Annotated in this window: 45 protein-coding genes, 3 tRNA genes and 1 pseudogene (2 of these 49 cut by a window edge); 14 read left to right on the top strand and 35 right to left on the bottom strand. The window is 46.2% G+C overall.

Features of this window, described 5'->3' with window-relative positions:
- The 3 genes in view from L5M11_RS11155 to L5M11_RS11145 are tightly spaced (each overlapping or abutting the next) and all read left to right on the top strand, a layout consistent with a single transcriptional unit that may run on beyond the window.
- Positions 1–141, top strand: partial view of a PepSY domain-containing protein gene (locus tag L5M11_RS11155; RefSeq protein ID WP_105250261.1) — the 3' portion only. Its footprint begins 207 nt before the window's first position; 141 of the gene's 348 nt are visible here — the last part of the coding sequence; its start codon lies beyond the left edge, outside the window; it ends in the stop codon at positions 139–141.
- Entirely contained in the window at positions 122–796 is a 675-nt protein-coding gene (locus tag L5M11_RS11150) for a response regulator transcription factor (protein WP_131523983.1), read from the top strand. Before L5M11_RS11155 ends, L5M11_RS11150 begins: the two co-directional genes overlap by 20 nt.
- Complete coding sequence (locus L5M11_RS11145) at positions 793–2,121, top strand: ATP-binding protein (RefSeq protein ID WP_113939137.1); 1,329 nt, start codon at positions 793–795, stop codon at positions 2,119–2,121. Before L5M11_RS11150 ends, L5M11_RS11145 begins: the two co-directional genes overlap by 4 nt.
- A 102-nt stretch (positions 2,122–2,223) precedes the next feature.
- Here the strand turns inward: L5M11_RS11145 and L5M11_RS11140 are convergent, their stop codons facing one another.
- From L5M11_RS11140 to orn, 27 genes are all read right to left on the bottom strand, one after another.
- Positions 2,224–3,027: a DUF1338 domain-containing protein gene (locus L5M11_RS11140; protein WP_263184499.1), complete on the bottom strand. Its 804-nt coding sequence runs from the start codon at positions 3,025–3,027 to the stop codon at positions 2,224–2,226.
- A 209-nt stretch (positions 3,028–3,236) separates the two neighbouring features.
- Positions 3,237–4,697: a succinylglutamate-semialdehyde dehydrogenase gene (gene astD, locus L5M11_RS11135; RefSeq protein ID WP_263184500.1), complete on the bottom strand. Its 1,461-nt coding sequence runs from the start codon at positions 4,695–4,697 to the stop codon at positions 3,237–3,239.
- A 9-nt stretch (positions 4,698–4,706) separates the two neighbouring features.
- Positions 4,707–5,726: an arginine N-succinyltransferase gene (gene astA, locus L5M11_RS11130; RefSeq protein ID WP_105250266.1), complete on the bottom strand. Its 1,020-nt coding sequence runs from the start codon at positions 5,724–5,726 to the stop codon at positions 4,707–4,709.
- A 127-nt stretch (positions 5,727–5,853) separates the two neighbouring features.
- On the bottom strand, positions 5,854–7,071 hold the full coding sequence (locus tag L5M11_RS11125) for an aspartate aminotransferase family protein (protein WP_105250267.1): 1,218 nt from the start codon (positions 7,069–7,071) through the stop codon (positions 5,854–5,856).
- Positions 7,072–7,379: 308 nt separating this feature from the next.
- On the bottom strand, positions 7,380–8,291 hold the full coding sequence (locus L5M11_RS11120) for an alpha/beta hydrolase (protein WP_263184501.1): 912 nt from the start codon (positions 8,289–8,291) through the stop codon (positions 7,380–7,382).
- A 54-nt stretch (positions 8,292–8,345) separates the two neighbouring features.
- On the bottom strand, positions 8,346–9,491 hold the full coding sequence (locus L5M11_RS11115; protein ID WP_263192090.1) for an HDOD domain-containing protein: 1,146 nt from the start codon (positions 9,489–9,491) through the stop codon (positions 8,346–8,348).
- Positions 9,492–9,696: 205 nt separating this feature from the next.
- Positions 9,697–12,177: a prolyl oligopeptidase family serine peptidase gene (locus L5M11_RS11110; protein ID WP_263192088.1), complete on the bottom strand. Its 2,481-nt coding sequence runs from the start codon at positions 12,175–12,177 to the stop codon at positions 9,697–9,699.
- 179 nt (positions 12,178–12,356) lie between these two features.
- The gene (locus L5M11_RS11105; RefSeq protein ID WP_263192086.1) at positions 12,357–12,941 is read right to left on the bottom strand and encodes an anthranilate synthase component II; all 585 of its coding nucleotides are present in this window, start codon (positions 12,939–12,941) and stop codon (positions 12,357–12,359) included.
- 179 nt (positions 12,942–13,120) lie between these two features.
- Entirely contained in the window at positions 13,121–13,558 is a 438-nt protein-coding gene (locus L5M11_RS11100; protein WP_263192085.1) for a ClpXP protease specificity-enhancing factor, read from the bottom strand.
- Entirely contained in the window at positions 13,558–14,187 is a 630-nt protein-coding gene (sspA, locus tag L5M11_RS11095; protein WP_006080065.1) for a stringent starvation protein SspA, read from the bottom strand. The genes L5M11_RS11100 and sspA overlap by 1 nt, the downstream gene beginning before the upstream one ends.
- 96 nt (positions 14,188–14,283) lie before the next feature.
- Positions 14,284–14,982 carry a cytochrome c1 gene (locus L5M11_RS11090; RefSeq protein ID WP_105250273.1) on the bottom strand — a complete coding sequence of 233 codons (699 nt, stop codon included), beginning with the start codon at positions 14,980–14,982 and terminating at the stop codon, positions 14,284–14,286.
- Entirely contained in the window at positions 14,982–16,196 is a 1,215-nt protein-coding gene (locus L5M11_RS11085) for a cytochrome b (protein WP_105250274.1), read from the bottom strand. The genes L5M11_RS11090 and L5M11_RS11085 overlap by 1 nt, the downstream gene beginning before the upstream one ends.
- Complete coding sequence (petA, locus tag L5M11_RS11080; protein WP_006080059.1) at positions 16,196–16,786, bottom strand: ubiquinol-cytochrome c reductase iron-sulfur subunit; 591 nt, start codon at positions 16,784–16,786, stop codon at positions 16,196–16,198. Before petA ends, L5M11_RS11085 begins: the two co-directional genes overlap by 1 nt.
- Before the next feature lie 370 nt (positions 16,787–17,156).
- Positions 17,157–18,050, bottom strand: coding sequence for a protease modulator HflC (gene hflC, locus L5M11_RS11075; RefSeq protein ID WP_113939145.1), 894 nt, complete (start codon positions 18,048–18,050; stop codon positions 17,157–17,159).
- A 3-nt stretch (positions 18,051–18,053) separates the two neighbouring features.
- Positions 18,054–19,193, bottom strand: coding sequence for an FtsH protease activity modulator HflK (gene hflK / locus L5M11_RS11070; protein ID WP_028761770.1), 1,140 nt, complete (start codon positions 19,191–19,193; stop codon positions 18,054–18,056).
- Positions 19,194–19,229: 36 nt separating this feature from the next.
- Positions 19,230–20,537: a ribosome rescue GTPase HflX gene (gene hflX, locus L5M11_RS11065; RefSeq protein ID WP_263192084.1), complete on the bottom strand. Its 1,308-nt coding sequence runs from the start codon at positions 20,535–20,537 to the stop codon at positions 19,230–19,232.
- Positions 20,538–20,560: 23 nt separating this feature from the next.
- Positions 20,561–20,833, bottom strand: a complete 273-nt coding sequence (hfq, locus tag L5M11_RS11060) for an RNA chaperone Hfq (RefSeq protein WP_263163627.1) — start codon at positions 20,831–20,833, stop codon at positions 20,561–20,563.
- A gap of 92 nt (positions 20,834–20,925) precedes the next feature.
- Positions 20,926–21,852: a tRNA (adenosine(37)-N6)-dimethylallyltransferase MiaA gene (gene miaA / locus L5M11_RS11055; RefSeq protein WP_263192083.1), complete on the bottom strand. Its 927-nt coding sequence runs from the start codon at positions 21,850–21,852 to the stop codon at positions 20,926–20,928.
- Entirely contained in the window at positions 21,845–23,758 is a 1,914-nt protein-coding gene (gene mutL / locus L5M11_RS11050) for a DNA mismatch repair endonuclease MutL (protein WP_411569223.1), read from the bottom strand. The genes miaA and mutL overlap by 8 nt, the downstream gene beginning before the upstream one ends.
- A gap of 13 nt (positions 23,759–23,771) precedes the next feature.
- The gene (locus L5M11_RS11045; RefSeq protein WP_263163631.1) at positions 23,772–25,259 is read right to left on the bottom strand and encodes an N-acetylmuramoyl-L-alanine amidase; all 1,488 of its coding nucleotides are present in this window, start codon (positions 25,257–25,259) and stop codon (positions 23,772–23,774) included.
- An 8-nt stretch (positions 25,260–25,267) separates the two neighbouring features.
- Positions 25,268–25,726: a tRNA (adenosine(37)-N6)-threonylcarbamoyltransferase complex ATPase subunit type 1 TsaE gene (tsaE, locus tag L5M11_RS11040; RefSeq protein WP_028761764.1), complete on the bottom strand. Its 459-nt coding sequence runs from the start codon at positions 25,724–25,726 to the stop codon at positions 25,268–25,270.
- Positions 25,727–25,828: 102 nt separating this feature from the next.
- Positions 25,829–27,313 carry an NAD(P)H-hydrate dehydratase gene (locus L5M11_RS11035; protein WP_263139781.1) on the bottom strand — a complete coding sequence of 495 codons (1,485 nt, stop codon included), beginning with the start codon at positions 27,311–27,313 and terminating at the stop codon, positions 25,829–25,831.
- 268 nt (positions 27,314–27,581) lie between these two features.
- A complete protein-coding gene (locus tag L5M11_RS11030; RefSeq protein WP_028761762.1) occupies positions 27,582–28,037 on the bottom strand; it encodes a hypothetical protein in 456 nt (151 codons plus the stop codon).
- A gap of 798 nt (positions 28,038–28,835) precedes the next feature.
- Positions 28,836–28,911, bottom strand: a tRNA-Gly gene (locus tag L5M11_RS11025).
- A gap of 42 nt (positions 28,912–28,953) precedes the next feature.
- A tRNA-Gly gene (locus L5M11_RS11020) sits at positions 28,954–29,029 on the bottom strand.
- A gap of 42 nt (positions 29,030–29,071) precedes the next feature.
- Positions 29,072–29,147 (bottom strand) — tRNA-Gly (locus L5M11_RS11015).
- 189 nt (positions 29,148–29,336) lie between these two features.
- Complete coding sequence (orn, locus tag L5M11_RS11010) at positions 29,337–29,882, bottom strand: oligoribonuclease (protein WP_131523968.1); 546 nt, start codon at positions 29,880–29,882, stop codon at positions 29,337–29,339.
- Positions 29,883–29,994: 112 nt separating this feature from the next.
- Here orn and rsgA point away from each other — a divergent pair, with 112 nt between their 5' ends.
- From rsgA to L5M11_RS10985, 5 genes are all read left to right on the top strand, one after another.
- On the top strand, positions 29,995–31,059 hold the full coding sequence (gene rsgA, locus L5M11_RS11005) for a small ribosomal subunit biogenesis GTPase RsgA (protein WP_105250279.1): 1,065 nt from the start codon (positions 29,995–29,997) through the stop codon (positions 31,057–31,059).
- Between the two features lie 62 nt (positions 31,060–31,121).
- Positions 31,122–32,000, top strand: coding sequence for an archaetidylserine decarboxylase (gene asd / locus L5M11_RS11000; protein WP_263163634.1), 879 nt, complete (start codon positions 31,122–31,124; stop codon positions 31,998–32,000).
- Positions 32,001–32,006: 6 nt separating this feature from the next.
- Positions 32,007–32,888 carry a DMT family transporter gene (locus L5M11_RS10995; protein WP_263163636.1) on the top strand — a complete coding sequence of 294 codons (882 nt, stop codon included), beginning with the start codon at positions 32,007–32,009 and terminating at the stop codon, positions 32,886–32,888.
- Positions 32,889–32,956: 68 nt separating this feature from the next.
- Positions 32,957–36,160, top strand: a complete 3,204-nt coding sequence (locus L5M11_RS10990) for a mechanosensitive ion channel domain-containing protein (protein WP_263163747.1) — start codon at positions 32,957–32,959, stop codon at positions 36,158–36,160.
- A 14-nt stretch (positions 36,161–36,174) separates the two neighbouring features.
- Positions 36,175–36,897 (top strand): glycerophosphodiester phosphodiesterase, encoded by a 723-nt coding sequence (locus L5M11_RS10985; protein ID WP_263163638.1) that lies wholly within the window; start codon positions 36,175–36,177, stop codon positions 36,895–36,897.
- A gap of 20 nt (positions 36,898–36,917) precedes the next feature.
- Here L5M11_RS10985 and L5M11_RS10980 read toward each other — a convergent pair whose 3' ends face one another.
- The gene (locus L5M11_RS10980; RefSeq protein WP_113939153.1) at positions 36,918–37,253 is read right to left on the bottom strand and encodes a DUF3392 domain-containing protein; all 336 of its coding nucleotides are present in this window, start codon (positions 37,251–37,253) and stop codon (positions 36,918–36,920) included.
- 92 nt (positions 37,254–37,345) lie between these two features.
- Here L5M11_RS10980 and L5M11_RS10975 point away from each other — a divergent pair, with 92 nt between their 5' ends.
- On the top strand, positions 37,346–38,281 hold the full coding sequence (locus tag L5M11_RS10975; RefSeq protein WP_263163640.1) for a D-2-hydroxyacid dehydrogenase: 936 nt from the start codon (positions 37,346–37,348) through the stop codon (positions 38,279–38,281).
- Between the two features lie 86 nt (positions 38,282–38,367).
- Here the strand turns inward: L5M11_RS10975 and L5M11_RS10970 are convergent.
- Positions 38,368–39,942: pseudogene (locus tag L5M11_RS10970) on the bottom strand (PAS domain-containing methyl-accepting chemotaxis protein).
- Between the two features lie 261 nt (positions 39,943–40,203).
- Between L5M11_RS10970 and L5M11_RS10965 the strand changes: the two are divergent.
- The gene (locus tag L5M11_RS10965; RefSeq protein WP_076498521.1) at positions 40,204–40,395 is read left to right on the top strand and encodes a bacterioferritin-associated ferredoxin; all 192 of its coding nucleotides are present in this window, start codon (positions 40,204–40,206) and stop codon (positions 40,393–40,395) included.
- A 275-nt stretch (positions 40,396–40,670) separates the two neighbouring features.
- Here L5M11_RS10965 and L5M11_RS10960 read toward each other — a convergent pair whose 3' ends face one another.
- The gene (locus L5M11_RS10960; protein ID WP_263139787.1) at positions 40,671–41,327 is read right to left on the bottom strand and encodes a thiopurine S-methyltransferase; all 657 of its coding nucleotides are present in this window, start codon (positions 41,325–41,327) and stop codon (positions 40,671–40,673) included.
- A gap of 102 nt (positions 41,328–41,429) precedes the next feature.
- Positions 41,430–41,771, bottom strand: a complete 342-nt coding sequence (locus tag L5M11_RS10955) for a hypothetical protein (RefSeq protein ID WP_105250285.1) — start codon at positions 41,769–41,771, stop codon at positions 41,430–41,432.
- 249 nt (positions 41,772–42,020) lie between these two features.
- On the opposite strand from L5M11_RS10955, the gene L5M11_RS10950 reads away from it, so the two are divergent.
- On the top strand, positions 42,021–43,829 hold the full coding sequence (locus tag L5M11_RS10950) for a protein kinase domain-containing protein (RefSeq protein WP_263184515.1): 1,809 nt from the start codon (positions 42,021–42,023) through the stop codon (positions 43,827–43,829).
- Between the two features lie 19 nt (positions 43,830–43,848).
- On the opposite strand, the gene L5M11_RS10945 is transcribed toward L5M11_RS10950, so the two are convergent.
- From L5M11_RS10945 to L5M11_RS10935, 3 genes are all read right to left on the bottom strand, one after another.
- A complete protein-coding gene (locus L5M11_RS10945; protein WP_263184516.1) occupies positions 43,849–46,257 on the bottom strand; it encodes a zinc-dependent metalloprotease in 2,409 nt (802 codons plus the stop codon).
- Positions 46,258–46,395: 138 nt separating this feature from the next.
- Positions 46,396–50,112 (bottom strand): response regulator, encoded by a 3,717-nt coding sequence (locus L5M11_RS10940; protein WP_263182558.1) that lies wholly within the window; start codon positions 50,110–50,112, stop codon positions 46,396–46,398.
- 215 nt (positions 50,113–50,327) lie between these two features.
- Positions 50,328–51,722 (bottom strand): PhoH family protein, encoded by a 1,395-nt coding sequence (locus tag L5M11_RS10935; RefSeq protein ID WP_105250289.1) that lies wholly within the window; start codon positions 51,720–51,722, stop codon positions 50,328–50,330.
- Between the two features lie 406 nt (positions 51,723–52,128).
- On the opposite strand from L5M11_RS10935, the gene rapA reads away from it, so the two are divergent.
- Together rapA and L5M11_RS10925 are read left to right on the top strand one after the other, a co-directional pair.
- Positions 52,129–55,035: an RNA polymerase-associated protein RapA gene (rapA, locus tag L5M11_RS10930; RefSeq protein ID WP_263192081.1), complete on the top strand. Its 2,907-nt coding sequence runs from the start codon at positions 52,129–52,131 to the stop codon at positions 55,033–55,035.
- A 206-nt stretch (positions 55,036–55,241) separates the two neighbouring features.
- The gene (locus L5M11_RS10925; RefSeq protein ID WP_173496260.1) at positions 55,242–56,144 is read left to right on the top strand and encodes a DUF3530 family protein; all 903 of its coding nucleotides are present in this window, start codon (positions 55,242–55,244) and stop codon (positions 56,142–56,144) included.
- A 35-nt stretch (positions 56,145–56,179) separates the two neighbouring features.
- Here L5M11_RS10925 and L5M11_RS10920 read toward each other — a convergent pair whose 3' ends face one another.
- Positions 56,180–56,986 carry a crotonase/enoyl-CoA hydratase family protein gene (locus L5M11_RS10920; protein ID WP_131523955.1) on the bottom strand — a complete coding sequence of 269 codons (807 nt, stop codon included), beginning with the start codon at positions 56,984–56,986 and terminating at the stop codon, positions 56,180–56,182.
- Positions 56,987–57,548: 562 nt separating this feature from the next.
- Between L5M11_RS10920 and L5M11_RS10915 the strand changes: the two genes are divergently transcribed.
- On the top strand, positions 57,549–57,671 hold the 5' portion of the coding sequence (locus L5M11_RS10915) for a response regulator (RefSeq protein WP_263192080.1). The gene runs 873 nt beyond the window's last position; only the first 123 of its 996 coding nucleotides appear in the window; its start codon is at positions 57,549–57,551; its stop codon lies off the right edge, out of view.

Genomic DNA, 57,671 nt, shown 5'->3' with positions numbered 1-57,671 from the left:
CATAAATGGCGCTATGATTTGCAAATCAAAGTTCAGCGTGGCCAAATCGTTAATCTCAGTATTGATGCAACAAATGGTCAAGCCGATCAATCAATAGCACTACCGAGCGAATGTCGAAAACATGAAACTGTTACTCGTTGAAGATAACCCAATGCTAGTCACCGAGCTGGAGAAACAACTCAAACTCGCTGGCTATGTAACCGATATTACAGACAAAGCGCTTGAAGCCGATTATCTGATCAAAGAAACCCAATACGATTGCGTAATCTTAGACATAGGTTTGCCCGATGGCAACGGCCTCGAACTGCTCGAAGGCTGGCGAAATCAAGGGATCAGCACTCCAGTCATCATGCTGACTGCCCGCAGCCAATGGCATGAAAAAGTAGAAGGTTTTAATGCTGGCGCCGACGATTACTTAGGTAAACCTTTCCACGCCCAGGAATTATTGGCCCGAATCCAAGCTTTAATCCACCGTGCACATGGTCGTCTAAACACCTCAAGTAAACAATTGAGTTATGGTGGCGTGGTTTTAGATGAAGCAGAGCAAACAGTAAAAGTGGCCGAGCAGCTGTATGAACTCACAGCAATGGAATTCAGGCTGTTAAAAATCTTCCTCATGTCACCTAAGAAGCTGTTATCTAAGACGCAGCTAACCGATAAGCTCTATCAGTTTGACGATGAAAAAGAGAGTAATGTGGTCGAGGTTTATGTCACCCATCTACGCAAGAAACTGGGTAAAACCACGATCGAAACCCGTCGCGGCCAAGGTTACATCTTCCACGGCATTATTGAATGATCTCGATCCGCACTAAGCTCAGTTTATGGTTAACTGGCTTACTCGTGTTAGGTACTGTGATTGGACTGATACTGTTTGAGTCCATGCTACGTCAGGCCTTCCACGACTCTATTATCAATCGCTTAGAAGAAGATCTCGAACATATCATGCTGGCAACCCATATCCACGATGGGGAGATCAGCATAGATCAAAGCCAGCTTTCCAGTTTCTACAAGCCCGCCTATTCAGGCCGTTATTTTCAGCTTAACCTGCCAAATGAAGTGATTCGCTCACGCTCCCTGTGGGATATGCAGTTAGATATCGAGCCACTGGCACCGAATCAAACCCGCGTCTGGCAAGCTAAAGGGCCAAAAAATAACGATATGCAGTTGTTATCACTGGGATTAAATTCCAGCAGTGCCAATGTCAGCGCCACCTTAACCGTTGCGCAAGATTTGAGTATCGGTAGACGCGTGTTTAGCGAAGTTTATGGCACTAAGCTTGGTGTCAATCTGGCGATGTTAGTTGCTATGATCGCGGGGATATTCTTGATCCTACGTCAATCCTTTAAGCCAGTTAAGCACATACAGCACGCGCTTTCTCGGCTAAGACAAGGGGAAATTAACGCACTGGAGCTCAATAATATTCCTCCCGAAGTACAACCATTAGCAAAAACCTATAATGAACTACTTGAGTACACAGCCAAGCAAATTGAACGTAGCCGCAATAACTTAGGTAATTTGAGCCATGGGCTCAAAACGCCACTTGCCGTGATGCAGCAACAGGTTGAAGCTCTTGGCCTCAAAGATCCTGAAACTGCCATTGCCCTGCAGCAGCAACTTGATTCGATTCACAAGATGGTCGAGCGTAAACTGGCTGCGGCGAGGATCACAGGCGATATGCTTCCTGCTGCGCAATTGGTGATCCCTAGGGACTTACATAGCCTAGCCAACACGCTAAATAAGGTTCACCGCAACAAATCCATTGAATGCAATTTCGAACTCGATCCCAATATTCTTAGACTGCCTATTCACAGGGAAGATGGCATGGAGCTCTTAGGCAACCTGCTAGACAACGCCTTTAAATGGGCCCAGAGCCGAGTCAGCATTCAGCTATCGCGTCAACAAGAGCGTCTCTGCCTTTGTATTGATGATGATGGTCCAGGGGTTGCTGATGATGAGCTAGATAAGCTCACACAAAGAGGAACAAGGCTTGATGAGTCTGTGATGGGTCACGGTTTAGGATTATCAATAGTGAAAGAAATTGCCGAGCAATACGAGATTGAACTGCAGTTTAATCACAGCACTCGCTTAGGTGGATTGAGGATCGAGCTGACCTTTAGCTAGCCCCAGGTTATGCCAATCGTATTAAATGCCTTGTTTGAAATATCCATAAAAAACGCCATCGAATTGATGGCGTTTTTTTATGCAGAAAGCAATTTGAGGACGTTAGGCTTTATTCACATTGGTGCTTTCAAAAATCTTGTCGGCAGACGCTGCCACAAAGCCTGTGTAGAGCTCGCCATTAGCCATAGGATAACGTAGCGCAAACTCATAGAAACAGCTTGGGATTTCCACTGTCGCGTCAGTAAATTCAACACCAATTTTATCGGCCATAGTCGACGATTGTTCTAATAATACTTCTGGCGAACCTTTGATCTCACCACCTGAACTATTGAGCACAAAGCCCGCTTGCTTCAGAGCATCATTCACTGACTCTAAAGTCTCAAAACCGTCGAGGTGATTGATAGACACAGTGAAATGGTTAGCGCGATAACCAAAAGCCGCTACCCAAGCTGCATATTCACTCTCAGTTAATAAGTCCTGATAGGTTTTAGCATCTAAAGACCAATGACGGCCTGAGTAAATAAAGTTGTCAGCGGTAGTCGCTGCAGCGTCCACTTGGGCGATTAAGCCTTGAATAGTTTTTTGCAACACAGGGCTAAATTCTTCAACCAACAGCTCAGAGATAAACACTTTAGGCTGAGTCGATTCGGGATGTTCAAAATGCTTAGCGATCAGTTTTTTCTGTTCAAACTTATAATCACCGCAAGGTACATAACCTAACGAAGTGAAATGCTTAGCCAGTACATCCAAATTCACCTTAGCGATATTGAAAGTACGCAGGGCAATATGGTCGTTGATGATCGGCTTACCATGACCCAACAACGCGTGCACTTTTGCCGCAGAAGGGGTCATTTGAATATAGTCTTGCCACAGAGCGGCAAATAACGCGTTGATGTCGGTATGCATAAAAACTCCTTTTATTGTGCTGCGGTTATTGCTGTTATTTTGCCGCGAACACTAAATGTAACGACCTAAATGCCACTGTTGTAGCGTCACACATACCCACAGTAGAAACTCAAGTAACGTTACTGCTTGTTATTAAAAAGGAAGAACATTAGTCCTTCCTCCTCTTTCCCACATATTCTTTACCGCATAAAAGTCAAATCTCTACCCGCTTACAAGCTCAAACCTGGGCTTAATGTCGCGGGTAAACTCACGGCATCAGCCTCGACCGAAGCGACCGGATAAGCACAGTAATCGGCGGCATAGAAAGCACTCGCTCTGTGGTTACCCGAAGCCCCTACGCCACCAAAAGGTGCCGCGCCAGATGCGCCAGTGATTTGTTTGTTCCAGTTAACAATGCCTGCACGAATACGCGCGAGGAAATAGTCATAATCTTCACGGCTATCGGCAAGTAATCCCGCAGACAAGCCGTAACGCGTTTGGTTAGCCAATTTGATCGCTTGATCGAAATCACTGTAACGCACTAGCTGCAGTAGAGGTCCAAAGTATTCTTCATCCGGCAATGCATCGATCGCTGTCACATCGATAAGGCCAGGAGACACTAAGCCTGTACCCGCTTCTAGATGGGTCAACTCGACCAAAGACACACCGCCTAAGTTCAGCAAATTCGCCTGCGCCGCAACCATACCCTTAGCGGCTGTTTCAGAAATCATTGAGCCCATAAAAGGTTGTGGCTGCGCATTCCAAGGACCGACTTTAATCTGTTTAACCGCATCGACTAACATGGCAATCAGCGCATCGCCCTGCTCGCCTTGCTCGACATATAAACGGCGCGCACAAGTACAACGTTGGCCAGATGAAATATAAGCCGACTGCAAAATATCGTGCACTGCGGCCTTAATATCCTGCACACCTTTAATGATCAGTGGGTTATTGCCCCCCATCTCAAGTGCTAAAATCTTGCCTGGATGACCGGCATATTGTTGATGTAAAAAATGACCTGTGCGTGAGCTGCCGGTAAAGAACAGACCATCGAGCTGCGGGTGAGAAGCCAGTGCTTTACCCGTATCCACCTCACCTTGGACTAAGTTGAGCACGCCAGCAGGCAGACCCGCTTTATCCCATAGGCTGACCATCAACTCGGCGACTTTAGGCGTGAGCTCTGAAGGTTTGAAAATCACGGTATTCCCCGCCAACAGCGCAGGCACTATGTGGCCGTTCGGCAAATGACCAGGGAAGTTGTAAGGACCGAACACCGCCACAACACCGTGGGGCTTATGGCGGATAACCGCACGTCCTGATGGCGTATCATTGGCTTCTGTGCCCGTACGTTTATTGTAAGCCGCAGCCGATAAAGCAATTTTGCCTATCATGGCGCCGACTTCAGTCGCGGTTTCCCACTGAGGTTTACCGGTTTCTTGGGCAATCGTTTCTGCCAGTTCCGCTTTATTGGCTTCGAGTTGGCTGCGATACGCTTCAACTATGGCTAAACGCGCATCAAAACCTAACATAAACCAATCAAACTGTGCGGCGCGCGCGGCATCAACGGCGGCATTAACTTGTTCTGCAGTGGCCGTTTTACCGGTCCAAATAGATTGTGCATTGGCAGGGTTAATTGAGGTCACGTCATGACCTTTGCCAGCATGCCACTGGCCTTGAATATAATGTGTCATTGATTATTCCTACATTGCCAAAATACGGATTTGATCGCCTTTTGCGAGTAGCAAACCCGCGGCCAGCTCAGGGCTAATGATAATATGTTCGGATTTGTCGTCCACGGCCAATGCGGCAGACGTCGCTCGGTAATTGGCTAATTGGGTATTTGAGATAATAAATTGAGTGTCGGCTTCGACCATGTCACCAATATCGACGGTTAATAAACGGCTTTCACGCACGCCGCGAATGTCCGATAAACGACACTCAACCGTTGGACCACCATCAAAAATATCCACATAACCGCGGCATCTAAAACCTTCGGCCTGCAGCAGACTTAATGCAGGACGGGTATTGGTATGCACTTCGCCAATCACTTTCTGCGCTTCTTCCGGCAACAGACAAACGTAGACAGGATTTCGTGGCATCATTTCGGCCATAAATGCCTTTTTACCTAAGCCAGAAAGATAATCCGCCTGAATAAAATCTATGCCCAAAAAGTGTTTTTGCAACCAACCATAAAAAGGTGAATGCCCCTCGGCGTCGCTTACACCGCGCATTTCGGCAATCACAGTTTCGCCAAAACGCTTCGCATGTTGAGCTAAAAACAGAAATCGACTGCGGGATAACATGCGGCCATTGTTGCCCTTGCGATATGCTTCACGCAAAAACAGCGTACACATCTCAGCAGCGCCAGTGTAGTCATGGCAAAGGGTGAGTGTTTCGACCTCGTTACGCACGTCAATTTGCTCAGAATGATAGACTTCGGTACCGAGTCGATAATGGTAGAACGCATCTTCCATTCCCACCGCCGCTTCGATGGCGCACGTTCCCACCACTTCACGGGTATCGGTATCTTCCAGCACCATTAGATAACCTTCATCGAAGGGAGTCTCTACGGCTTTGACGAATGAGGCTTCTGCTCGAGCAATTTTATGTCTGAGCAGATCCGCATTCACAGGTAATGACGTAAAACCATGACCAGACTCTTCGGCAATTTGATATAAGGCCTCAAAATCACCAGCCTGAATAGGACGTATGATTAACATCTTAGTGTCTCCTCACTTTGGCTTACCGTGCATCAAGGCACCTCTCTTCAAAAAGACAGGCAGTGATGCAGGTAAGTATTCCCTGACAAAAAAGGAGTGCGAATAAATTCAGCACTCCTTTGGTCATTTAGGCGGCAGCTATGCTCGCCACAGCACGTTCAAAACGAGCTAGACCTTCAGCAATATCTGCCTCAGGGATCACCAGAGAAGGAGCAAAACGCACCACGTTAGCACCCGCCATCAGGCTCATTAAGCCTTCAGCGACAGAGGCCACCAAAAAGTCGCGTGAACGACCTTGGTATTGTTCATTAAGAACGGCCCCTAAGAGTAAACCTTTACCGCGTACTTCTGAAAAAACATGATATTTTTCATTGATTTTGTTCAAACCATCACGCAATAACTGCTCGCGATGTTTTACGCCATCTAACACTTCAGGTGTGTTCACTACATCTAATACAGCATTACCGATAGCGCAGGCTAACGGGTTACCACCGTAGGTAGAACCGTGAGTGCCCACTTTTAAATGCTCGGCAATTTCAGCGGTTGTCAGCATAGCTGCAATAGGGAAACCACCACCGAGCGCTTTAGCTGTGGTTAAGATGTCAGGCACGATTTCAGTACCCATGTAAGCGTACAGTTCACCAGTACGGCCCACACCCGTTTGGACTTCATCAAAAATGACTAGTGCATTGTGCTTATTAGCCAATTCACGCACGGCTTTTAGGAATGCAGGATCGGCATCAATAATACCGCCCTCGCCTTGCAGCGGCTCAAGCATGATGGCGCAAGTCTTGTCCGTCACTGCGGCTTCTAAGGCGGCAACATCGTTAAATGGCAGGTGAGTAATGCTCTGCGGCTTAGGACCAAAACCATCGGAATAGGCAGCTTGTCCACCTACACTGACGGTGAAGAATGTACGGCCGTGGAAAGCTTTATCGAACGCTATGATTTCATCTTTCTCAACGCCATGTTTTTCTAAGGCATAACGACGGGCAAGTTTTAATGCGGCTTCGTTGGCTTCGGCGCCAGAGTTGGCAAAATACACTTTGTCGGCAAACGTGCTATTAACTAATTTAGTCGCTAATGCTAAGGCTGGCTCATTCGTCATTACGTTTGACAGATGCCATAATTTTTCACCTTGTGTCTTTAGGGCATTCACAAGGGCAGGATGACAGTGACCTAAGCAATTTACCGCAATACCGCCAGCAAAATCGATAAACTCGTTGCCCTCTTGGTCCCAAACTCGGCTTCCTTCGCCACGAACAGGGATCACGGCAGCAGGCGCATAATTAGGCACCATCACTGCGTCAAACTGGGCACGGTCCAACTTCATATCAACGCTCATTCTTCTTCGTCCTTTGTGTTTGTTTAACGGCGCCTTGCACCGTCAGAGTCCCATAGGTATCTTTATCTAGAGTTAGTGATACTGGGATTGCTTGTGTCTATTAATAACCATTATTAGCGAAAATGTGATCAAAATACCAGTTTTTCACAAACATCAATCCACGCACTTCCATCCAAAGTGCATAAAGATTGCAGTTTAAGAACTATACAAGCGGTTAAGCCCATGGCTTGCAGCATAATTAGTCAGAAAAAAAGTTATTTGCCCCTCATTTTGCTAGCTATTCACTGAATGTGAATAACTACACCATTTTAACGAATCAAGAGTGAAAGTACAAAATGGCCAATTTTCGACCTCACTTCAAGGGCTTCGGGTAATAAATTGAACAGAGGAAACACATGGGGCATGTTAGGGTAAAAGCAGCCCGTTATCTCACCACCACAGGCTTTTATTTGGGCGACTAAACGTTCAGAATCTTGCAATAATAGCTCCCGCGTACCCGCAATCACTAAGATAGGCGGCAGGTCTGCCAAGTTCCCCTGTAAGGGGGAAACTTTTGCCGACATAGGATCGGCCCCCGCAAGATAAGCGCCACGTAAGCGCAGCAATGCCTCTATGGTGAAGAAGGGATCGTCGGCTGCGAGTATCAACTCAGTATCCCCCGTAAGTGCTAAGTCTAACGCGGGCGATAGCAAGATACAGGCGGTCGGTAAAGGCAGGGCTAAACGCTTTAATTCCAGCAACAAGCTCAAGGCTAAATTGCCGCCCGCCGAGTCACCCATGAGGATCAAATTCTCCGTGCCTTTCAGCTCAATTAACCGTCTATAGGCTTCAAGTACATCATCAAATGGCGCGGGGAAAGGATACTCAGGTGCGAGACGATAATCAGGAATATAAGCATCTAATTGACAACGCTGGCAGATATCTGCGACCAGTCTTGCATGGGCATGGGGCGTTTTAAAACAGAAGCCTCCGCCACGGATATAAAACAGACTTCCAAGGCGAGAAGGTTCGTTGAGAAGCACATAATGTAACAAGTTTGAGTGTTGTAAGGGGATGGTAGCGCTGACTAACTTATCCGGCCAAGGGAGCCAACGTCTATCAAGCTCAAGCAACTTTTCACGCACTTGCGCTAAGGGCATTTTGGCCTGTCCACGACTGATGGATGGCCTAGCGACATAGGATAAAATGGTATTTAGTACAGATGCTTGCCAACTTGGCATATCCCTTCCTCTACTTAAACGCCGCAATCATGGCGCTACGTAGCAGACCGAGGATTACAGCAGATCTAACTTCCTATAGTTTTGTGCTTTTAAGCGCAGTACTTCTTGCTCATTTAACTCATAATAATCAAACATTAAGCGCTTTTCTTGGGGATCGATTTGACGCATTTCTTCGAGCAATACCACCTTAGCATAACAGTTTGCCCGCGCGACTAATGCCGACTGAGGCGACAATTCTCGATAGCTTAAGGTTTGGTCTAACTCCTTTAACAACCGAGTTAAGGGACTCGCTTCAAACTTAAGTAACTCTAATAATTGCCAATTAAGTTTAAGGCCATGGCTTAACACTTGTTCAAACACGGCCTTAGCAGGAAACTCAGTGGCAATCACCGCATCATACACTTCCTTATCACGGCTGCTACTGGCTTCTCTTATCCAAGATCCCCATGTTTGGTCGAATAAACGGGCACTTAAACTCAATACAACGGATGTGCCTAACTGATTAAGTAAGGCACTACTATAAACCAAGGCTGAGTCAGTATTATGAAGCTGAGCTAAAGCATTTGCCGCTATGCCACTGACTATGCTGTAGCGCCATAATTTACGGGTAGTCCATAACAACTTAGCATTGCCACTAGGAAGCCAATTTCGCAAACAAAAGTAAGGGATAATAGTGCGAAGGTTTTCGATACCGATGTAATTCATCACTAATTTGATATCAGTGACCCGCACATCTGAGCTCTGAGACCGGCGAGCGCGAAAAGATGGGCTGTTGACCATGTTGGTTAAGTCGCGGCACAACCAATTTAAGCTACTGATCAATGGCCTTAATCGCGTTGCATCGAGATTTTTTGCCAGCAATAATTCCAACAAGAGGATTTGCGACTCATTGATATCTGACTTAGCCAAAACAGATTCAGGGGACGCGAGTTGATGCTCGATGGCGTTAATGACAGTTTCATGCAACTGGCTCGATACGGCTTCAAACACTTCTTTAGCTTTAATTTGTTTCATCAAACGCACCAAAATGGCTTCGCGTTCAACATCTAACTTATTTGCATCGGCCTCTAATTCAAGGTCGAGTTCATCCAAAAGAGTCGGGCTCGCTTTTTGCTTTCCGAGGATCAATTGTTGATAGAGTCTATGTTCTATCTCTATAATTTTGCCGGGTCTTACACCGCCCGCAACCGAAATCGCCACTATAAATCTTTCCTATATCGCTAATGCCCGAGTGACGTCAACACAATCAAACTCTCAAAATCATTACAATTTCAGCACATACACTTAATCTTAGCAATAATGCAAAGTCGCAGAACGCAAACAAAGAGTTATATCGGATATTTCCTAGTCAGTTACCCAATAAAAAGGCCTCGACTAGGAGACCTTTAAAAGAAATCGAACTGAATTATTTAAGTTCTTGTTCAAATAACTTATAGATGCGGCGGTATTCATCTAACCAGCTAGAAGGTTGACGGAAACCATGGGGCTCAACAGGATAAATCGCCATTTCAAAGGTTGGTTTTTCCAGTTCAATGAGGCGCTGTACCATACGCACACTGTCTTGGAAGAAAACGTTGTCGTCCATTACGCCACTCATGATAAGCAGTGGTTTAGTTAATCCTTGGGCATGCTCAATCGGAGAGCTGCGCTCATAGGCGATAGGATCGACATCAGGCGTATTTAAGATATTAGAGGTATAAGGCGCATTATAATGTGCCCAGTCCGCCACAGGACGCAATGCAGCTCCAGCTTGGAACAAGTCCGGCGCGGTAAACAAAGACATAAACGTTAAGAATCCACCGTAAGAGCCACCATAAGTACCGACACGCTTAGTATCGACATGGGTATGAGTCGCCATCCACGTTACGCCATCCTTTAAGTCTTCCACTTCTGGATGACCCATATTGCGATAAATAGCGGTGCGCCAATCTCGGCCGTAACCTTTAGAGCCACGGTAATCCATGTCCATCACAACATAACCTTGTTGAGTCAGCAGGTTGTGGAACATAAACTCGCGAAAATAACCGCTAAAACCATAATCGGCATTCTGCAGATAACCTGCGCCGTGATTGAAAATAACCGCAGGATATTTCTCAGCGCGGGACTTATCATAGCCTTGCGGCAGATAAACTCGAGCGTACACATTGCCAGCACCATGATTTGAAGGTACTGCTACCACTTCTGGCGCTTGCCATGGGTAATTTTTGAAGGCATCACTGGTATAAGACGTCAGCTGCTTTAACTCGCCGCCAATGGGTTGAACATAAAGTTCATTAGGCTGTGTGCGGCGTGAGGCATTGAGTAATAGCTGAGTGCCATCGGGGCTTAAGCTGTAATCTAAGTTGCCATCCCACTGAGTTAATTGCTCATTTTTACCTGTGGCAAGATTCACGCGGTGAACATTATAAATGCCGGGGTGACTCTGATTCGCTTTGTAATAGATGTAATTGGCATCCGGTGACAGCGTAATATCACTCACCACAAACTTGCCTTGGGTTAACGCACGCGGCTTTTCGCCTTGAGCTTTAATATAAAGCTGCGAATAACCGGACTCTTCTGACAAGTAATACAAGGTATCCGTATCCGGTAACCAACCGAATTGGTTGTAGTCGTAATTCACCCATGCATCATCATGTAAACGATGTTCGGTAATAAATTTACCCTTAGCAAGATCGACACTAGCGATCCAGCGATCTTTGTTATCAGTTGCTTCTAGCATCAGGGCTAATTTATTTTCCGACTCATGCCATTGAATCGCACTCTGAGTCCAGCCCCAATCCTGCATCAACTGAATTTTACGTGGCGATTTAGTACTTTGATAAGTTTCGCCTTTCGCTTTAGCATTTTCAGCTTTCACTTTGGCTAGCACATCTTCATCAAAACCAGTAAGGCCCTCGATTGTGATATCGACTTTTTTATGTTGTTTTAAATCAAGCACAACAAAACGTTGCCCTGGTGGCGTATCTTCAGCCACGCGCGCACGCACTGGCACAGGGTCGATATAACCTTCGCTACCTAAGTAATTAGGCATGATGTCGTGTTCGCTGCTACCTGTGTAATTTTTATCTGTAAGCGCAACTAAAATATAGCGGCCATCGGGTGATAAACTCAGCTCTGACACCACTTCGCTATCGCCTAAATACCAAGTGCTGGCGGCGAGCGTTGGATCGTTTTTTTGTAATTCATCTTGGTACTGCGCTTTAGCTTTAGCATTTTCTTGCTGCAGCGCTACATACTGAATCAATCTGTGCTGTTGTTTCGCAATATAAGACGTCGGCTCTTTTACCGCTTCTGGTGCTTTCGCCATTTTAATTTCAGCAAGTTGCTCGACTAAGCCTGAATCTTGATGAATTTGGAAAACATTGTCGCCCTGCCAATAGGCAATATCGCCATTATTGAGATAACGCACACCATCGATGGCGGTGCGCTGGCGAGTCAATTGGCTGATCTTACCCGTGCTTAATTGCTTAACAAAAATGTTGCCTTGATATAGGTAAGCCTTGTGGGACTTAGTGCGATCAAACACGCCAAACTGCTGATCTGCCGCATATAACTTATCGAGAGCTAGCTCGACGGCGCGGCTGTCATTGATGCCTTGCTGATAATAGCTACGCAGAGGTGAAGCACTCGCTTGGCGGGCAAATAGCACGCTTTGGCTATCGTCGCTCCAGTAAGCCTCTTTGGCAAAGATCCCCATCCAATCAGGATTTGCCATAATTTGATTAAGCGTAAGCGCCTGTGAAACTTGTGGCGGTTGGGCTAAGGGAACTTGGAATGCTGGCGGAGCTATTACGGGAGTTGCAGTTTCAGTCGATGTCGCTGCGCACCCTGCCAATACGGCAACCGCTAACGCACTAAAACCCAAATTTCGCATTACGCTTCTCATTTATCCTTCCTTTTATTGTTATCGCAATGGCTAAATGACCCAGTCTACTTATCTGCTGGTTTCGCCTATTCGCGTAGTTTTGCGGCAGTTATAGCATAGTTAATCGCTAAACTTGCTTAAAAGAAGGATAAATCTTGTAACAGAAATTGATAGTGTGGAGAGTTTTTAAGGCGAGGAAATTATACGGGCACAGCCGGTTGCGCTAAAAAATTGGCTAACAGTTCGAGACCTTGCTCGGTGAGAATTGATTCGGGATGAAATTGCACCCCATAAAGCGGTAAGTCTTGATGGCTCATGGCCATGATTTCTCGGCCGTGAATTGCATCGTCAAACCAAGCATCGAGTACAAAACCTTCAGGCACAGCATCAACCAGTAACGAGTGATAACGTGTCACGGTTAAAGGCTGATTTAATCCCTTAAATAACCGCTGGCCAGTGTGCGTAATGGCACTGACCTTGCCATGCATTACCCGTTCGGCACGCACTACATTGGAACCAAAAACCTGTGCCATCGCCTGATGCCCTAAACAGACACCTAAGATTGGCATGCGCGCAGCAAAATGTTCAATCGCCGCGAGGGAGATCCCCGCCTCATTAGGTGTGCAAGGTCCGGGCGAAATCACCAGATGAGTCGGCGCAAGCGCCTCTATGTCGGCTAGGCTAATTTCGTCATTACGCTTAACCACTATCTCTTGCCCTAGCTGCTGAAAATACTGCACTAAGTTAAAGGTGAAAGAGTCGTAATTATCGATTATTAGCAACATACAAGATCCATTGGTCTAAATGGGTAAAGGTAACGCATATCTAACGGATGAATGCGGGCGCAAATGCTATCACACCTTGTACTTAAGGTTTAACCAATTGTGGGGATTAAAATACAGCGACAAAAAAGCCAGTCATTAGACTGGCTTAGTTTTTAAACGACTTGGGCATTTCACCACAGTTATTTAACCACAGTTAAATGACTGCGACGCTTAGGAGGCTCATCTGTCGGTTCAAACGCTTTATCTGTTGTTTCAACAACAGATAAAGATGAATCGACTTCATCGTCCATCAGGTAAGCATCTTCGATATCGAAGACAGTGCCAGCACCGTTTTCACGGGCATAAATAGCGACAATCGCCGCCATTGGCAACATCACCTGCTGAGGAACACCACCAAAACGCGCATTGAACTCCACACACTCATTGCTAATTTGCAAATTGCCCACTGCGCCAGCAGCAATATTCAACACTATCTGGCCATCCTTCACGTATTGCTGCGGTACTTGAGTGCCTTCAACAAAAGCATCAACCACAACGTGAGGAGTCAATTGGTTGTCCATCAACCAATCATAGTAAGCCCTTAGTAAATAAGGACGATTTGGAGTCAAAGGTTTCATTACATACCCATACGCATTTCGCGTTCGGCTTCAGTTAAAGAAGCTTTAAACGATTCACGCTCAAAAATACGTGTCATATACGCTTTGATATCTTTAGCTACACGGCTATCTAGCTCAATACCTAATACAGGTAAGCGCCACAACAATGGGCCAAGGTAGCAATCCGCTAGACCAAATTCTTCGCTCATGAAGTAAGGCACTTCACCGAAGATAGGCGCAATTGCGATCAGGCTTTCAGTCAACTCTTTACGAGCCGCTTCAACACGATCACCTTTACGGATACGGTCAACGAGCGAATACCAGTCAGTATCGATGCGATGCATCATCAAACGGCTTTGGCCGCGAGACACAGGATAAACTGGCATCAAAGGCGGATGAGGAAAACGCTCATCCAAATATTCCATGATAATGCGTGATTCGTATAAAACGAGTTCACGGTCTACCAAAGTGGGCACTGAGTTATATGGATTTACTTCGAGCAAATCCTCAGGCATTTCGTTAGGGTCGACCTGTAAAACATCAACAGTAACCCCTTTCTCAGCTAACACGATACGTACTTGATGGCTATACAGATCATCAGCACCTGAAAACAGTGTCATGATAGAGCGTTTGTTGGCAGCAACAGCCATTGATACCCTCCAGAATCGAAATAAAACAAAAGTAAACGAGGGGCAAAGCCCCCCGTTTACACTATGCGGATATTACATTTTACCCGTTATTGGTGCCTAGTGTACATCTTTCCAATACTCTTTCTTCAAGAGGTAGGCCACAATAAAGAATATAAATAGGAATCCGAGTACCCACCAGCCCATAGCTTGACGCTCTAGCTTAACAGGTTCAGCCGAATAAACTAAGAAGCCTGTGATATCACGTACTGCTTGGTCGTATTCTTCCGCATTCAATTTACCGCCAGTCACCACAATAGTGCCATCTTCTTGTTTAACTGGTGTGCCTTGTAACTCTTCGAGTACATGTGGCATACCAACAGATGGGAATACTGTGTTATTCACACCAAATGGGCGACTTGGATCTTTATAGAAGCCTTTCAGATAGGAATAAACCCAATCTTCACCACGCACACGAGCAACTAAAGTTAAGTCTGGCGGTGTAGCACCAAACCATTTAGCAGCATCTTTAGGTGGAATAGCGTTTTGCATCAACTCACCAATTTTAGCATCGGTGAACATATACTTATTACGCATATCATCCGCAGAGATACCGATATCGGTCGCTACACGTTCATAACGTTGATACTGAGTGCTGTGGCAACCAGAACAGTAATGTTGGAACAGGTCCACACCACGCTCTAAAGAAGCTTTATCATGCAGATCAACATTGGCATCTTCTAAATGAATTTTATGTCCGCTCGCGGCCATAGCCAACGTCGGCAACAAGGTAACTAATGCAATCAATAATTTTTTCATTAGTGTGTCAACCTCGCTGGAACAGGTTTAGTTTTTTCATTCTTGCTGTATACCCACAGCGCCACAAAGAAACCAAAGTAAGTGAAAGTAAACACCTGTGCAACTATCGTCAGCGTCGGTGTGGCAGGCACTACCCCTAAATAACCCAATACTATGAAAGATATAGCAAATTGGGCAATATTCAGCTTATGTAGCGTACTACGGTAGCGAACTGACTTCACTTTACAGCGATCTAACCAAGGCAATACGAACAGCACTGCAATCGACAGACCCATCATTATCACGCCACCCAATTTATCAGGCACAGCACGTAAAATGGCGTAAAAAGGAGTAAAGTACCAAACGGGTGCAATGTGTTCAGGAGTCTTCATCGAGTTAGCCGCTTCAAAGTTTGGCTTTTCAAGGAAGTAACCACCGCCTTCAGGAATAAAGAACAACACATAGCAGAACACTATCAGGAAGCCCGCGACGCCCATGATGTCTTTTACAGTGTAATATGGGTGGAATGGAATACCGTCAACTGGCCAGCCATTTTCGTCTTTGTTCTTCTTGATTTCGATACCGTCAGGGTTGTTAGAACCCACTTCATGCAGCGCAATTAAGTGTAAAAACACGAGTACGACTAATACTAGCGGCAGAGCAATAACGTGCAGCGCAAAGAAACGGTTCAGCGTTGCGCCAGAGATCACGTAGTCACCACGGATCCACAGGGTTAAGTCGTCACCAATAACTGGAATTGCACCGAACAGAGAGATAATTACCTGCGCGCCCCAATATGACATTTGACCCCATGGCAGCAAATAACCCATAAAGGCTTCGGCCATCAACACGAGGAAAATTAACATACCGAACAGCCACAGTAGTTCTCTAGGCTTCTGATATGAACCGTAAATTAAACCACGGAACATGTGCAGATAAATCACCACGAAAAAGGCTGAAGCCCCAGTTGAGTGCATATAACGCAGCAACCAACCGTATTCAACATCACGCATTATGTATTCAACAGAGGCAAATGCACCTTCTGCTGTTGGTACATAGTTCATCGTCAACCAGATACCTGTCAGTAATTGGTTAACCAATACCAACATCGCTAGCGAACCGAAAAAATACCAAAAGTTAAAGTTAGTTGGCGTAGCGTACTGGCCCACATGACGGTTATAAGTCGCCGTCATTGGGATACGCGCATCAATCCAATTAATTAAATTCTTAACCATTACGCCACTCCTTTATCTACACCGATAATCACGGTGCCATCATCAACGTATTGATGTGGAGGGATAACTAGGTTCAATGGAGCAGGTACGCCTTGGAAAACGCGACCAGCCATATCGAACTTAGAGCCATGACATGGACAGAAGAAACCAGAAGTGACACCTTCAACTTGCTCACCAAATGAATCTGGCAAATAAGTAGGTGAACATCCGAGGTGGGTACAAATACCGACAGCAATAAAATACTCTGGCTTGATTGAGCGCAAAGGATTTGTTGCATAATCAGGCTGCTGCATCTCAGCAGAAGCAGGATCTCTTAACTTATCATCATGTGTTGGCAGTTCATTGATCACAGCATCTGTGCGACGGACAACCCATACAGGTTTTCCACGCCACTCAACACGGATCAGCTGACCTGGCTCTACTTTACTGATATTTACTTCGACCGGTGCACCTGCAGCTTTCGCTTTGGCACTCGGATTCCATGACTTGATGAAAGGAACCGCTACAGCGACGGCACCAGCACCACCTACTACGGCGGTTGCGGCTGTCAGGAATCTGCGACGTCCGGTATCGACTGGCGCATTGCTCATCCACTTATCTCCCAGAGGGTGTTGGAATTTTTATATTTCAAAGACTTTCAGCCCTTAGTCATCACTAGGGTCAAAAATCGAAGTTTGAAGCGGGGCTCATTATAGCTAAAAATTAGAAGCAGATCATAGTGAAAACACGCAAGTAAGTTAGGGAGATTGCGTGTTTTTTAAAAAAAGCCTAAAAAAGACCCAACTATTAACCCATTTTAATTCATTTGGATCATATTTTAAGCTTCTTGTCTGTGACATCGGCATAAAGCATGCATCGCTAATATAAATTAGCCCTGACTTTTCAATCTAAGTTAACAATCGCCAGATAAAAAAATAGGCCCTGAATAACAGGACCTATTAAATCAATACTTTTAATGTATTACTTCTTAGGTGCAGTGCTCTTCATATACTTGAAGAACTCGCTATCAGGCTCTAACACCATAATATCGGACTTGCCTGAGAAACTGGCTCGATAAGCCTCTAAGCTACGAACAAAACCGAAGAACTCAGCATCTTTGTTGTAAGCATCAGAATATATCTTCGCTGCTAACGCATCTCCTTCACCTCGAATGGTTAAGGCTTTACGTTCAGCTTCGGCAATCTTCACCGTCACATTGGCATCTATCGTTGCACGAATGATTTCAGACTGTTCTTTACCTTGCGCTCTATGCTCTTTTGCCACAGCTTGACGCTCTGCACGCATACGCTGGTAAATACTGTTACTGACGTTAGCCGGTAGATTGATTTGCTTTACACGCACATCAACAACTTCAATACCTAAGTCTTTTGCACTTTCTGAGGCATTGGATAACGCATCATTCTGCAGTTCATCACGCTTACCAGAAACAATCTCTCTGATAGTGCGACGACCAAACTCTGTGCGTAAATCGTTGTTGATCTTACGTTGTAATAGCGATTCTGCATTCGACTTAATACCACCGTTTGTAGACAGGTAATATTTTTCGAAATCCATAATGCGCCACTTCACATAGGAATCGACCATAAGGTCTTTCTTCTCTGAAGTAACAAAACGATCAGCTGCACCATCGAGTGTTTGAATACGGGCATCGAGTAATTTTACTTTATCGATCACAGGCACTTTCATGTGCAGGCCTGGGCCGTAGACGCGGGTGACTTGCTTACCGTCAACGTCGTCTTTTAAAATTTCACCGAAACGCGCCACAATTGCGCGCTCGCCTTCATTCACCACCATTAAAGATGACAAACCAATACCTAAGAGCACGGCGATAAGAATAACGCTTAATCTACCCATGGATTACTCCCTCCCTTGGCGAGTACGATCATCGCGGGATGGACGTCCACTCAAAGGCTCATTCGCGCGAGTCGTTGATACAGATGAAGAATTAACATTTTGCTGTGGCTTAGCTTCCAGCTCATTTGTCGCAGGCTTCTGCTGAATTAACTTATCTAGCGGTAGGTACATTAAGTTGCCGTTGTTCTTAGCATCAATCAGCACTTTATTCGTATCTGTCATCACTTGCTGCATTGTATCAAGATACAAACGCTTCCGAGTCACTTCAGGCGCAGCTTGATACTCTGGTAATAACAACTCAAAACGAGCCACTTTACCGCGAGCTTCTAAGACTTCACGCTCTTTGTAAGCATTCGCTTGTTGCGCCATACGTTCAACTTCACCACGAGCTTTTGGTTCAATTTCACGGGCATAAGCTTCAGCTTCACGAATAAAACGTTGTTCATCTTCTTGGGCAGAAATCGCATCATCGAAGGCGTCTTTCACTTCTTCTGGCGGACGTGCCGGTAAGAAGTTAACGTCAACAACAGCAAGACCCAATTTGTACGGTTCAAGAATGCGCTCTAACTCTTTCCACGTATCGCGACGAATAGCATCACGGCCAGTAGTCAGAATATCATCCATCTTGTTATGTCCAATGACATAACGCAGTGCACTGTCAGTCGCTTCACGCAAACTGGCGTTCGCATCGACGGCACTAAATAGATATGAGTAAGCATCTAAAATACGATACTGAACATCAAGCTCAACTTTCACGACGTTTTCATCGGATGTCAGCATGCTACCAGACGCAGGAATAGAGCGAACCGATTGAATGTCGACGGGATAAATTTGGTCGATAAATGTGGCTTTCCAATGAAGTCCAGGACCAATTTCGCCAGCGTGTTTACCAAATCGCAGTGCCACACCACGCTCAGCTTCTTTAATTGTATAAAAACCCGAAAGTCCCCAAACAACTACAGCAACAGCAAGAATGATGATTAGGCTAAACGAACTAAAAGACTGGCCTGAGCCATTTCCTTTGCCGCCAAAGCGCTTTGAAAGATTACGAAAAACCTCGTCAAGGTCCGGTGGTCCTTTGTCGTTACCACCTTTATTTCCCCAAGGATCATTACCCTTGTTACCGGGCTCGTTCCAAGCCATTTAGCACTCCATAAGTGGATGAAATAAATTAGATTATTAACAAACAACTTCATCTATCGAATCTTCGAAGATGAAGGTTTCTAACTCACCCTGACTCTGTTTTGTTAATCGGCGCCAATCGGCGTCCGATAAACGAACAGACAAAATACAGTTCCCCAGATCGTCGTACTCTTTCTGCTGTATCGCATCCAGTCGATAAAACTGGCCAAGATAATGTCCAGCAGTTGCCGGAATTCTAAGTGTTAGCTCTTTAATCACCTCACCAATAAGCTCAGTGATGGCTTTCAATAGCAAATCAAATCCTAAACGCTTCTGTGCTGAAACCCAAACTCGAACGGGTTTGCCTATGTCGTTATATTCAATTCTTGGCGTCACATCTTCGAGTAAATCGATTTTGTTACAGACCACGAGTTGCATGACTTCATCGGCTTGGATGTCTTTCAGTACAGATTGAACCTGATCAAAATTATCCGCCATGTTTTCATCTGCACAATCAACTATGTGTAGTAATAACTCAGCTTGCCTTGTCTCTTGTAAGGTTGCCTTAAATGCAGCAACGAGATCATGGGGCAAATGACGAATGAACCCTACAGTATCCGCTAATATCACGGCACCATCAGGTAAATCTAACTTTCTTAGCGTAGGATCGAGTGTGGCAAATAGCTGATCTGCAGCATAAACATCAGATGATGTTAGGGCATTAAACAGCGTTGATTTACCCGCGTTAGTGTAGCCGACTAGTGAAACTGTCGACAAATCACTACGCTTACGTGCACGTCGACTCTGTTCACGTTGCTTATCAACTCGCTCTAAGCGTTTGTTGATATTTTTAATCCGTCCTCTGAGCAAACGTCTATCGGTTTCGAGCTGGGTTTCCCCTGGACCACGTAAACCAATACCGCCCTTTTGCCTTTCAAGATGCGTCCAACCACGGATCAGGCGAGTCGACATATGGCGCAATTGCGCTAGCTCCACCTGTAACTTACCTTCGTGAGTTCGCGCTCTTTGGGCAAAAATATCGAGAATAAGTGTCGTACGGTCGAGCACACGACACTGACACACTTGCTCAAGATTACGCTCTTGGGCTGGACTCAATGCATGATTAAAAATCACCACATTGGCTTCAGTCGCCGCCACTAATGCAGCTAACTCTTCGGCTTTACCAGAACCCACAAAAAATTTGCGATCCGGTGAACGTCGACTTCCAGTAATCACCCCGACTGATCTTGCCCCAGCTGATTCTACTAATAGCTGCAGCTCGACTAAATCTTCTCGGCGTTCCTCATCGGAAAAGTCGATATGGACAAGAACCGCAGTTTCTCCCGCCTCATAACGATCAAACAAGAAGCAAACTCCTCAGATAATACTTATTCGCCACTAGGCGCATCATCTTGAACACCATATCCGCCTTGGGCATTTTGGTGACCAGTAACGTTGAATGGGCGTGCTGGCACAACAGTAGAAATAGCGTGTTTATAAACCATTTGGCTCACTGTATTTTTCAACAGAATGACAAATTGATCAAACGACTCTACCTGTCCTTGGAGTTTAATGCCGTTAACCAAGTAAATTGATACAGGAACGCGCTCGCGACGCAATGCGTTCAAAAATGGGTCTTGTAAAGATTGCCCCTTAGCCATTTTATTATTTCCTTTTTAATTTATATAAAATAAATCGATATCAGTGATAGTTTTTTGTTTAGTTTTAGTATTATACAGCAAGGGCTAATAAGCTAGCGGCATTGACGCATAAGTATAACTAAATTCCCCTCAGCACCACTTTCAAGCCAATTCAACTCTGGCCAACTCCGCAACCATGTTAATTGACGCTTAGCCAATTGCCTAGTAGCAGCAACCGCTTTTTCGACCATAGTATCATAGTCAAACTCACCATCTAGGTATTGCCAGCACTGTCGATAACCGACACAACGCATTGAAGGCAAGTCTAAATGCAAGTCTCCACGGGCTTTTAGCTCTGTGACTTCCTCAATAAAGCCCTGTTTGAGCATAAGCGCAAAACGTTGCGCTATTAAGTCATGTAACACTTTGCGTTCGCGCGGTGCAATAGCAAACTGCACTACGTCATAGGGCAAGGGAGCTGACTTGGTCTGAGTCAACTCAGTCATGCTCTTGCCGCTTATTCTATAGACTTCTAGCGCTCTTGAAAGTCTTTGTGGATCATTAGGATGAATTCTTTCTGCCGACACGCGATCTATCTCCCTTAATTGGTCATGCAGTGCTTCCCATCCCTTTTCATCCGCCTCCGCTTGGATCTCGGCCCTAATGGCGTCGTCCGCACTCGGCAAAGGTGACAAACCTTCGAGTAACGCTTTGAAATACATCATGGTTCCGCCAACTAATACTGGCGTTTTCCCCATGCTGACAATCTCTTCTATCTGGGCTATTGCATCGGCTCTAAAGTCGGCTACCGAATAACTTTCACTGGGATCACGAATATCAATTAATCTGTGCGGCCCGCGAGCCAGTTCGTCTGCTGAAGGCTTAGCACTGCCAATGTCCATACCACGATAAATTAATGCCGAATCGACCGAAATGATTTCACAGTTATGCTTTTCGGCCAATTCTAATGCTAAAGCTGTCTTACCTGAGGCCGTTGGCCCCATCAAAAATAACACTTTAGGCTGTAATTCTTTATTCACTTGCTTGCTCTTCTAGCCACGATTGCCAAGGTAAGAATATCGCTTTGTTGGCAATAAGCTGTTTTTTCTCTTCAGCTAACTGCGAAAATGCTGCCCAGACTTCTGGTGCCGAAACGAATCCCGTTAAACTGTGTTTTGCCAACCAAAACGCCAATGCGCTCGGCGCAGGTGTTTCAAAACGTAGTGATTGTAGCCATTCAGGGATCACTTTGGCTAACTGGCTCTCTCTGATATATGGGGGCACTTTTTTAATAATCAACTGCTGGTAACGAATTGTTAGTTCTAAACCTAATTGGCGGATCAGCGTGTCGTGTTCAGTGAGCACAGCCTGCCAATCCGCATCAGCCGCGACAGACACTGGCATCAATAAAGGCTGACCAATTAACCCAGTCGCTAGCTTAGCTTCAATCTCTTGACATCGCGTCGCCAATGCTACTGATTTTATTGATAATAGACTGAGTTTATCTTCCGACGTCATCACCCAATATTGCCCATCTAATATCAATGGCATAGGTAACACAGACTGATAATCTTGATCTTTTACACTGTAAGAAGGGGTTTGCAGTAAAGCACCATAACTTGCTATTGCCGCCTTTGACGGTAATTCAGTACGTTGCCGAGATTCACCTGCAGAATAACTGCCACGGCTGCTGTCTCTTGGTGTTGTCATGCTGCCAAAAGCATTCGTTTGAGTGCCAAAACTGGCGCCTTCTCGTCCTGCACCTACATACTTTACTTGAACGGCAGGGGCAACTGAATCTTGAGCAGACTCAAGTGTATCAGCTTGCGTATTAACTTGAGCTGAATCAGCGCCAAATACAAAAGGGGCTGAGATTTCAGTGGCGCTTATCGGGGCATCCACAAACACATCTTCAACCTCACCCAAAGAGCTTGAGTGAACGAAGTTGAGCTCTCCTGCTTCTTCCAGCGCCGATTGCAATGCTTGCAGAATATAATCATGCACATAGCGACTCTGATGGAATCGCACCTCATGCTTAGCGGGATGCACGTTAACATCCACTTGATGGGGATCGATATCCAACATCAGCACGTAGCTGGGTTGTTCAAGTTCTGCTTTTTGGGCAAAGGCTTGACGCACTGCATGATTGACCAAGCGATCACGGATAAGGCGTCCATTGACATAAAAGTAATGGGTATCGCTGATAACCGGTGACCAAGGTGACTGCAAATAGCCACTGAGGCGCAAATCATCGTGTTGGCATTCAATCTTAAGCGCTTGCTCGGCAAATGGACGGCCACACACTTGCGTTAAACGCTGTAAATACTGGGCTTCATTCATGGCAGGACGATAATTACGTACTATCTTACCGTTATGCGTCAGCGTGAAATGGATATCCCCACGCACTAATGCAATGCGCTTTAACCATTCATCGATATGGGTAAATTCGGTTTTGTCACTCTTTAAAAAGCGTCTACGAGCCGGTGTATTAAAGAATAAATCCACCACTTCAATCGTCGAACCTACTGGATGCGCGGCGGGCATCACTTTAACTGCCATGTCGGCACCTTCAGCATTGGCTTGCCATGCTTCGGTTTGCTCAGCCGTGCGTGACGTTAAAGTTAAACGTGAGACTGAGCTGATACTGGCTAGCGCTTCACCACGGAAACCAAAACTAAGGATAGCTTCGAGATCGTCTAAAGTGTGCAGCTTTGAGGTCGCATGGCGCGATAAGGCCAGAGCGAGTTCATCTTTAGGTATACCAGAGCCGTTATCGCGAATTTTAATCAGCTTGCTGCCGCCTTTGTCGATTTCAATATCGACTCGGCTCGCTCCTGCGTCGAGGCTATTCTCGACCAATTCTTTGACTACGGAAGCGGGTCTCTCAACCACTTCCCCCGCCGCAATTTGGTTGGCTAATTGCGGAGGCAGGATCTGAATGCCCATCATGCTTTCCTATTTAACTCTGGGGTATGACTAGCGTTTGCCCTAACTGCACCACATCGGACTTCATTCCATTCGCTTGTTTGATGCTGGACATAGGCACACTATAACGTTGCGCGATTGCAGATAAAGATTCCCCGCGACGGACCTTATGTTTAACCTTTGTCGATACTGCATCACCAACATAGGCTGTAGGCGTTCTTTCAGTTGAGGTTCTTTCAGTTGAGGTTCTTTCAGTTGAGGTTCTTTCTGCTGATGCTTTTGCTGTGGTTTTGGCTGGCTTAGCACTGCTAGAGCTTCCTCCCCTTCTTTGGGCAAGCAAAGTATCCGCTGGCGGATTGTTGTGATAGTAACGGCTCACACCCTTATAAATAGCATTGGCAATGCTCTCTTGATGACGACTACTCGACAGTAAACGCTCTTCTTTAGGGTTTGAAATAAAGCCCGTTTCAACCAAGATGGAAGGAATATCCGGTGACTTCAGCACAGCTAAACTGGCGGACTCAGGGCGACTTTTATGCAATTGAGTCACGCCACCTAAATCTTTTAAAATATCCCCCGCAACAGAATGGCCAATTGCCATCGAACTGTTCATTGACATATCGAGCAGCGTCATAGCCAAATACTGTTCATTATCCGTGTTTTGGATAATTTCCCCCGCACCGCCCAGCAACTCAGAATGCTTCTCTTTTTGTTCTAACCAACGACCAATTTCACTATTAGCACGACGCATTGATAGCACCCATACGGAGGCGCCACGTGGATTGGGCGAGGTAAAGGCATCCGCATGGATAGAAATCAGCAGATCGGCCTTACTGTTGCGCGCCAGTTCAGAGCGTTTATTTAAATTCACAAAATAATCACCAGTACGGATCATCACAGCACGCATGCCTGGCGTGTCATTGATTTTGCTGGAAACACGTCTGGCGATTTCTAGGGCGACCTTTTTTTCATAAACACCAGAAGGACCAATGGAGCCAGGATCGTCGCCACCATGACCCGCATCAATAGCAATGACAATATCGCGGGATGATTGCGCCGCTTGGGTGACAGTTTTAACGGGTGTAGATGACACGATAGCCGTTGCAGTAGTTAACGTTTTATCTTCTAAATCAACCACTAGACGATTGCCATAGGGCGCAGTAACAGGCAAAGAAAACAAGCTTGCATTCAACGGTTTTACGAGATCGATCACTAAACGCAAATCACCTTTAGTCGGTGACTTACTGACCCGCACGCCCTTAACCAACTTACTGTTGTTTTCAAGATTTTTAAGCACAACTTTAGCAGTGGTCTTTTTTAAATCCACCACTAAACGATTAGGGCCATCTAAAGAGAAATAGGTGTAATCAGGCACTCCACTCAAGTCAAACACGATTCGAGTTGACTCAGGCGCGGCCCAAATACGTACGCTTTCTAACTGATTAGCAGCATGGGCCGCCACAGAGAAAAAAGAACATAAAGAAAGAATAATAATTTGAAAATACGGGTTATTTTTTATCATTTTAGTTTTTATTTTATCGCTTTTAATAACTTTTCACCTGGCTCAGACAAGGCCTCTATGCGTATTTCTCGCCCACTATTTTGATAACTTAAATGCATATGGACATCGGCAGCGGGCAGTAAACCCTCTCCCTTATCTGGCCATTCAACAATGCACAGACTCTTATCCGTAAAGTAATCGCGGATCCCCATAAACTCGAGTTCTTCTGGATCGTTTAAACGATACAAATCAAAATGATAAACTTCGACACCTTCTAATTCATAAGGTTCAACTAAAGTGTAAGTCGGGCTTTTAACGGCACCTTTATGGCCCAATCCCTGAATTAAGCCACGACTCAGCGTCGTTTTACCGGCTCCTAAATCACCCGTAAGATACAGAGTCAAAGGCGCTTGGACATGGCGGGCTAATTTTTGCCCAACCGCAATAGTGTCGTCTTCGTTGTCTAAGAAAAAAGTTAACTCTGTCATATCCGCTTATATCACTGCTGTTATTGATGGAGAAGCGACTCAATCCTAAAAAGGCACAGGGCACATAACAAAGTCCAGCCCCGCTTGAGTCTCACATTCCGTCTAGAGTAAATCACTATTCACTAATTGGCGAATAAAAGGCATTAAATCGCTCGCTAACATGCCACGTTCTCCCTGTATTGCTGCAAGATCAGCGGCGCAACCATGTACGACTACGCCAAGCACCGTTGCCTGCATATTATCCATTCCCTGAGCCATGAGCGCGCCTATAATACCAGATAACACATCGCCACACCCACCACTGGCAAGCCCAGGGTTGCCGACTGGTGCCACAACCATTTGCTGACCATCAAAAATGACCGTTCCTGCGCCCTTTAGTAATACAACACCGCCGTACTTTTGCTGTATAGCGCGAACAGCGGCAAATCTGTCCTGTTCAATATCGACCACGGTACAACCAAGTAAACGCGCCGCCTCACCCGGATGTGGTGTTAATACCCAATTCGTTTGGCGCCTTGGTTCGTTACTGAGCAGATTCAATGCATCGGCATCTAAAACACAAGGCTTATCGCTCAAGCCCACGGCTTTAAACAAATTATACCCCCAGTCATGCTTACCTAAACCAGGGCCAAGCACGATAACCTGCGCCCAACCAAGGCGCAGATACACTTCCATATCGACTAAATCACAACCCCAAAACATCAGTTCAGGACGGGAGACATTCACCGTCAGTTGATGCTCAGGTCGACTGATCACAGTGACTAATCCCGCGCCTGCACGTAGGCAAGCTTCACTTGCCAGTCTCACAGCCCCAGCCATGCCCATATCACCGCCGATGACAGTGACTTTCCCCGATTGGCCTTTATGGCTATCCCGTGCTCGGGCGGCAAAATAGTCCTTAAGAGTCTCTCTTCCTACTCTTTGTGCGCTCGCTTCAGCAAAGAAAGGCGTTAATCCTAAATCTGCAAATTCAAGCTCGCCACTGTAATGCCGCGCCTTACCCGTTAACACACCTTGCTTTACACCACCAAAACATAAGGTGATATCCGCCATCACAGCAACACCTGTTACAGCGCCTGTATCGGCAATGACTCCAGAGGGTAAATCAAGACTCAATACCCAAGCCGAATTGTCATTGATGGCACGGATATATTTAGCCATATCGTCGCGTACAGCATCACGTACCCCAGTACCTAACAGACCATCGACTATGATTTTCGCTGCGAGAATAGGTTCAACCTCTAACGGCAGTAATTTTCCACCTTCAGCAAGATAATGGGTCAATGCTTGCTGACACTCAGGCGTGCCTGCCGCTGACGTCATCATCACAGAAACGTCCATACCACTGGCACGGGCTAGACGGGCGCACACTAAAGCATCGGCACCATTGTTACCGCTGCCAGCAAGGATTAACACAGGTAAGACTTTGGAGCTATGTTTCGCTAAACACTCAAAAGCCGCCGCGCCAGCACGCTCGACCAATTCATAGAGACTAGATACTCCCTGAGACACTGCACTCAGTTCCGCTTCGCGAACTTGTGTTTGGGTGTATAGAGCTTTGGGAAATTGCGATAGATCTTGTGCCATGAAGGATCTCCTTAGACACCAATGACTCCATTTCACAATGAGTAATCTCACCATAGAAGTCTTGGCAGAATTGAGCAAGGCCAATAAAAATCAGCCAATAGATCAAGAAAGTAGCAAAAAAAGCAGCGAGAAATTATGACGTAAATCAGTTCAGGCGCAGAAACCCGCCCAAATGGAGCAAAGTAGAGTAAAAGTTGCCGATACAAAGTCGACATAAAAACCAAAGCCAGCACTGGGCTGGCTTTGAGAATCGATAAGAAATGACGATTTAGATATCGTCCATCCGAATCGTACTATGGACTAAACGTTGCTGCTGAGTTTTCTCTACTCGGATCAAATTGGCTAACGCATTGCGCGCATCTTCCGCCGTGGTTGAGTTAACTGTTTTTTCTAACAAACCAATCAGACGATTCTCTAGGTCTAAATGTAAGTTGAGCACATCATCTTCATTCATGTTTGCGGGCAACATAGTATCTTGGCAACGCTTAGTAAAGTCTTCAAAAGTGAAGTCTTTATACCAAGTATCAAGAATACGATGTGGTGCTTCATCCATATAATCACGCAGTTTTTCTGCCATGGTTTTTTGGTGTGATTCAAAATACTCCAACATCATTTTCACACGAGCCGAGTCAGCTTGATTGTTGAGTCGGCCATAGAGTTGCGCCATATCTAAGCGGCAATTTGCCACATACTCGAGTAGATCACGTAATTGTTGAATACGCATATAATGCACTCCATTGTCAGGCCAACTACTTGGCGCTATTAATTTTGTCTAATTCCATTATGTGAGTAAAAGCGTTACGAATATTTGAACAAGGTCATAATTTAACTTTCACGCAGCTATCTAATTTAGGAAAACTTGAAGAAACACGCTATAGATCACGCATCTTAATCCTATCACACTGTTTTGTATAAAAGAGAAAAGCCAAAAGAGATCTCAACGCACTTTTCCCAAAGGGTATTCGTAAGTCTTTGGTTGTGCATGGTGAATCTGAGATAGAGTGCTTGAAGTAGATGGCAGTAAATCAAGACAAATATAGATGAGCCAATTGAGGGAATGACACGAAAAAGTCGCTGTTGGGGGGGGTTAACGGAAGTACAGCGAAATAATTTTGATAGGGAGAGGTTCGAGCAATGATCTATGCCTTAGTCAACGGCTAAGCATTGTAAGTGATAGCAATATGAGCAACACGATTGAAATGATGTTGGATAAAATAGTTTTGGAGGGATTTATCGAAATTGGAGCGACATGATTTTGATCAAGAGCGGTTCGAACCGATGACCTATACCTTGGCAAAAAAGAAGGTATAGCCATATCAAGTCCGCAACTGAGCTAATGTCAATTGAGTAATGTGATAATGGAAGATTCAGGGAATTGGAGCGACATAATTTTGATCAAGAGCAGTTCGAACCGATGACCTATACCTTGACTAATTTAACTATCGCAAAGGTATCGCCATATCAAAAATCACAACTGAGCTAATGTCAATTGAGTAATCTGATAGTGGAATATTTAGGAAATTGGAGCGACATATCGGGTTCGAACCGATGACCTATACCTTGGCAAGGTATCGCTCTACCAACTGAGCTAATGTCGCATAATCTGTATTAATGATTTGGTAAATCACTAAGTTTTAATTTGGAGCGACATATCGGGTTCGAACCGATGACCTATACCTTGGCAAGGTATCGCTCTACCAACTGAGCTAATGTCGCATAATCTGTATTAATGATTTGGYAAATCACTAAATTTTAATTTGGAGCGACATATCGGGTTCGAACCGATGACCTATACCTTGGCAAGGTATCGCTCTACCAACTGAGCTAATGTCGCTTTTTGCATCGCTGCTACATTTGCCTTCAACATTAAAAAAGGTATCGCCTTTAACCTTTATCAACTGAGCTAATGTCGCATTCAATCTAAATGACCGCACATCTCTGTTCGCATCAAAAAGTTGAGGCCGCATTATATGAAAAATTCATGCGGCTGCAACCCCTTCTTTCATATTTATCTACTGATCGGTCAAATTTTAAATACTTTGCTGCGATAATACTGCAATTCAGCAATCGACTCTTGGATATCCTGCAAGGCTTGGTGAGTATTTTGCTTCTTAAAACCGTCCATCGTTTCTGGACTCCAACGCTTCACTAGCTCCTTAATCGTACTGACATCCACATTGCGGTAGTGGAAATAATCTTCCAGCTCGCGCATATAACGATTTAAAAAGCGTCTATCTTGACCAATGCTGTTACCACACATTGGAGAAGCACCCTTAGGAACATACTGTTCTAAGAAGGCAATCGTCTTAGCCACGGCTTGCGCTTCGGTTTCTTGGCTAGCACGAACGCGATCAATCAACCCAGACTCACCATGATGCTTTTGATTCCAATCGTCCATGGCGGCCAGCACATCATCTGACTGATGAATCGCGATAACCGGACCTTGACCGATAATATTGAGTTCTTGATCTGTCACTAAAGTGGCAATTTCAATGATCCTGTCGACGTCGGGCTCTAACCCTGTCATTTCCAAATCGATCCAAATGAGATTATTTACATCTGCCGTCATAAATCAGCCTTATCGTGTCAGTTAGCCTAAATTCAGGCTTTTTTATTCAAGAGCGTGTATCATACTGCTTTTTTCCAACACAAAAAATCACCTAATTGACGAAGACGAATCAGTGAGTAAAAAGAAACCCCTAAGCCAAGGTCAATTACGCCGTATGCGCGCTAATCACGAGAAGCGACTCAATCGTGATAGTGGCGATAAAAATACGCCAGAGTTACAGGATAGTTCATTGGGGCAAGAACAGCCCGGTACTGTGATTTCACGTTTTGGCCAACATGCCGACATAGAAACTGAAAGCGGCCAAATTGTGCGCTGTAATATTCGCCGTGCCGTCACAAGTTTAGTGACTGGCGATAAAGTGATCGTACGCTTAGCCATTGAGAGCCAAGCCAATAGCGGCATCGCAGGTATTGTTGAAGCCGTTCATCCACGTCGCTCATCACTTACACGCCCAGATTTATACGATGGCGTGAAAATCATCGCCTCGAATATCGACCAGATTTTGATTGTCTCCTCGGTATTACCCAGCTTTACCACCCAGATCATCGACCGTTATTTAGTGGCTGCCGAAGATACCGATATTCCGCCTATCATCATTTTGAATAAAATTGACTTGCTCAATCCCGATGAAGCGCAGGCAATCGATGAAGCGCTACAGCGCTACAAAGACATTGGCTATCCGGTTTATAAGGTCAGCAGCAAGCTCGGTGATGGTATCGATACCATCAAAGGTATACTCAAAGATAAAGTCAGCGTGTTTGCTGGCCAATCTGGTGTGGGTAAATCATCAATAATCAATGCATTACTACCCGATGCAGAGCTTATTATCGGTGATGTTTCCGATAACTCAGGTTTAGGTCAACACACCACCACCACAGCCAAACTGTTGCACTTGCCTAGTGGCGGCGATTTGATTGACTCCCCAGGCGTGCGCGAGTTTGCCCTATGGCATCTTCCTGCACAACGTGTCGGCTGGTGCTTTATCGAGTTTCGCGAGTATCTTGGCGCATGTAAATTCCGCGATTGTAAACACGGTGACGATCCCGGCTGTGCACTTCAAGAAGCCCTGAGCCAAGGTAAGATCAGCGCAGATCGCTTTAATAATTACCATAAAATTATCGCCAGCTTAGATGAACAACGTCATGCCCGCCATTTCCGCGCGGCCACTGACGAATAACGACTTATTGATAAATAACAACAGTCTCAGCAAAGATTGAGCAGTAAGAAAAGGAATTGAAATTGGATAAAGTCAAAATAGCGCTGCAGTACATGCTGCCGAAACACTTATTATCTCGTTTAGTGGGTAAACTCGCTGCAGCCGAAGCTGGCGCCTTGACCACTGCCGCCATCAAATGGTTTATCAAACAATATAAAATCGACATGAGCGAAGCGGCGCAGAGCGAACCAGAAGCTTATAAAAGCTTTAATGCTTTTTTTACCCGCACCCTTAAACCCGGTATTCGTCCGTTAGATATGGACGCCGATATCATGGTGCATCCCGTCGATGGTGCGGTAAGTCAGTTAGGCCCCATCAAAAACGGTCGCATCTTCCAAGCTAAGGGTCACCACTATTCATCGTTAACTTTGCTTGGCGATCAAGCCGAAGATGCTAAACGCTTCGAAGGCGGTGATTTTGCGACTATCTATCTGGCGCCTAAAGACTATCACCGTATCCACATGCCGATTAAAGGCACATTATCAAAAATGACCTATGTACCTGGCGAACTGTTTTCGGTGAATCCGTTAACGGCGAGACACGTACCCGGTCTGTTTGCCCGTAACGAACGCGTTGTGGCGATTTTTGAAACCGAATTAGGTCCACTGGCTATGGTATTGGTTGGCGCAACGATTGTTGCCAGTATTGAAACCGTATGGGCTGGCACAGTCACGCCGCCGACAGGTAAGCAAGTCTTCACTTGGGAATATCCAACCCAAGGCCCAGATGCCATCACCTTAGACAAAGGCGAAGAAATGGGTCGCTTCAAGTTAGGCAGTACTGTGGTGATGTTGTTTGCCAAAGACGCTATCGCGACCTTTGCTGAAGGTGTTGAAGCCGAAGCAGTAACACGTATGGGACAAGCCTTCGCTAACCTGAAAGACGTTAAGCAAGCGGATTAAGTTTTCTTGAGTTCTGCTAAACCTTCGGGATTAATTGAATTGCATCTGGCTGTGCTGCTATTTGGCGGCACAGCTTTGTTTTCTAAATTAATCCCGCTCAGCGCCCTCGACATCACCTTCCTACGCTGTATCGTCGCCGCCACTGTGTTAGGTTTGCTGGTCAAATTCAGCCGTAAACGGCTAACGCTGGCCAGCAAACAAGATTATCTGGTCGCCATCGGGCTTGGGGTTATCGTCAGCCTGCATTGGGTGACTTATTTTGCGGCCATGCAATTATCGTCGGTCGCCATTGGCATGATTGCATTTTTCACCTATCCGGTGATGACAGTGATTGCCGAGCCGTTGCTGACAGGTAATAAGATAAAATTACACGATATGATCAGCGGTGTATTAGTGCTGATTGGGGTGATATTACTGATCCCTGAGGCCAATTTAGGTAACGACACTACGCTGGGCATTGCCATCGGCATAGTGTCCGCCATCTTGTTCACCGCCCGTAACTTATTGCACAAACGCTACTTTTCCCAGTACAGCGGCCCCCATGCCATGTTCTATCAAACTTTGGTCGCTGTGGTGTTCCTGATGCCTTGGCACCAAACGGAACTGGACAGTATCTCATTAGAAGTGTGGGGATTAATTATTTTACTCGGCGTTGTCTTTACCGCTGCGCCACATGCGCTATTTACTTCTGCGCTGAGGCAACTCAGCGCCAAAACGGTTGGGCTAGTCTCTTGCTTACAACCCTTTTATGGCGCCATGTTAGCGCTGATCATTTTAGGTGAAGAGCTCAATCTCAACACTCTAATTGGTGGCACTATCATAGTCGCTACCGCCATCTTCGAAACCCATCAATCGCACCAATCACAGCGGCGAAAAAAGAACGCCTGAAACATACCAATCTCAACGCAATTTGGCTAATATGGAGCGTCTTTCGCCCCTAAATGTCTTTAGCCTATATGCCACGTATTTTATTGTTCATTATTGCTTTTTTCACATTTTCCGCACTTGCCAATTCGCCTTTGCAGTTGGACAAACGTCTTGGCATTAACAAGCAAGATCAGCAACAAAATCTCAGCATTGACGAACAAATTAACGAACTCAAAATTAACATAGAAAAACTCGCTGCCAACGCAGCCAGTTTCCAACAAGCGCAGATTGATTTTGAGCAACATAAGAAGCGCACTAACCAAGCGCTGAAAGACGCCTACAAGCCTTTATCACTGGAAAAAGGTACTGACCTCAGCCAGCAGGCTTCCATGGCCTATATTCGCTTGTCTGAACTTAAAGAAAGCGAATCCACCCTTGGCCGACAAGTTAACGATTTATTACTACGTCACAATGACTTACCTACCGTTATCGCCAGCGCGAGGCAAACTGTCGCCCAAAACAAAAAAGCAGAACTCGCCCCGCTAGATACCCCTACGGGAGAGTTACAGCAAACTCAACGACTCTTCTTTGAACAAAGCCTTGCCACCGATGAAGCAGAACTTGCCAGCAGCCAAAAACGCATTGAACTGACGCAATTGCAATTACAGCTAGTCCGCCAACAACTGGTGCAGCAAGAAGCCTTGATCGAAACCATCAACAAGGCAATCAATAAACAACGTCAGCAACAAACGGATGCCACCCTAGCCAAAAACTTAGTTAATACCGAAAAAGTTATCGATCCTATCACCCGTAATATTGCCGACACTAACCAGATTTACGGCCAAAAGCTGCAAACGTTAACTCTGCAGATCAATAATGTGGTCGAACAGCAGGAACAGGCAGAAACCCAATATCAATCCCAAGCCAAACAACTGGCAAACATCCAAGAGCAGATCACTTGGGTCAAAATGAACTCCGCCTTTGGTGAGCGCTTTTTACAGATGTTGCAATCACTGCCTAAACCACCGAATCACGAAAAACTGCAAACGCTGATCGCCGATGCGCGCTTAGACAGATACCATTTAGAGCAGCAACAAGCCCTCAATGAGCAAGAATTAGAACAACCCGGCTTATACAATGAGCAGCAGATTAAGCTCTTACACTCGCAACAGAGTTTGATCTCGCAGTTGATGCAAAGCTATGACCAATACTTAAGTGAATTAGGCAAGCTGAAGGTCAATTACCAACAACTGAGCCAACAGAATCTCACCCTCAAAAATACCCTTAACGAACATTTATTCTGGGTGCCTAACGCTGCAAGTATCAGTAAGTTATGGCTTACGGATCTTGAGCGCAGCACGGTTTGGCTTGTGCAACATGCACAGTGGGATGAACTGGGAAAAGCCTGGGATGAACAAAACGATTATTGGTCTTGGTGGATCATATTGCTGGTACTGTGTTTAGTCGTACAAGACTTGATCACTCCTAAATTCAATCGCTTGCTAAATCATTACACCACTTATGTGGGCAATGTGACCCAAGATAAATTCATTTATACTCTCAAAGCGCTCGCCTGCAGTATCAGCTATGCGTTGATAAAACCTTTCCCAGTGATCATGGCGGGATTGATTTTCTATCATTCCGATCGCAATTTTGTGCAAGCAGTGGGTATGGGCATACTGGCGATTGGTTTAGTGTATCTCTTATATCGCTTCATCTTTATTCTGACGCTCGACAAAGGCGTACTCGTCGGCCATTTCAAACGCCCCTCAAAACTCATCCAAGCGGGACAATCACGGCTCAGACACTTTGTGCTGATTGCTAGCCCATTATTGGGTCTGATGGGCTTTACCGAAGTACTCGACACATCACTGGTGCGTAATAGCATAGGCCGCGGCGCATTCATTATTTTCTGTATCGTTTTATTCTTGTTATACAAAGATATTTTAATCCTGAGCCGTAAAAACTCAGATGCCAAAAAAGACGGTAAAAACAAAAAACTCATTCAGAAAATGCTCTGGACCTTGCTGATTTCTGTGCCGCTTTTAAGCGCAGTGTTAGCCTTTAGGGGTTACTACTTCACCGCTTTCCAAATGCTGTTACAACTGCAATTATCGATCGTGCTTGGTCTGGGTTTCTTGCTCTTATACCAATTGATCAAACGGTGGATGTTAATCGAACGCCGCCGTATCGCCTTCGATCGCGCGAAAGCAAAACGTGCAGAGCGCTTAGCACAAAGGGAAAAAGGCGAAACGCATCACCCTTCCGTCGATGGACTCGATACCTACGAAGAACCCGTAGTCGATCTCGAAACCATTTCGAGCCAATCCCTTGGCCTAGTGCGTTCACTCTTGTTATTGGCCTTTTTAGCCAGTTTGATTGGTCTGTGGACTCAAACCCATACGGCGCTGTTTTCCTTCCTCGATGGCATTACGCTGTGGACGACCAATACCAGTGTGAATGGCTTAGAACAACAATTGCCCATTACCATGAAATCACTGATGTTTGGGCTGATAGTAGTAGGTTTCTCGTTAATGATTGCCACCAATTTACCCGGCCTACTTGAGCTAATGATCCTACAAAGGCTTGATCTCTCGCCCGGGACAGGTTTTGCGATCACAACCGTCAGTCGTTATCTGGTGGTTTTCCTCGGACTATTAATCGGCTTCTCTAATCTCGGGATGGAATGGTCTAAGTTGCAATGGCTGATTGCCGCACTGTCTCTCGGTTTAGGCTTTGGTCTGCAAGAAATTTTCGCCAACTTTATCTCAGGTTTGATCATTTTGTTTGAGAAACCCGTGCGGATTGGCGACACAGTGACAATTCGTGATTTAACAGGGACAGTCAGTAAAATCCAAATTCGGGCGACCACCATTATTGACTGGGATAGAAAGGAAATTATCATCCCAAACAAGGCCTTTATCACAGAGCAGCTGATCAACTGGTCCTTGTCAGATCCTATTACGCGGGTCATTGTTTATGTGTCGGTGGCGCGGGATTCTGATCCAGCCAAAGTCGAAGCGACGCTGTACCAAGCGGTGCAAGAATGTGAAGATGCACTTGCCAGCCCAGAACCTGAAGTCTGGTTTGCAGGCTTTGGTAAGCATACCCAAGATTATGAAGTGCGCGCCTATGCGAAAGATATGTCGGCACGTTGGCCACTGCGCCATGATTTACATAAACGAGTGACTAAAAAACTCAAAGAAAACAATCTCGAACTCGCCTATCCGCAGATGGAAATCCATATTAAGAATGGTCAAAGTCGAGAGCAACAAGGCATTATTAGAAGCTAATAGGATCGCAGAACATGCTTATTTTTGCTCACCGCGGCGCCAGCGGTTATCAGGCCGAAAATACCTTAGCCGCCATGGCTAAAGCGTTAGAATTGGGTGCGCAAGCCGTCGAACTCGATGTACATAATGTCGAAGGTGAGTTAGTCGTGTTTCACGACAGACGACTCGATAATAAAAGCTCGGGCACAGGCGTCATTCACTTAGCGAGCAAGGACTATCTAGCAAGCATCAATGTGAAAGGTGAATCCATTCCGACGCTATGGCAAGTACTTGAACTGATTGCGGGGCGCTGCATAGTCAATATAGAGTTAAAAGGCATTAATACCGTCACGCCGTTAATCGACTTATACCCAAAGGCTATGAGTCAGCTTGGGTTTACGAAGGAGCAGTTACTGATCTCTTCCTTTAATCACCCCTATCTGCATGAACTTAAACAGGTGTTGCCGGATGCGTTAGTCGCACCACTGCTTGCCAGTATTCCACTCGATGGGGCTGGCGTGGTAAGCGAACTGAATGCCTATTCATTGCATTTAGATGTGAGTTTTATCAACCAAGCACTAGTAGATGACGCCCATAACCGAGGTGCCAAGGTTTATGTTTATACTGTCGATCATATTGATGATATTCATGCGCTTAAGCAGATTGGCGTCGATGGCGTGTTCAGCAATTACCCCGATCGCGCCATGCAAGCCTTAACTCAAAAGGCAATGGCCGATTACTCTGGCTACTTTGAGTAACGGCAAAAATAATAACGATATTAAGCTTGGCTATTTCGCTGAGCCCAATAACCGATAAAAATAAACATGGCCACAATTAACAGAAACATCCAATGGGATGGCATAGCCACTATGTGTCTTGCCACCCAAGGCGTGGCTTTCACGATCAATAGGCCATAGCCAAAGGCATTCACAATAATAAAAACAAATGTTCGCAGCACAAAAGAATGCCCCAACAAATGACGCCTTAAGATACGATTTACATCCGCTGAAAAAACCAAAATAAGACACACCACCATAGCGGTAGCAATATCGAAGGCCCAAGGGCGAAGCATATTACCTAACTGGGCAATAATGGCGACTAATTGATCAAACATAGACTTAACCTAAAAATATGCAGCGCAATCCATCTGAGTGGCCGCGACAGCGTATTGAAAAATAACAATAACCAAGCATAAAGGGAGACGCCATGGGGCACAAGTTACTCTTGCTAACAAAGGCAAATCAACAGTACCGCGACTTGATTGAGGCGCAGAGTCTCCCAGATTTAACGTTACTCGACGATAATCCTACGAGCATAATTGATGCAGATATTTGGTTAGCCGAACCTAAACTCGCCGCGCCCCTATTACCCCATGCTAAAAATCTGCAATGGTTACAATCAAGCTTTGCTGGCATAGATGCCCTGATGAGTCCAAGGGGCAGAAAAGACTATCAACTCACCAATATTAAAGGCATTTTCGGCCCGCTGATGAGCGAGTATCTATTCGGCTATTTACTCGCGCATATCCGCGGCCATCGTTTTTATCGCCAGCAACAAGGACAAAAACAGTGGCTGATTCAACCCCAGCAGCGCCATTCAAGCCTACAGGGAATGCGATTACTCTTACTCGGTACTGGCTCAATTGCCCAGCATCTCGCGAAGACGGCAAAGCACTTTGGCATGCATGTCACAGGGATCAATCGAAGTGGTAATTCCGTAGAAGGTTTTGATGCCATAGAAGCGATGGCCAATTTAGGCCAAGCGTTAACACAGGCCGATGTGGTTGCAAATCTACTGCCAAGCACTCCTGCAACGCATAATCTTCTCAATGCTGACATGTTAGCTATGTTAAAAACGGATGCAGTGCTGTTTAATGTTGGCCGCGGTGATGCACTCGATCTCGATGCACTCAATATCCAACTTATCGCTAATCCTAGTCAGCAAGCGATCCTCGATGTATTTGCTCAGGAACCTTTGCCCAATAGCCATCCTATTTGGGAACGGGAAAATGCCGTGATCACGCCGCATATTTCGGCGCCAAGCCATCCTGCACAAATCGTCGATATCTTTAGCCAAAACTATCGCCGCTACATCATGGGTGAGCCACTGCAGAATCGAGTCGACTTTAGTAAAGGTTATTAGATCAGAGATAAGAAATTGAGTTAGAAATCAGTAAAAGAAAAGGCAATAGTCAGACTATTGCCTTTTTTATCTTAAATTTTAGTCAGTTAAATCCTAAAGCTGCGCTTTAAGAATTGCTCGACTAATACAGAGTGAGAATCCATCTCGCGAGTCACTTCGTCATTCAAGCCGACCATTTCACTGCCGAGTTGATGGCTAGAATGGGTAAATTGCGACACATTAACTACGCTGCGATTCATCTCATTTGCCACACTCGATTGCTCTTCAACCGCGCTGGCAATATGGTGCGTCATATCGGTAATGGTCGAAATGGCCTCACGAATCGTACGTAATGCCGTACCCGCTAAATCCGCCGTTGAAATACATTCGGAAGCGGCAACCACTCCTTGCTGCATACTGATAACAGCTTTATTCGTCCCCTGCTGCAACAGATTAATCATACTGTGGATTTCTTTGGTGGCATCGTGAGTACGTTGTGCCAGTGCCCGCACTTCGTCAGCAACGACAGCGAAGCCACGACCTTGCTCACCCGCTCGAGCCGCTTCAATTGCCGCATTCAATGCCAGTAAATTCGTCTGACCCGCAATACTCTGAATCACATCGAGCACTGTGCCAATATCTTTACTGTGGGCTTCTAACTCAGTAATAACTTTTGACGTTTGTTGCAGTTGCTCCGCCATAGCTTGAATCGAGCGAATAGTACTCGACACCGTTTTATCGCCATTGATAGTTTCAGCGGATGCCATTTGCGAGGCACTCGCCGCATCGGCACAATTGGAGGACATATCGCCTAATGTGGCGGTCATTTCCTGCATCGCTGTAGCAACTTGTTCTATTTCAGATAGTTGAGCCTGACTGGTACTCTGGATTTGTTTGCCCTTGGCGGCAGATATTTTGGCCTGTTCTGACACGTTATAACAGGAATCCGATGCACGCCCAAGAATCGACTTAAGCTCTGAATTCTGCATTTGCAGTGCTAAATCAATCGCGCCAAGATCATCACTGCTTCCACTATAAATATGCGCCATCAAGGGGTTATCGTAGATATGCTTCGCCTTAGTCACTAAAGCATAGTAACGACTCAGCACCAGATTACCGCCCACCAGCAATACTAGGACACTTATCGCTAGGGCAATAAAGCCCATTAAGCCAATTTACAGAGCAAGGTAAAGCATAGGTAGCATGGCAACCAATGCGAGTAACAGCAATTTGACTGGCATATCCAAGGTACGTTTTAACGCGCTGACGCTGCCCTTTTTGTTCAACTCTGCATAGGCTATTTCTGCACGCTTAACCTGATCGCGTGTGGGTTTAGTGCGTACAGATTGAAACTCGACGACTTTACCATTAACTGAAATCGGTGAGACATAGGCATCGACCCAATAGTGATCGCCATTGGCGCAGCGGTTTTTCACTATCCCTTTCCAAGGCTCGCCTTTTTTGATACATCGCCACAGATCTTCAAACGCTTGCGGAGGCATATCTGGATGACGCACTATGTTGTGGGGCTTGCCTAGCATGGCATCGAGGTCGTAACCGGCAACGGTACAGAAAGATTGATTGGCGTAAGTGATATGACTTTGAGTATCCGTAGTCGACAATAAAATCCAATCCGCTGGATAATCATATTCTCGCTGTGTAACTGGTAGATTTGTTCTCATGAAACCTTATGGATCTTTGATTAATTCTTCGTTATTCATCCATGAGTTATCCATCCGTGAGGCATCATCACCCTGACTCTGTATTCCTAAACCTACTTCTAAAACTGCCTAGCTTTTTAGTGCTAAAACACACCTAGCATAGACGATAAAACGTGCGCCATGTAACAAAAGCGTTAAAGTATGAAAATCACCCAAAAAACATGATTGCATTTGATAAGCGTTTTCATTTAGAATTAGCGCAATTCGATTGGAGACTAATATATGTACGTTTGTCTTTGCCATGCGATCACTGATACGCAAATTAAAAACGCAGTAAGCCAGGGCGATAGCTCGCTTGCTGACGTAAAAAAGCGCTTAGGTGTTGCCGATCAATGTGGTAAATGCGCCAGAATGGCAGTGCAGATCATTCAGAATCAACTAGAGCTTGAGCCTAATTATTACGAAGTCGCATAGAATTCATCACGAATAGCGTGGTAAAGGGTAACTCACTCACGAACAAAGTTCCGACAAGTTAAAACCACGCTGACTCAAGCAAACTTAGTCCAGCTCAAGCAAACTCAATCCAAAAAAGTCCCGCGACAACAAAGCCTTCTATCCGCCACTTCGTCTTAAATAATCTTGCCAGTTTAGACTTTAGATATGATGTTTTAATGACAAGCCCACTGAACTCCAAGCTCGAAAGCCGCGAATAATTCAATGGGGTTACAGATCCAACTTCCGAGTCAAGCCTACTTACGTTTCAACAAATAGGCCGCTTCATTAAGCCAAGGCACTGCTTTCTTAATAAAACGTGGATTGTCGGCCAACACATCTTGCGACGCTAATACTTCAATATCAAAATCCTCACTTAGATGCTGCTCTACCCAAGTAGAGGATACCGCAAAAGGCGGGCCGATAAGGGATTCTTGCGGATAATCTAAAGTCACTAATAAACCGACACTGCCGCTAGGTAATAAGCTCGCTAACTGCTTGGCATATTGTGCACGCATACTTTCTGGCCATGCGATCAAAGCCGCGCGATCATAAAATGCCGTCACGTCTTGAGTGATAGCCTTAGGTAGGGTGAAAATATCACCCTGATACAAGCTGATCTGTTCGGTTTGATAATGCTGGTGTTCACCCACGGCCGTTTGCGTCATCTCGAGTTGGTTATCGCTAAAAAATTGCTGTACAGCCGATTCATTCAACTCACACCCTATGACCTGATGCCCCTGTTCTGCGAGGAAACACATGTCTAGCGACTTACCACATAAGGGCACAAAAACCTTGGTATCTGCGGGTAATGCAAGCTGCTGCCAATACTTAACGAGGAAAGGATTGATGTCTTGCTGATGAAAACCTATCTGTTGCTGCTGCCACTTTTCATGCCAAAAACCGGGTTCCATGGGTTTATCTCTATTCGCTAATGTTGTCCTTACTCTAATGACATTTTAAAGTGGATGCAAAGCCTCCTGCCATTCGGCAAACTCAGCAATGTAAAGACTCACTTACTGATCTAACGTGGCTTGCACTTTACGCAGCCAAACACAGTTATCGCATTGGCATTGACGGCGTGATAAATGATGTGGGCTTAAAGATGAGTCGATAAAGTCCACGGCGATCAACAACTGCTGTTTTAACTCGGCAATCGATTTTTCGTTCACGGCCACCAACTCGTCATTCTGGTTCATCCAGATACATTCCATGCCCTGATGACACGTTAAACATTGCTCGTCTCTATCATTAAAAAATACCGCATGCGGGCAATGGGTCACTTCCATTGACTGTAAAATACGCTTACGCGGATATTCCAAAAGTTCGATCAACAAGGCCTTATATTGGGTGGGCATACGCCCTCCTTAGCTGCACTTTGTCTGTGGGTTAATTAACAAAAATTGATTCCATCTAATGTCCCAAAGATTACCTATAGTCGCGAGGATTTAATTTGATGTAAGTCAAAGTCAGTGACGAAATGATCGTATAGGTAAGCCGCGCCTGACGCTGAACATCAATGCCATTCAAAATACTAAAATAAAGCCACCCGCTATTTGATTATCTCCCCCGCTTACTGGTTAAATGAACAAAACAAGGAGCACAATTTGCAAACACCTCAGCTGCAGCATTTTTATATTTCTGAAGAGCAATCCATTTACTTGCTCAAAGCCAATGATGCCCGTAAACACAAGGCGTGGATCCGCCTCTGTAAACAACAGCTGAGCAAATTAGGTTATACCGATATCGAATTGGTCGGCAAAGGCGCCTACGGTTTCGTGTTTGCGGGTATCAATCAAGCTGGCGATGCCCATGTGTTTAAGTTTTCACGGATTAATTTGCCACAACACATTCAAGATCGGCTCGAAGAAGAAGCCTTTATGCTCTCCTTACTCAAGCACCCTAATGTGCCAGGGGCGATCAAATTTGAGCGAGTAGGTAAGCAGGGAATACTCGTGATGGAACGGGCAAAAGGGGAAGATCTCGACCAACTTTGCCGCCGCATGGGAGCCCTACCGACCGCTATGGTCATGAGCATCGCCCGCCAACTCGCCGATATCTTGTATTACCTGCGCACAGGCAAGCCTTTAGTGCACGGCGATATCAAACCTTCTAATCTGGTTTACGATATTGAACAACAACACTTATCGTTAATCGATTGGGGCTCAGCGGTATTTGCGCAGCGGGATGAACATAACAAACCCGTCGAAGACAATGTGATGGCGTTAATGTCGAGCGATCAACAACATACCAACGCCCGCATGGGTGATGTGTACTTTATCGGCGAAGAGCAACTCAATGGAGCACTCTCCAGCCCGCGCTTTGACGAGCAAGGAGTTGCCGCGACTCTATATGCCCTCGCCTCAGGGCAAGCAAGTCGCTTCGGTGCACAGGTGATCTCGCCCACCAGCATTGGCTTACCGATAGAATTAGCCCGTACCTTAGAAGGCATGCTCAGCACTGATCCGCAGCAGCGCAACATTGCCGGCGATTACTTTTTAAAAAGTATGCGCCACAGCCACAGATTACATTTACCTGAACTGCCCAAAGCTGATTTACAGGGTGAAATTCCTGTTTGGGTGCAATCCCGCAACAAAGATGTTGAAACCGTCAGCTACAGTTCGCGTAAATCCTTTTTAAAGGAACACAACGCCCAAGATCCCATCGCTAAGATGGATGATATTCAGCTCGAAAAATATTACCGTAACTTCCTCGCTGGCATGGGCGATACCGAAAAAGGCTTTATCGCCGCAGTGGGTCGTTTAGCGCAATATCCGATCGTGGGTGGTCTGGCTATTCATTGGCAGGAAACCGGCGTGTTTATCGACTCCAATCTTGCGATTTACGATGCAAAACAAAAAAGTGCGTTAATCATTGCAGTCAACAATATGGTGGATCTCGCGCGGGGAATTAAACGTATAGGGGTGTTTAAGGCCTGTTTCTTTAACGCCAAAGACACACTGCATATCGAACGAGCTGACACCAGCGAGCCTTTTGTCGCCAGTGCAGCACTGCAGTTGCCCTTCGAAGTCGGTGACGTACCCACCTTAGAAGATAAGTCGCGGTTACATTCTTATTTTGAAGACGGTAAAGATCCCGATGAGAACCTCGAATTACCCCATGAAATCATGGAAGAATTAGCCCGCATCAACCAAATTCACCACACAGGCTGCATCATTTTTGAGGCGCTGCCGAATCACTTAAAAATTCACAGTTACTTGAAGCTGCTCAATCCGCGTAAGCAAGCGGCGTTTCGCGCGAGCCTCGATCGCATCTTGCATCATGTCGGAAAAATCCAAGGCCACGGCGTATCGGGCTTTATGAAACTGCCCTACAAAAACACCCGCCGCTTTACTCATCTAGAGCGTAAAGCCGAGCACTTTTATCCGAAAAACCCAAAAGAAATAGGCGCCTAATGGCGCCTTGTTCATCGGATTAAATCGGCGATCCCGGCGGTAAGGTTAACGGCTTAGGAATAAGCTTAACCTTAGCATCGGTCAAACCCGCAGCAAGACCCTGTTGCAACCAAGTATAGTGCGCCGCAAGACTCACATTCGCTCGATTCGACTTCGCTTTCAATTGCTTAATCACAAACTGAGCGCGATCGTTGATCGCAGCCCTCACTTCTGGTGAGGTTTGAGGATCGTGCAGCGTTGCCAGCACTTCATCAATCACCACAGCGTTCACTCGCATCCATACGCCTTCGACCAGCGCGAGCTTATCCTCTTGATACAAGGTCGCCGCAAATAACTTATCCAATAATGTCGTCACCGATAACTGCTCACTATCTGCCATGGATGCTTGGCTGACACGATTCAAGCGTTTAGGCATCAATAGCAAGCTCACAGTATGACGGCTAAACACTTCAGCCATACCGAGAGGGTCGTTAATTGCACCTAGACCTGAATCGAAGGATTCCCGCGTAACATGATAATTCCCCGCCTTTGGCACTAAACTGTCGAGCAAGGTTTGCGGCACAGTTAAACTCGCCGCATCGAGCGTGTTAAGTAACGCGTCTAAGCCTGTTAACTGCAACTGCGGCGCAATATAGCTCCAGCGGCTGCCTTCGCCGATAGATTGATAGTTATAGTCAGTGCCGCCAATAAACTTAGCGACCGCATCGATTTGATAACGCGTCAGCAAATAAATTGGCGCAAAGGCATCGGCTAGCTCGCCCAGTGGCTCATTGGGTAACAAGGCCGCACTGGAGAAATCCGCAATCGCCTTAGTGCGAATTTTATTTAACTTACCCAGCTGATCGATCGGATCGTCACCACTATCCCACAAACTGGCATAGGCCTGACTCGCATCCTTTTGGCGAGAATCGGCCTCACCGATATAACGTAAGCCACGTTTGGCTACATCGGCCAGTAAGTCGACTTGCAGCGCTTGTTGGGTACGGGCATCGCCTTGATCGCTATAACCATAGGCGATAGTAAAATCATCCCAAGGTCCAACACCTGTAGTGTAAGGTGCTGAAATATCAATATCATTGCCCTTTAGCTGGATTTTCGGATGGGGATAATCCATCACAGAGGCATCCTGATTAGTCGAAGCGGCAAAGTTATGATCGAGCCCTAACGTATGGCCAACTTCATGGGCAGCCAGTTGGCGAATACGTGCGAGCGACAAGGCAGTCGCCGCTTTCTCGGCCGCCACTCTATCCTGCCAGCCTGCGGTTAAGCCTTTAGCAATCAAGTAATCCTGACGCACACGCAAACTGCCGAGCGTGACTTGACCCTTGATGATTTCACCGGTGCGAGGATCGGTCAGTGCGGCGCCATAGGACCAACCCCGCGTCGCCCTGTGCACCCATTGGATCATGTTGTAGCGAATATCCTGCGGATCGGCATCTACAGGTAATAACTCAACTTTAAAGCCGTTGATAAATCCCGCCCGAGTAAAAGCCGTCTCCCACCAGCGCGCGCCATCGAGCAACGCCGACCGTATAGGTTCTGGCACGCCAGGATCGAGATAATAAGTAATAGGTTTAACGACTTCGCTTGGCGCTGGGCCTGGATGCACTTTCTGTAAACGGTGGCGCAGGATAAAACGCTGCACTAAAGGTTGGTTAAAGGGCGTGGCATAATCGCGATACTCATCGGACAAATAACCGCTCATAGGATGATAAGCCCGCGGCTGATAGTCGGTATCAGGCAGCTCAACAAAGGAATAACGCATCCGCACCGACATTAAGGTGCCATCGGGTGTTACCTGTGCGACCTGCGCGCCAGCAACATCGCCTTTGAACGTCAGTTGCACATCCACATCGGCGTTTTTCTCAAAGGATTTAATCCCTTTGGGTAAGATGACAGAACGGCTCAAATCGAGCTGATAATTGCCCTGCTCTGTTTGTTGCAATACGGAAGACACGCCGTGTAAATCATTGAGCACCAGATCGTTAATCGCTACCAAATCTGGCTTGCCCTCAATCACTTTGCCTTGCCATAACACAGAATCGGCAAAGGCTTCTTCAACCGCTCTTTGCTCGGCGGCATCAGAGGTATTCGCACGATATTGAGTATTGAGTTGCTTGAGTAAAACATAGGGACCTTGGCGCTCAAACTGCACCATACGGGTCTGACCCAGTTGGCCGCGATCGAGACCAATGTCGTTTGATCCTACGCCCTGTGGCAGGCTAGTAACTAAGATAAAAGGTTGATTTAAACGATTGACCTCAAGATATAACTCTCCCTCAGACTCCTCGTAATAGAGATTAAGAAACCCTTTCGCCTCTTGGCCCTGCTTAATGATCTTGGCGCTAGGCGCGGCTGCCGCGACCGTAACGGTGGGAAATCCTAACAGCGCTATAAATAAGGCTAAGGCTACACTTTGGGGTTTCATCTTTCCTCCTGATTCGGCTGGCTGCGTTATTTACCTTATTAAGTCATTTATGTCATATGCATCTTTGATGACTGCTTATCTCAAGCGATTGATTTAAAGTAAATAATGCGAGGCCATCACTGGCCCCGAGCAAATAAATTAACGATTCTGATGCTGGTTCTTGTGTTTGATCCAGTGATTTAATGTTTCAAATAATTCGTTAAGCACTATGGGTTTAGTGATGTGGGCATTCATCCCCGCCGCTAAACTCTTTTCCCTGTCGCCCGACATGGCATGGGCTGTCATGGCAATGATAGGCAGTTCATCGGCACTAAAACGCTCACGCAATGCCCTTGCGGCCGTTAACCCGTCCATCACTGGCATTTGAATATCCATCAACACAGCATCAAACGGCCGCGAGTCGATAGTATCCAGCGCCACTTGACCATTGTCGGCCAGCACCACTTCGTAGCCAGCGCTCTTAAGAAGTTCAGTGGCCACTTGCTGGTTGATAAAGTTATCCTCCACCAGCAGCACTAAACCTGTGTGCTCCCCTTCCTCAACTTGAACTTCAACCATAGGCTGAACCACATTCAATCTCGGTTCATCGGCAAAGGCGGCAATGATCTCATCGAACAGACTCGATGCCTTAAACGGTTTTTGTAGTACGGCAAACACATTGGCACTATCGACTTCATGCTGCAAGGGCTCTGCCGCATAGGCCGTCATCATAATAATCACCGGCCGTTTCGCTAAGCGGCCTTCGGCGACCATAGTATCTATGGCACTGACCACATCGCTACCGTCCATTTCTGGCATCATCCAGTCGAGCAATAACAGATCGATTGGTGCCCGCGACAGTTTGTAAAGCGCTTCGGCGCCGCTGGCGGCAGTATCAACGTCGAAGTGGAAATCTCGCATCAAGGTCGAATAAATTTGCAGTGCCGTCGGGTTATCGTCAACGACTAAGGTACGTAGACTATTGAGTTTTTCCGGCACGACCAAAGGTTCAATCTTAGCGGCTTCGGCAATTTCAAAACTGATGGTGAAGCTAAAGGTACTACCGACCCCAAGCTCACTCTGCACTTGCATCTTGCCGCCCATCATAGACACCAGATGCTTACTGATCGACAAACCTAAGCCCGTGCCACCGTATTTACGGGTGGTCGAACCGTCGGCTTGGGCGAAGGCATCAAACAACTTATCCTGTTGATCTTTACCTATGCCGATCCCCGTATCGCGCACCCAGAACTTCAAGGTAATCCGATGATCCCGCTCGCCGACATCTTCACAGCCGAGCTCAATCTCGCCAGATTGGGTAAATTTCACCGCATTCGATAACAGGTTAATCAGCACTTGGCCTAAGCGTAGCGGATCGCCCTTAAGAATGAGTCCCGCCGTCACAGGGGCATACAAGAGTAACTCAACGCCCTGTTCCTGTGCCTTAAGCGCATTGAGATCCAGAGCGTGATCGAGCACTTTATCAAGCGGGAACGGCACCCGCTCAAGCTCCAACTTACCCGCCTCAATTTTAGAGAAGTCGAGAATATCGTTGATGATCCTCAGCAGCGATTGTGCCGAGAAACCGGCTTTTTCGAGGTAATCTTTCTGCTGCGCCGTTAACGAAGTACGCTGTGCCAACTGCAACATACCGATAATGGCGTTCATCGGCGTGCGGATCTCATGGCTCATGTTGGCCAAGAATTCACTCTTGTAGAGATTAGCGAGTTCGGCGTCTTGCTTGGCTTCGAGCAACGCCACTTCGTTACTCTTATGGCGGGTAATATCCTTATGGGTACCAAGCATACGTTTGGGCTGACCTTCGGCGGTGAACTCCACCACACGACCACGGGATAACACCCAGTGATAGCAGCCATTTTTACCTAACATACGGAATTCAATTTCGAAAGCACCGACGGGATCAGCAAGATACTGAGCACGGTATTCCTCGACGCGAATACGATCGTCGGGGTGGGATAATTCATCAATCGTCGATACTAAAGCTGGGAATTCATTGGTTTTATAACCCAACATAGAATAATAGGCTGGGTTACAAATGATCTGTTCAGAGTCTAAATACCAGTCCCACAGGCCATCTTCCACCGCATCCATGGCTAAGTGATAACGCTCTTCGGACAGGCGTAATTGTTCAGCGGATTCGTATTCCCGCGTCACATCACGCCACACGGCAATCAATCCCTGCAGTTCGCCGCGGCGATTGTAGAAAGGCAGTTTGAGGGTATCAAGCAGCACAGGTTTACCCGCAAGCTCGACCTTTTCTTGGTAACGCAGCGGCGTGCGATCTTTTAAGACTTGTTCGTCTTCGGCGCGGATACGTATGCCCATTTCAGGCGAGGTCAAATCCTCAGATGATAAACCTATCATCTCGCTCTCTGTGTAACCCAGCATGCGTTCAGCCGCCTTGTTACAACCTAAATAGTTGCCTTCTTTATCTTTAAAGACAATCGCTTCAGGAATCGAGTCAAGCAGGGATCGCAGTAGCGCATATTCGCGCTCACGCCGCTCTGTGGTGTCTTTTAAGCGTTCAGTACGCCGCGCCACTAGCTTATCGAGCCGCTTATTCTGCTCAGCCAGATGGTGGGTATATTGTTTGTTTTCCTCAAAGATCCGACTGACCAACAAGAACCAAGGTTCCCAGCCGCGGGTGATTTTCTCCGGTGGCTTACGCGGCTCTTGGGAGCAACCTTCAAGGTGCGACAGTAGTCGCGAGGCTGGACTCACAAAAGATCGACGCGTCTGCCAATGCACTATGGTCACCAACACCGACAGGGCGATAACCACTAAAATAAACGTCAGCTGCAGTTTTTCCCACGAGTCTTGGAATAGGTCGTCTTCATCCTGCAAATACAGTAAACGCCAAGGCGCGTTATGCAGGGCAACCGAGTGGATGTAATAGCCGTTACGAATGATGCCGTCGTGGGCATCGAACAATTCCGACTCGGGTAAAGAATGCAGCTCAGAGGGAATACGTTGGCTGATGTGATAAACCCGATTGATATCTGAGCTATCAAAATCGCTGTGGGATAAAATATTGTTCTGTTGGTCGAGCAAAATCACTGTGCCCGGCATCTTAAAGTAAACCCGAATTTGCCGCGCTAACGAGGCAAGCGTCATGTCTAAGTTGATTGAGCCAATGAACTCATCATCCAAATAAATGGGCACACCTAAAGTGGTCAATAAGCCTTTGCCCGTGGAGTCAACATAGGCTTCACTCCAAAATACACTGCGCTGCGGATTCATTGCTGGGGTGGCGTATTGGAACTGTTTCTTGTTGAGTAATTCGTCCCTAAAACGTTGATCGTCATTCGACCAAGGGAAATAGGACATGATCCTACGTTTCGACAGGTAATAAATCGCCGAGGCTTTCGGGGCGGCTTCTTTGGCGACGGGGAATGACAATGACAGCTCAAACAACATCTCAAGCTCTTGATAGAACTTGTCGTCGCGGCCGTCGAGGGAACCCGCACCAGTAATCCTACCCATGTTGGTAAAAGGCTCACCGCTCTGGGCGTAGCTAGGTTCTAAGGTAAAATACTGGCCGCTTTCGTTGAATTTACCGTATTGGGGTAAGCGTTCTTTACGTACGAGTTCGCCCAAACGTAAATGATCCACAGCAACGTTGCGTAAGCTTTTTACCGCTCTAATGCTCGACTCAAGTAGCAAATCGATTTGCAATACATGGCGCTGAACCTGCTCTTCACGCTGTTCCATCTGCTGTGCTTTTTGGCGGTCGAAAAACATCCATGCGGTCAACAAAGACATGACGATAACGCCGATGTACGTATAAAAAACGGCACGGTTGTAGTTCTTCTGGATCGGCGATTTTAGTTGGAGATCCGGCTCACTCGATTTCATCCACTACCCTTGATTGCAGCGCTTAATTTCAGCCTACGGCGGCAAAAACTATGAGCTCCATATAGTAGCAGGAAGGAACTGCCAATCACATAAAATAATTGTCAGATAAAGCCTACTCATACCACTGATAAGTCGATTAAAAATCTACTACTCCACAAAATTAAGGCCTCCATATCTGAGGCCTTAGTCATTACCCTAAATTAAACTGACCTGCTTTACAGATGCTCTTCAGCGTATTCCGCTAAGCGTGAACGCACCACGCCATTCAGATACACGTTGGCACTGCCTTCAAAGTCCTTAAAACGTTCGACAATATAGGTTAAACCTGAGGTAACAGCAGTTAAGTAGTTAGAGTCAATTTGCGCTAAGTTACCGCAACAAATCAATTTTGTGCCTTCGCCCATACGGGTGATCATGGTTTTGATCTGCGAGGCAGTGAGGTTTTGGCATTCATCTAATAACACTATGGAGTTTTGGATCGACCGCCCGCGCATAAAGTTTATCGACTTAAACTGAATGTTAGCCTTCTCCATGATGTAGTTCATGCTGCCCGTGGGATTCACATCATTCTTATGCAGCACTTCGAGCGTATCGGTAATCGCGGCCAGCCACGGCATCATCTTCTCCTCTTCCGTGCCGGGCAAGAAGCCGATAGATTCGGCGATTTCAGGGGTGTTACGGGTGACAATCACTTTGTCGTAGCGATTACGCTCGACCACCAGTTCCAACGCCGCCGCCATGGCCAGCAAGGTTTTACCGCAACCCGCAGGGCCAGTTAAGATCACCAGATCGATATCGGGATCGAGCAGCGCCTGCAATGCCATGCCTTGATAGACGTTTTTAGGTTTAACACCCCATGCCTCGAGGTTTTTCACCCGCTCACGGCCTAAATCTAAAATATGTAAATGGGTGTCTGTGCGCTCGATAACACGACCGCAAAAATCAGACTCTGTATCGATAAGATATTGGTTGATATAAAAATTATCATTTTCGAGGTCTTTGAGCGGTACTTCATGCACTGTATGTCTACCGTGGCGCTCGGTGGAGACCTTGTTCAAGTGCTCCCAAAAATTACCTTCGAACTGGTAAAAGCCTTTACTGAGGAAGCGGATATCATCGATCAACTGGTCAGTTCGATAATCCTCAACCAATTGAATACCCGCACCTTTGGCTTTAAGGCGCATATTGATATCTTTGGTGACTAAGACAACGGTACGGGGATGATGTAGGTTTTGTAGATGTAGCGCGGTATTGATAATGCGATTGTCGTTTCCATCTCCTGGCAGTGCGCCTAAGGTAAAATCGACAAGGTGATCAGGGAAAATTGAGAGCGAACCGACGGCATCGGCATGACCCTCTCGGCTGGGTAAAGGAACGCCATTGATAATCTGCTCAGGGGTAGTTTCACCGCCTAGGGTATCTTCCAATGCCCTGATAGCAACCCGAGCATCACGACTCACATCACTCTTTCGATCTTTAATCTGGTCCAACTCTTCTAGCACTGTCATCGGAATGACCACATCGTGCTCTTTAAACGAATAGATCGCCAAAGGTTCATGTAGTAACACATTGGTATCCAGTACAAACAACTTTCTGTCGTCTTGTTCCATGGCGCCTCCAGAGTGCTTCATTAAAGTTTAAACACACTTTTGAGTCTCAATAAAAGTTACACGGCTCCTATTACTGGCTAAACATATGGCAAAGAATGATCATAAGGTTCAAGTTGATAGCACTTTACTCGCACTTAAACCATAAGTTGATATTGGCACCAAACTCACAAGATAACAATACAGCAACCATTGTTTACCTTACAGACTCGAAGCAGTGTATAACCGCAGATGTGACATTAGCGTGACAGTTTCATGTACTGCCACGACAATTTTGTCGCTTGTACAATTTGTAATCTAGCACTCTGGGAATTAGGCTCTAACGGGTGAGAGGGCGATTTAAATATCACGAGTATTGGTATAACATACGCGCCCTTTGTTAGAGTCCGCCTAGAAATGAGAATTTAAGATGCCGTTCGCCTTAGGTCAACGTTGGATAAGTGATACCGAGTCAGAGCTTGGTTTAGGAACTGTGGTTCAAGTAGAAGGCCGTATGGTCACTGTATTATTCCCTGCCACGGGTGAGAACCGCATGTTCTCCCGAGCAGAAGCCCCTCTGACACGCGTTATATACAATCCCGGCGATTCGGTTGAAAGCCATGAAGGCTGGAGCCTTGCGGTCAGTGAATTGACAGAGAAAGACGGGATAGTGATCTATCACGGCATTCACAGTGAGACAGGCGAGCAAGCTACACTGCGTGAAACCCTGCTGAACCACAATATTCGTTTCAACAAACCCCAAGACCGTTTATTTGCTGGCCAAATCGATCGCCTCGACCGTTTTGGTGTGCGTTATCAATGCCAAATGTTGCGCCACAAACTGGCCTCATCGGATTTGCTGGGTCTGCAAGGTCCACGTGTTGGACTTATTCCGCATCAAATGTGGATTGCCCATGAAGTCGGCCGTCGCTATGCACCGCGTGTACTGTTAGCCGACGAAGTGGGTTTAGGTAAAACTATTGAAGCGGGTCTGATTATTCACCAACAACTGCTTACTGGCCGCGCCGAACGCATTCTGATTATCGTGCCCGATACTCTGCGCCATCAGTGGTTAGTGGAAATGCTGCGCCGCTTTAATCTGCGCTTTTCGGTATTCGATGAAGACCGTTGTGTAGAAGCCTATGCCGATCACGACAATCCTTTCTACACAGAACAGTTAGTGATTTGTTCACTCGAATTACTGCGTAAGAAAAAACGTCTTGATCAAGCCCTAGATGCCGATTGGGATCTGTTAGTGGTTGACGAAGCGCACCACTTAGAATGGACCGAAGAAGCGCCAAGCCGCGCCTATCAAGTGGTTGAAGCATTAAGCGAAGTCATCCCAGGCGTTTTGCTGTTAACCGCAACGCCGGATCAACTTGGCCATGAAAGTCACTTCGCCCGTTTGCGTCTGCTCGATCCGGATCGTTTCTACGATTACGATGCTTTCTTAGCTGAAGAAGACAGTTATAAAGACGTCGCCATTGCCGCCGAAGCCTTAGCTGGCAACGCTAAATTACCCGATGCCGCCATCAACAGCTTGACCGAATTACTGAGCGAGAAAGATATCAGCCCAAGTATTCGTTTAATCCAAGCCGACGGTATTGATGCCGAAGTACAACAGGCCGCCCGTAGCGAATTACTGCAAGAATTACTTGACCGTCACGGTACTGGCCGCGTGTTATACCGAAACAGCCGCGCCTCGGTAAAAGGCTTTCCAAAGCGTTTCTTTAACGCTTATCCCCATGCCATGCCAGATCAATATCAAACTGCCGCACGCGTCAGCGGCATGATGGGCGGACACAAGTCATTAGAGGCGAAAGCGGCGCAAGCCCTAAGCCCTGAAAAACTGTATCAAGAATTTGAAGATAACAGCGCCAGTTGGTGGAAGTTCGATCCCCGTGTGGATTGGTTAATCGAGTTCTTAAAATCCCACCGTAGCAAAAAAGTGCTGATCATCGCCAGCCAAGCGGAAACGGCCCTGAGCTTAGAAGAAGCCCTGCGCACCCGCGAAGGGATTCAAGCAACGGTATTCCACGAAGGCATGTCGATTATCGAGCGCGATAAAGCCGGCGCTTACTTTGCCCAAGAGGAAGGCGGCGCACAGGCGCTGATCTGCTCTGAAATTGGTTCTGAAGGCCGTAACTTCCAGTTTGCCAGCCACTTAGTGCTGTTTGATCTGCCACTAAACCCCGATCTATTGGAACAGCGAATCGGTCGTTTAGACCGTATCGGCCAGAAAAATGATATCCAAATTCACTTGCCATACCTTGAAGATACCGCCCAAGAACGTTTGATGCAGTGGTATCACCAAGGGCTAAATGCCTTTGAACTCACTTGTCCGAGTGGCCATGTGCTTTACAGTGAATTTGCCGAAGATCTGCTAAACGTGCTTGTGGGTGATGACAGCGACGAGCTGACAAACCTGCTCAATCACACCCAGAGCCGTTATAAAGAACTCAAGCACGCGATGGAGCAAGGCCGCGACAAGCTGCTGGAAATCAACTCACACGGCGGCGAGAAGGCACTGGCAATCGTCAACCGCCTTGCCCAAAGTGACGGTGATACTCATTTAATCGGCTCAGTGATCCGTCTGTGGGATATTATCGGTGTTGATCAAGAAGATAAGGGTGAAAACTCGATTATTCTGCGCCCGAGTGAGCACATGATGTTCCCAACTTATCCTGGCTTGCCAGAAGATGGCGTAACAGTGACCTTTGATCGTGACACAGCGTTATCACGCGATGATATTGCGCTGATCACCCAAGAACATCCGCTGGTGCAAACAGGGCTCGATCTGATCACAGGTTCTGAAACTGGCACCACCAGCGTCGCAATTCTAAAGAATAAAGCCCTGCCAGCAGGCACCTTATTCTTAGAACTCATCTACATGGCCGATGCTTCAGCACCTAAGTCGAGCCAGCTGTACCGTTATTTACCGCCTACCCCCATTCGCGTGCTGCTGGATAAAAACGGTAACGATCTATCGGCTAAAGTGGATTACGCCAGTTTCGATAAACAACTGAGCGCGGTGAATCGTCACATTGGCGGCAAGTTAGTCACCGCATCTCAGCCAATTCTGCATCCGTTATTTGCTAAGGGTGAGGAATATGCTCAAGTGGTTGTGGATGAAATGGTTGCCCAAGCCAGAGAGAAAATGACTCAACAACTGAGCACAGAGCTTGATCGTTTAGAGTCACTTAAGGCGGTGAACCCCAATATCCGTGAGGAAGAATTGGAATACCTGCGTAATCAGATGCAAGAGTTAAACACTTATCTGGATGCCAGCCAGTTACAACTCGATGCGATCCGTATGGTCCTCGTTAGCCACGTATAGACCCAAGCGGAACAGCAGGTTTCCATCAATTAGCCCAGCCTCAGCGTTGGGCTTTTTTGTGCCCTGTGGCTTTCGATTACAAGTGACTTTTTATACTAAATGACAGGTGCAATTCTTTGGCGAGGAAAATTCACTTTTTGGTAATTGTTCAGGTTATACTCAAACACTGATGAATTTATGAGACTACACAGGTGGTTATCAATTCTATGCCGCGCATTCTTTCACTCCTCTTTTGCCTCATTCTCGGCATCACAACCATCGCTACCTACGCGGCAGACACGACAACAACTCCGCCAACATCTGCGCCAGCCGAAATCAGTGCCAAAAAGTCGAATCACAGCTATCTACCCACAAATGAAATTAAACAAATCACGATTGATAATCAGCCCTACGATTTGTTAGTGCGACCATGGGAAGGTAAAAAGAAACTTGGTGCGGCGATAATCCTGCCCGCCACCAATGGTACCGCAGACGCGCCTGGATTGATGGCGTTTGTACGCCGCAATATCAATCCTGCTGGTTGGGCCAGCTTAAGTTTAACTCCGCCAACTGAAATGCCCGCAGCTAACTTTGCTACCGCCGCTACTGAAGTGACCTCGCCTGGCGCCGCGCAATTAAGCTCACCGTCCAACAAACCAAGCCCTAAAATCAAGCCCGAAGATAACAGCAAGCACCAGCAAGAGCAGGAAGATTTTCTCGTCAAAAGCATGTCGCAGTTAGATGCCGTCGGTGCAGATTATGCAGGAAAACGTATTTTGATCACCGCCGACCAAAGTGCAGGATTATTGATTAGCCTATTAAGCCAGAAGAAGATTGCCGATCCTGATGTGCTGATTGTCATCAATCCCTATCGAGAAGACGAACAGCGTAATCAAGCACTCGCAGAACAACTGGCAAAACTCACGCTGCCCATTTTAGATATTCAATCGCCAGACGGTCACCCAGCCTCATTGGAGACGGCCGACAATCGCAAAAAACTCGCGGTGACCTTAGAAAGCCCTAACTATCGCCAAACTACCCTAGCGCTCAATTTAGATAACGAGAGCGCATGGCAGAATTGCTTAAATGCGATTAAAGGCTTTTCAGCCCGAATGAGCGGCGCGCAGTAAAAACGGCGATTCAAGCTAATTCAGACAAAATAGCATTACCAACCCGATTGGCGATCCCGATAGGGTTTCTGCGGATCTTTCAGCTGACGCGTCGCCGCTATCTTGCTATTTTTGCCTAACAATAACCGAATCTGACTAATAGACTCGCGGCATAGCAGGCTACGAATAGAAGCAGTCCAACTGCGATTAATGCTAAGTTTGATGGCCGCTGCCGCATCCGGTGAGGTTTGCATCAGTTGCCGCGCCAATTGCTCAGCGGCTTCCATGGGCGTCTCACTCACTTGTGTCACGAGTCCTAAGGCCAGCGCTTCATGACTCTCAAGCACTTTTGCCGTCAGGCTAAGTAACATGGCTTGATCCTTAGGCATAATTTGCCTTAATGCGACTAAACCCGCCATATCTGGCACGAGTCCCCATTTCGCTTCCATGATAGATAACTTACTGTCGTGGCTAGCAATACGCACATCTGCGCCTAAAGCGATCTGCATACCGCCGCCATAGCAACAGCCCTCAAGCACGGCAATCACTGGCACAGGCAAGGTTTGCCAACCTAGTGACACCCGCTGTGCCAAATTCGCATTCCCCGGTAAACCCTTAAACAGTAACTTAACTGCCTGCATCGGTGCCGACATGACGCTTTTAACATCGAGCCCTGAGCTAAAATGCCCACCCGCTCCCGAGAGGATCACGGCTCGCACCGCACGATTGGATTTAATACTTTTAATCGCACAGTCAAGCTCACTAAACATTAAATAGTTAATAGCATTCATTTTTTCAGGACGATTAAGCAACACGTAGGCGATGCCATCATCGATTTTAACTTGTACACTTTGGCCACTCATGAAATATTCCGTTACTGGTCAGTCCAGAATAAATGTTAACACGTTTGGCATAATTCACTAAAAGATATAACATGAGCCTGTTTTTTGACTTAAGTCAAAATATTGCCAATTCCATCATGGATTGAAGGCAACTTATGTTAGGCTGTCATCACTACGTGCAGTAATCCTAATGTATTTTTCGATTAGATAGCCTTAGCAAGCTCAATAATTAAGCGTATTTAACCGCTAGCTATTTAACTGCTAAAAATCGACACCAGTATCGCAATGCTACCTGCAGCGAAGGATGATTGGGCAGCCATATATGGATTCTATAGTCCTTTTTTAGTCACTATATCCTTGTTATTTACTAAACATTAGCCAGTTCGATTTAAGATTCAGCATGATTTGATTCAACAATGATTCAAATTTTAATGCCATCAGAAAATATAAATTTATCAATGATATCTATAAGTTACATATAAAAGATATTAATCAGACTTGCCCGAAGAACGCAATTCGTCAGTCAGACCTAAAAAATAAGTGTTATCTTCAATAAATGGGCAAATAAGGATCACTAGTCAGCATGTCAATATCTGTACTCATCTGTGACGATTCCGCCATGGCACGTAAGCAAATGGCCCGCACACTTCCCAAAGAGTGGGATGTGGAAATAACTTATGCGACCAATGGTGCCGAAGGCCTTGAT

The organism is Shewanella sp. SM87, assembly GCF_025653705.1.
In the GTDB taxonomy this organism is placed as follows: domain Bacteria; phylum Pseudomonadota; class Gammaproteobacteria; order Enterobacterales; family Shewanellaceae; genus Shewanella; species Shewanella oncorhynchi.
Note: the sequence above shows the minus strand (reverse complement) of the source record. Positions and strands in the feature narration are given on the sequence as shown.

Excerpts from the sequence above, each read along its gene's own strand:
- hfq (WP_263163627.1), bottom strand. The coding sequence starts at position 20,833 with ATGGCTAAGGGGCAATCTTTACAAGACCCATTTTTGAACGCATTGCGT.
- L5M11_RS10980 (WP_113939153.1), bottom strand. The coding sequence starts at position 37,253 with ATGTTTGATCAATTAGTCGCCATTATTGCCCAGTTAGGTAATATGCTT.
- mutL (WP_411569223.1), bottom strand. The coding sequence starts at position 23,758 with ATGGGCATTCAGATCCTGCCTCCGCAATTAGCCAACCAAATTGCGGCG.
- L5M11_RS11090 (WP_105250273.1), bottom strand. The coding sequence starts at position 14,982 with ATGAAAAAATTATTGATTGCATTAGTTACCTTGTTGCCGACGTTGGCT.
- sspA (WP_006080065.1), bottom strand. The coding sequence starts at position 14,187 with ATGGCTGTTGCTGCCAACAAACGCTCTATCATGACACTGTTTTCAGGT.
- L5M11_RS11140 (WP_263184499.1), bottom strand. The coding sequence starts at position 3,027 with ATGCATACCGACATCAACGCGTTATTTGCCGCTCTGTGGCAAGACTAT.
- tsaE (WP_028761764.1), bottom strand. The coding sequence starts at position 25,726 with ATGACAGAGTTAACTTTTTTCTTAGACAACGAAGACGACACTATTGCG.
- L5M11_RS10975 (WP_263163640.1), top strand. The coding sequence starts at position 37,346 with ATGGGGCACAAGTTACTCTTGCTAACAAAGGCAAATCAACAGTACCGC.
- L5M11_RS11125 (WP_105250267.1), bottom strand. The coding sequence starts at position 7,071 with ATGAGCGTTGATATGAAGTTGGACCGTGCCCAGTTTGACGCAGTGATG.
- L5M11_RS10960 (WP_263139787.1), bottom strand. The coding sequence starts at position 41,327 with ATGGAACCCGGTTTTTGGCATGAAAAGTGGCAGCAGCAACAGATAGGT.
- L5M11_RS11110 (WP_263192088.1), bottom strand. The coding sequence starts at position 12,177 with ATGAGAAGCGTAATGCGAAATTTGGGTTTTAGTGCGTTAGCGGTTGCC.
- astD (WP_263184500.1), bottom strand. The coding sequence starts at position 4,697 with ATGACACATTATATTCAAGGCCAGTGGCATGCTGGCAAAGGTCATGAC.
- L5M11_RS10945 (WP_263184516.1), bottom strand. The coding sequence starts at position 46,257 with ATGAAACCCCAAAGTGTAGCCTTAGCCTTATTTATAGCGCTGTTAGGA.
- L5M11_RS11085 (WP_105250274.1), bottom strand. The coding sequence starts at position 16,196 with ATGGTTAAGAATTTAATTAATTGGATTGATGCGCGTATCCCAATGACG.
- L5M11_RS11045 (WP_263163631.1), bottom strand. The coding sequence starts at position 25,259 with ATGATAAAAAATAACCCGTATTTTCAAATTATTATTCTTTCTTTATGT.
- L5M11_RS10985 (WP_263163638.1), top strand. The coding sequence starts at position 36,175 with ATGCTTATTTTTGCTCACCGCGGCGCCAGCGGTTATCAGGCCGAAAAT.
- L5M11_RS10920 (WP_131523955.1), bottom strand. The coding sequence starts at position 56,986 with ATGAGTGGCCAAAGTGTACAAGTTAAAATCGATGATGGCATCGCCTAC.
- L5M11_RS10940 (WP_263182558.1), bottom strand. The coding sequence starts at position 50,112 with ATGAAATCGAGTGAGCCGGATCTCCAACTAAAATCGCCGATCCAGAAG.
- L5M11_RS11030 (WP_028761762.1), bottom strand. The coding sequence starts at position 28,037 with ATGCGTATTCAACAATTACGTGATCTACTCGAGTATGTGGCAAATTGC.
- astA (WP_105250266.1), bottom strand. The coding sequence starts at position 5,726 with ATGTTAATCATACGTCCTATTCAGGCTGGTGATTTTGAGGCCTTATAT.
- L5M11_RS10990 (WP_263163747.1), top strand. The coding sequence starts at position 32,957 with ATGCCACGTATTTTATTGTTCATTATTGCTTTTTTCACATTTTCCGCA.
- orn (WP_131523968.1), bottom strand. The coding sequence starts at position 29,882 with ATGACGGCAGATGTAAATAATCTCATTTGGATCGATTTGGAAATGACA.
- L5M11_RS10965 (WP_076498521.1), top strand. The coding sequence starts at position 40,204 with ATGTACGTTTGTCTTTGCCATGCGATCACTGATACGCAAATTAAAAAC.
- hflK (WP_028761770.1), bottom strand. The coding sequence starts at position 19,193 with ATGGCTTGGAACGAGCCCGGTAACAAGGGTAATGATCCTTGGGGAAAT.
- L5M11_RS10935 (WP_105250289.1), bottom strand. The coding sequence starts at position 51,722 with ATGGAACAAGACGACAGAAAGTTGTTTGTACTGGATACCAATGTGTTA.
- rapA (WP_263192081.1), top strand. The coding sequence starts at position 52,129 with ATGCCGTTCGCCTTAGGTCAACGTTGGATAAGTGATACCGAGTCAGAG.
- hflC (WP_113939145.1), bottom strand. The coding sequence starts at position 18,050 with ATGGGTAGATTAAGCGTTATTCTTATCGCCGTGCTCTTAGGTATTGGT.
- L5M11_RS11145 (WP_113939137.1), top strand. The coding sequence starts at position 793 with ATGATCTCGATCCGCACTAAGCTCAGTTTATGGTTAACTGGCTTACTC.
- petA (WP_006080059.1), bottom strand. The coding sequence starts at position 16,786 with ATGAGCAATGCGCCAGTCGATACCGGACGTCGCAGATTCCTGACAGCC.
- L5M11_RS10955 (WP_105250285.1), bottom strand. The coding sequence starts at position 41,771 with ATGCCCACCCAATATAAGGCCTTGTTGATCGAACTTTTGGAATATCCG.
- L5M11_RS11120 (WP_263184501.1), bottom strand. The coding sequence starts at position 8,291 with ATGCCAAGTTGGCAAGCATCTGTACTAAATACCATTTTATCCTATGTC.
- L5M11_RS11150 (WP_131523983.1), top strand. The coding sequence starts at position 122 with ATGAAACTGTTACTCGTTGAAGATAACCCAATGCTAGTCACCGAGCTG.
- L5M11_RS11035 (WP_263139781.1), bottom strand. The coding sequence starts at position 27,313 with ATGGCACAAGATCTATCGCAATTTCCCAAAGCTCTATACACCCAAACA.
- L5M11_RS11100 (WP_263192085.1), bottom strand. The coding sequence starts at position 13,558 with ATGAAACCTTTGACTCCAAATCGTCCTTATTTACTAAGGGCTTACTAT.
- L5M11_RS10925 (WP_173496260.1), top strand. The coding sequence starts at position 55,242 with ATGCCGCGCATTCTTTCACTCCTCTTTTGCCTCATTCTCGGCATCACA.
- L5M11_RS11105 (WP_263192086.1), bottom strand. The coding sequence starts at position 12,941 with ATGTTGCTAATAATCGATAATTACGACTCTTTCACCTTTAACTTAGTG.